Annotated in this window: 49 protein-coding genes, 2 tRNA genes and 1 pseudogene (1 of these 52 only partly in view); 12 read left to right on the top strand and 40 right to left on the bottom strand. The window is 67.6% G+C overall.

Features of this window, described 5'->3' with window-relative positions; genetic code table 11:
* Positions 1-1,924 carry the 5' portion of an excinuclease ABC subunit UvrA gene (gene uvrA, locus RIV14_RS03690; protein ID WP_075372585.1) on the bottom strand. The gene continues 923 nt to the left of window position 1, outside the view, so 1,924 of the gene's 2,847 nt are visible here — the first part of the coding sequence; its start codon is at positions 1,922-1,924; the stop codon falls past the left edge of the window.
* A gap of 139 nt (positions 1,925-2,063) precedes the next feature.
* Here uvrA and RIV14_RS03685 point away from each other — a divergent pair, with 139 nt between their 5' ends.
* Positions 2,064-2,348 (top strand): YciI family protein, encoded by a 285-nt coding sequence (locus tag RIV14_RS03685; RefSeq protein WP_075372586.1) that lies wholly within the window; start codon positions 2,064-2,066, stop codon positions 2,346-2,348.
* A 77-nt stretch (positions 2,349-2,425) separates the two neighbouring features.
* Here the strand turns inward: RIV14_RS03685 and RIV14_RS03680 are convergent, their stop codons facing one another.
* The 8 genes from RIV14_RS03680 to polA form a co-directional block, all read right to left on the bottom strand.
* On the bottom strand, positions 2,426-4,912 hold the full coding sequence (locus RIV14_RS03680; protein ID WP_075372587.1) for an HAD-IC family P-type ATPase: 2,487 nt from the start codon (positions 4,910-4,912) through the stop codon (positions 2,426-2,428).
* Positions 4,913-4,968: 56 nt separating this feature from the next.
* Positions 4,969-5,973, bottom strand: coding sequence for a TerC family protein (locus RIV14_RS03675; protein WP_075372588.1), 1,005 nt, complete (start codon positions 5,971-5,973; stop codon positions 4,969-4,971).
* A gap of 240 nt (positions 5,974-6,213) precedes the next feature.
* Positions 6,214-8,310, bottom strand: coding sequence for an excinuclease ABC subunit UvrB (gene uvrB, locus RIV14_RS03670; RefSeq protein WP_075372589.1), 2,097 nt, complete (start codon positions 8,308-8,310; stop codon positions 6,214-6,216).
* Between the two features lie 352 nt (positions 8,311-8,662).
* Complete coding sequence (locus RIV14_RS03665) at positions 8,663-9,406, bottom strand: transcriptional initiation protein Tat (protein ID WP_075372590.1); 744 nt, start codon at positions 9,404-9,406, stop codon at positions 8,663-8,665.
* Between the two features lie 117 nt (positions 9,407-9,523).
* Positions 9,524-10,174 (bottom strand): dephospho-CoA kinase, encoded by a 651-nt coding sequence (coaE, locus tag RIV14_RS03660; protein WP_256699296.1) that lies wholly within the window; start codon positions 10,172-10,174, stop codon positions 9,524-9,526.
* 70 nt (positions 10,175-10,244) lie between these two features.
* Positions 10,245-11,990, bottom strand: coding sequence for a hypothetical protein (locus RIV14_RS03655; protein ID WP_075372592.1), 1,746 nt, complete (start codon positions 11,988-11,990; stop codon positions 10,245-10,247).
* A 200-nt stretch (positions 11,991-12,190) separates the two neighbouring features.
* Positions 12,191-13,645 (bottom strand): 30S ribosomal protein S1, encoded by a 1,455-nt coding sequence (gene rpsA / locus RIV14_RS03650; RefSeq protein ID WP_009393299.1) that lies wholly within the window; start codon positions 13,643-13,645, stop codon positions 12,191-12,193.
* Positions 13,646-13,955: 310 nt separating this feature from the next.
* A complete protein-coding gene (polA, locus tag RIV14_RS03645; protein ID WP_075372593.1) occupies positions 13,956-16,793 on the bottom strand; it encodes a DNA polymerase I in 2,838 nt (945 codons plus the stop codon).
* 17 nt (positions 16,794-16,810) lie between these two features.
* On the opposite strand from polA, the gene RIV14_RS03640 reads away from it, so the two are divergent.
* Entirely contained in the window at positions 16,811-17,449 is a 639-nt protein-coding gene (locus RIV14_RS03640; protein WP_256699297.1) for a PaaI family thioesterase, read from the top strand.
* Between the two features lie 33 nt (positions 17,450-17,482).
* Here the strand turns inward: RIV14_RS03640 and RIV14_RS03635 are convergent, their stop codons facing one another.
* Positions 17,483-18,091, bottom strand: a complete 609-nt coding sequence (locus RIV14_RS03635; protein WP_009405613.1) for an ANTAR domain-containing response regulator — start codon at positions 18,089-18,091, stop codon at positions 17,483-17,485.
* A gap of 54 nt (positions 18,092-18,145) precedes the next feature.
* On the opposite strand from RIV14_RS03635, the gene RIV14_RS03630 reads away from it, so the two are divergent.
* A tRNA-Leu gene (locus RIV14_RS03630) sits at positions 18,146-18,219 on the top strand.
* A gap of 60 nt (positions 18,220-18,279) precedes the next feature.
* On the opposite strand, the gene pyk is transcribed toward RIV14_RS03630, so the two are convergent.
* The 18 genes from pyk to RIV14_RS03540 all read right to left on the bottom strand — a co-directional run bounded on the left by pyk (position 18,280) and on the right by RIV14_RS03540 (position 35,947).
* The gene (gene pyk / locus RIV14_RS03625; protein WP_075372594.1) at positions 18,280-19,710 is read right to left on the bottom strand and encodes a pyruvate kinase; all 1,431 of its coding nucleotides are present in this window, start codon (positions 19,708-19,710) and stop codon (positions 18,280-18,282) included.
* A gap of 121 nt (positions 19,711-19,831) precedes the next feature.
* On the bottom strand, positions 19,832-20,848 hold the full coding sequence (gene lgt / locus RIV14_RS03620) for a prolipoprotein diacylglyceryl transferase (protein ID WP_081381849.1): 1,017 nt from the start codon (positions 20,846-20,848) through the stop codon (positions 19,832-19,834).
* Between the two features lie 45 nt (positions 20,849-20,893).
* Complete coding sequence (locus RIV14_RS03615) at positions 20,894-21,718, bottom strand: indole-3-glycerol phosphate synthase TrpC (RefSeq protein WP_075372595.1); 825 nt, start codon at positions 21,716-21,718, stop codon at positions 20,894-20,896.
* Positions 21,719-21,833: 115 nt separating this feature from the next.
* Entirely contained in the window at positions 21,834-22,196 is a 363-nt protein-coding gene (gene hisI, locus RIV14_RS03610; protein ID WP_178387866.1) for a phosphoribosyl-AMP cyclohydrolase, read from the bottom strand.
* 27 nt (positions 22,197-22,223) lie between these two features.
* Positions 22,224-22,613, bottom strand: a complete 390-nt coding sequence (locus RIV14_RS03605; protein WP_075372624.1) for a DUF2752 domain-containing protein — start codon at positions 22,611-22,613, stop codon at positions 22,224-22,226.
* A gap of 98 nt (positions 22,614-22,711) precedes the next feature.
* Positions 22,712-23,305 (bottom strand): DUF4190 domain-containing protein, encoded by a 594-nt coding sequence (locus tag RIV14_RS03600; protein WP_256699298.1) that lies wholly within the window; start codon positions 23,303-23,305, stop codon positions 22,712-22,714.
* Positions 23,306-23,495: 190 nt separating this feature from the next.
* Positions 23,496-23,831: a DUF4190 domain-containing protein gene (locus RIV14_RS03595; protein ID WP_176747135.1), complete on the bottom strand. Its 336-nt coding sequence runs from the start codon at positions 23,829-23,831 to the stop codon at positions 23,496-23,498.
* A 137-nt stretch (positions 23,832-23,968) separates the two neighbouring features.
* Positions 23,969-24,265, bottom strand: a complete 297-nt coding sequence (locus RIV14_RS03590) for a DUF4190 domain-containing protein (RefSeq protein WP_081379609.1) — start codon at positions 24,263-24,265, stop codon at positions 23,969-23,971.
* 87 nt (positions 24,266-24,352) lie between these two features.
* Positions 24,353-25,123: an imidazole glycerol phosphate synthase subunit HisF gene (gene hisF / locus RIV14_RS03585; RefSeq protein ID WP_075372597.1), complete on the bottom strand. Its 771-nt coding sequence runs from the start codon at positions 25,121-25,123 to the stop codon at positions 24,353-24,355.
* Positions 25,120-26,217, bottom strand: coding sequence for a hypothetical protein (locus tag RIV14_RS03580; RefSeq protein ID WP_309324874.1), 1,098 nt, complete (start codon positions 26,215-26,217; stop codon positions 25,120-25,122). The genes hisF and RIV14_RS03580 overlap by 4 nt, the downstream gene beginning before the upstream one ends.
* A gap of 404 nt (positions 26,218-26,621) precedes the next feature.
* Positions 26,622-28,037, bottom strand: coding sequence for a Pup--protein ligase (gene pafA / locus RIV14_RS03575; RefSeq protein ID WP_143224212.1), 1,416 nt, complete (start codon positions 28,035-28,037; stop codon positions 26,622-26,624).
* Between the two features lie 2 nt (positions 28,038-28,039).
* Positions 28,040-28,255 carry a ubiquitin-like protein Pup gene (locus RIV14_RS03570; protein ID WP_075372599.1) on the bottom strand — a complete coding sequence of 72 codons (216 nt, stop codon included), beginning with the start codon at positions 28,253-28,255 and terminating at the stop codon, positions 28,040-28,042.
* 59 nt (positions 28,256-28,314) lie between these two features.
* On the bottom strand, positions 28,315-29,952 hold the full coding sequence (gene dop / locus RIV14_RS03565) for a depupylase/deamidase Dop (protein WP_075372600.1): 1,638 nt from the start codon (positions 29,950-29,952) through the stop codon (positions 28,315-28,317).
* Positions 29,949-31,661 (bottom strand): proteasome ATPase, encoded by a 1,713-nt coding sequence (arc, locus tag RIV14_RS03560; RefSeq protein WP_075372601.1) that lies wholly within the window; start codon positions 31,659-31,661, stop codon positions 29,949-29,951. Before arc ends, dop begins: the two co-directional genes overlap by 4 nt.
* Complete coding sequence (locus RIV14_RS03555) at positions 31,654-32,745, bottom strand: tRNA (adenine-N1)-methyltransferase (RefSeq protein ID WP_075372602.1); 1,092 nt, start codon at positions 32,743-32,745, stop codon at positions 31,654-31,656. Before RIV14_RS03555 ends, arc begins: the two co-directional genes overlap by 8 nt.
* A gap of 30 nt (positions 32,746-32,775) precedes the next feature.
* A complete protein-coding gene (locus tag RIV14_RS03550; protein WP_075372603.1) occupies positions 32,776-33,570 on the bottom strand; it encodes a family 1 encapsulin nanocompartment shell protein in 795 nt (264 codons plus the stop codon).
* The gene (locus tag RIV14_RS03545) at positions 33,567-34,706 is read right to left on the bottom strand and encodes a Dyp-type peroxidase (protein ID WP_075372604.1); all 1,140 of its coding nucleotides are present in this window, start codon (positions 34,704-34,706) and stop codon (positions 33,567-33,569) included. The genes RIV14_RS03550 and RIV14_RS03545 overlap by 4 nt, the downstream gene beginning before the upstream one ends.
* 383 nt (positions 34,707-35,089) lie before the next feature.
* Positions 35,090-35,947, bottom strand: coding sequence for a class I SAM-dependent methyltransferase (locus tag RIV14_RS03540; protein WP_075372606.1), 858 nt, complete (start codon positions 35,945-35,947; stop codon positions 35,090-35,092).
* On the opposite strand from RIV14_RS03540, the gene RIV14_RS03535 reads away from it, so the two are divergent.
* Both RIV14_RS03535 and RIV14_RS03530 read left to right on the top strand, forming a co-directional pair.
* Positions 35,889-36,254, top strand: a complete 366-nt coding sequence (locus tag RIV14_RS03535) for a YlcI/YnfO family protein (protein WP_309324870.1) — start codon at positions 35,889-35,891, stop codon at positions 36,252-36,254. The two genes, RIV14_RS03540 and RIV14_RS03535, sit on opposite strands and share 59 nt — an antisense overlap.
* Before the next feature lie 3 nt (positions 36,255-36,257).
* Positions 36,258-36,419 carry a type II toxin-antitoxin system PemK/MazF family toxin gene (locus RIV14_RS03530; protein WP_081381850.1) on the top strand — a complete coding sequence of 54 codons (162 nt, stop codon included), beginning with the start codon at positions 36,258-36,260 and terminating at the stop codon, positions 36,417-36,419.
* Between the two features lie 34 nt (positions 36,420-36,453).
* Here RIV14_RS03530 and RIV14_RS03525 read toward each other — a convergent pair whose 3' ends face one another.
* Positions 36,454-37,575 carry a CBS domain-containing protein gene (locus RIV14_RS03525; protein WP_075372628.1) on the bottom strand — a complete coding sequence of 374 codons (1,122 nt, stop codon included), beginning with the start codon at positions 37,573-37,575 and terminating at the stop codon, positions 36,454-36,456.
* Here RIV14_RS03525 and RIV14_RS03520 point away from each other — a divergent pair.
* From RIV14_RS03520 to RIV14_RS03505, 4 genes and pseudogenes are all read left to right on the top strand, one after another.
* Positions 37,574-37,720, top strand: coding sequence for a hypothetical protein (locus RIV14_RS03520; protein WP_178387867.1), 147 nt, complete (start codon positions 37,574-37,576; stop codon positions 37,718-37,720). The two genes, RIV14_RS03525 and RIV14_RS03520, sit on opposite strands and share 2 nt — an antisense overlap.
* 10 nt (positions 37,721-37,730) lie before the next feature.
* Entirely contained in the window at positions 37,731-38,660 is a 930-nt protein-coding gene (locus RIV14_RS03515; RefSeq protein ID WP_256695102.1) for a RecB family exonuclease, read from the top strand.
* A 111-nt stretch (positions 38,661-38,771) separates the two neighbouring features.
* Positions 38,772-38,906, top strand: a pseudogene (locus RIV14_RS03510) (YeeE/YedE thiosulfate transporter family protein); the annotation flags it as partial.
* 74 nt (positions 38,907-38,980) lie between these two features.
* Positions 38,981-39,961, top strand: coding sequence for an aldo/keto reductase (locus RIV14_RS03505; RefSeq protein WP_075372608.1), 981 nt, complete (start codon positions 38,981-38,983; stop codon positions 39,959-39,961).
* A gap of 78 nt (positions 39,962-40,039) precedes the next feature.
* On the opposite strand, the gene RIV14_RS03500 is transcribed toward RIV14_RS03505, so the two are convergent.
* The 6 genes from RIV14_RS03500 to RIV14_RS03475 form a co-directional block, all read right to left on the bottom strand.
* Positions 40,040-40,363 carry a DNA primase gene (locus RIV14_RS03500; RefSeq protein ID WP_070659005.1) on the bottom strand — a complete coding sequence of 108 codons (324 nt, stop codon included), beginning with the start codon at positions 40,361-40,363 and terminating at the stop codon, positions 40,040-40,042.
* An 82-nt stretch (positions 40,364-40,445) separates the two neighbouring features.
* On the bottom strand, positions 40,446-41,546 hold the full coding sequence (locus RIV14_RS03495; RefSeq protein ID WP_075372609.1) for an NAD(P)/FAD-dependent oxidoreductase: 1,101 nt from the start codon (positions 41,544-41,546) through the stop codon (positions 40,446-40,448).
* 48 nt (positions 41,547-41,594) lie between these two features.
* On the bottom strand, positions 41,595-43,646 hold the full coding sequence (locus RIV14_RS03490) for a M3 family metallopeptidase (RefSeq protein ID WP_075372610.1): 2,052 nt from the start codon (positions 43,644-43,646) through the stop codon (positions 41,595-41,597).
* Between the two features lie 58 nt (positions 43,647-43,704).
* A complete protein-coding gene (locus RIV14_RS03485; RefSeq protein ID WP_075372611.1) occupies positions 43,705-44,274 on the bottom strand; it encodes a TetR/AcrR family transcriptional regulator in 570 nt (189 codons plus the stop codon).
* Positions 44,271-45,524 carry an MFS transporter gene (locus RIV14_RS03480; protein ID WP_256699300.1) on the bottom strand — a complete coding sequence of 418 codons (1,254 nt, stop codon included), beginning with the start codon at positions 45,522-45,524 and terminating at the stop codon, positions 44,271-44,273. Before RIV14_RS03480 ends, RIV14_RS03485 begins: the two co-directional genes overlap by 4 nt.
* Positions 45,525-45,577: 53 nt before the next feature.
* A complete protein-coding gene (locus RIV14_RS03475; RefSeq protein WP_075372612.1) occupies positions 45,578-46,717 on the bottom strand; it encodes a bifunctional GNAT family N-acetyltransferase/nucleoside triphosphate pyrophosphohydrolase family protein in 1,140 nt (379 codons plus the stop codon).
* A gap of 254 nt (positions 46,718-46,971) precedes the next feature.
* Here RIV14_RS03475 and RIV14_RS03470 point away from each other — a divergent pair, with 254 nt between their 5' ends.
* A complete protein-coding gene (locus tag RIV14_RS03470) occupies positions 46,972-48,186 on the top strand; it encodes a hypothetical protein (protein ID WP_256699301.1) in 1,215 nt (404 codons plus the stop codon).
* Here RIV14_RS03470 and RIV14_RS03465 read toward each other — a convergent pair.
* On the bottom strand, positions 48,168-49,313 hold the full coding sequence (locus RIV14_RS03465; RefSeq protein ID WP_256699302.1) for an MFS transporter: 1,146 nt from the start codon (positions 49,311-49,313) through the stop codon (positions 48,168-48,170). The two genes, RIV14_RS03470 and RIV14_RS03465, sit on opposite strands and share 19 nt — an antisense overlap.
* 327 nt (positions 49,314-49,640) lie before the next feature.
* On the opposite strand from RIV14_RS03465, the gene RIV14_RS03460 reads away from it, so the two are divergent.
* A complete protein-coding gene (locus tag RIV14_RS03460) occupies positions 49,641-50,222 on the top strand; it encodes a DUF805 domain-containing protein (protein WP_075372614.1) in 582 nt (193 codons plus the stop codon).
* A 65-nt stretch (positions 50,223-50,287) separates the two neighbouring features.
* Here RIV14_RS03460 and RIV14_RS03455 read toward each other — a convergent pair.
* Positions 50,288-50,378: transfer RNA gene (locus RIV14_RS03455), tRNA-Leu, on the bottom strand.
* Positions 50,379-50,491: 113 nt separating this feature from the next.
* The gene (locus RIV14_RS03450; RefSeq protein ID WP_075372615.1) at positions 50,492-51,403 is read right to left on the bottom strand and encodes a D-hexose-6-phosphate mutarotase; all 912 of its coding nucleotides are present in this window, start codon (positions 51,401-51,403) and stop codon (positions 50,492-50,494) included.
* Between the two features lie 69 nt (positions 51,404-51,472).
* On the opposite strand from RIV14_RS03450, the gene RIV14_RS03445 reads away from it, so the two are divergent.
* Positions 51,473-52,930, top strand: coding sequence for an AI-2E family transporter (locus tag RIV14_RS03445; protein ID WP_075372616.1), 1,458 nt, complete (start codon positions 51,473-51,475; stop codon positions 52,928-52,930).
* Between the two features lie 12 nt (positions 52,931-52,942).
* Here RIV14_RS03445 and RIV14_RS03440 read toward each other — a convergent pair whose 3' ends face one another.
* Positions 52,943-56,350: an error-prone DNA polymerase gene (locus RIV14_RS03440; RefSeq protein ID WP_075372617.1), complete on the bottom strand. Its 3,408-nt coding sequence runs from the start codon at positions 56,348-56,350 to the stop codon at positions 52,943-52,945.
* 23 nt (positions 56,351-56,373) lie between these two features.
* A partial coding sequence (locus RIV14_RS03435) for an HNH endonuclease (RefSeq protein WP_309324865.1) occupies positions 56,374-57,519 on the bottom strand: 1,146 nt, incomplete at its 5' end.

Genomic DNA, 57,519 nt, shown 5'->3' with positions numbered 1-57,519 from the left:
CGGCGGTGAGCACGCCGAGCGGGAAGGAGACGGTGACGTCCTTGAGGTTGTTCTCGCGGGCGCCGACGACGGTGACCTCACGGTTCTTGTCCCGTTTGCGTCGAGTGGCGGGGATCTTGATCTGACGCCGCCTGGCCAGGTAGTCGCCGGTGATGGAGCCCTCGGCTCCGGCCAGGCCCGCGACGTCACCGGAGTAGACGACCTCACCGCCCAGCTCGCCGGCTCCCGGCCCGATGTCAACGATCCAGTCGGCCGAGCGGATGGTGTCCTCGTCGTGCTCGACGACGATGAGCGTGTTACCCAGGTCCCGCAGTCGCTGGAGGGTCTCGATGAGTCGGGTGTTGTCGCGCTGGTGCAGGCCGATACTGGGCTCGTCCAGGACGTAGAGGACGCCCACCAGGCCCGAGCCTATCTGGGTGGCCAGGCGGATGCGTTGGGCCTCACCCCCAGAGAGCGTGGCCGCGCCGCGGGCCAGGCTGAGGTAGTCCAGGCCCACGTCTACGAGGAAGCCCAGGCGCGCGTTGATCTCGGTCAGGACGCTGCCGGCGATCTGGGCGGCCTGGCCGGTGAGGTTGAGCCCGGCCAGGAAGTCTCGGGCCTCACCGATCGGCAGCTCGCACAGCTGAGCGATGGACAGCTCGCCCACGCGCACGGCCAGCACCTCGGGCTTGAGTCGGGCCCCGGCACAGACGGGACAGGGGATCTCACGCATGTAAGCCTGGTAGCGCTCCCGGGACCAGTCGGACTCGGTCTCGTCATGCTTGCGCATGACGTAGTCGAGGACGCCCTCGAAGCCGGTGGAGTAGATGCGTTCGCGCCCCCAACGGTTGCGGTAGGTGACCTTGACCTCGTAGTCCTTGCCGCGCAGGATCGCCTCCCGCGCACGCGCCGGCAGGGCGCGCCAGGGGGTGTCGACGTCGAAGGAGAGCTCTTTGCCCAGGGCCTCGAGCTGGCGGGTGAAGTACTTCTGGTGGCTCGACCAGGGGGCGACGGCACCCTCGGCCAGGGTGAGTTCCTCGTCGGGGACGACGAGCTCGGGGTCGACTTCGAGCCGGGTGCCGATCCCGGTGCAAGCGGGGCAGGCGCCGTAGGGGGCGTTGAAGGAGAAGGTGCGCGGCTCCATCTCGTCCAGGGCCAGGGGGTGCTCGTTGGGGCAGGCGCGCTTCTCGGAGTAGCGTCGCTCCCGGTCGGGGTCGTCCTCGGGCAGGTCGACCTGCTCGATGATGACCAGGCCCTCCGCCAGGCCGAGCGCTGTCTCGACGGAGTCGGTGAGGCGCTGGCGGATACCCTCGCGGACGACGAGCCGGTCGACGATGACCTCGATGTCGTGCTTGAGGCGCTTGTTGAGGGTCGGGGGGTTGTCGAGGCGCTCGGCGGCGCCGTCGACGCGCACCCGGTTGAAGCCGCGTCCGCGCAGCTCGCCGAAGAGCTCGGAGTACTCGCCCTTGCGTCCGCGCACCACGGGGGCGAGAACCTGAAAGCGTGTGCCTTCGGGCAGGGAGCGGACCTGGTCGACGATCTGCTGCGGGGTCTGGGAGGAGATGACGGCGTCGCAGACCGGGCAGTGCTGGATACCGGCGCGCGAGTAGAGCAGACGCAGGTAGTCGTAGATCTCCGTCACGGTGCCCACTGTGGAGCGGGGGTTGCGCGAGGTGGACTTCTGATCGATGGAGACAGCGGGACTCAGTCCCTCGATGAGCTCGACGTCGGGCTTGTCCATCTGGCCGAGGAACTGGCGGGCGTAGGAGGACAGGGACTCCACGTAGCGGCGCTGTCCCTCGGCGAAGATCGTGTCGAAGGCGAGGGAGGACTTGCCCGAGCCCGACAGTCCAGTGAAGACGATCATCGTGTCGCGCGGCAGGTCCAGGTCGACGCCCTTGAGATTGTGCTCGCGGGCCCCACGGATGATGAGAGAGTCGTTCACGGGATTCGAGTCTAAGGGGTGACTGCGCGTCCCGCGCATCGCACATGTGTTCGACGTGTCTCATGGTCGGGACGGCGGAAGAATGCCTGCGCTCCTGGGTTTTCTCCACGGCTGGCGCTGCCGCCCTTATGCTGAGGTCATGAGCAAGATCTACGCCGTCGAGTACCACTACGTCACTGACAAGGACGAGGAGATGGCCGCTGTTCGGCCCTCGCACCGCGCCTTCAACGGCCGGCTGGCCGATGAGGGCCGGCTGCTGGCCGCAGGCCCCTACGTGGGCGCCCATGACGCCCTCATCGTCGTGCGGGCCGACGACGAGGCCGGCGCGCTGGCCCTGCTCGAGGAGGACCCCTTCCAGCAGGCAGGCTTCATCTCCGAGCGTATTGCGCGCGAGTGGAACCCGGTCATCGGGGTCCTGGCCTGAGCCGGCCTGACCCGGACTGAGGCACCGGCCTTCACGCTCAGCGGGCGATGTTGCCTTCAAGCCTCAGGGTGCGGTCCCTAACGGTCACGCACGATCCGACGCCGCACCAGGTGAACCATCTCGATTCCTCCGATGGCCAGGCCCGCCATGAGCGCGATCACCCACCACACGCCGGGGGTGGGCCAGGCCAGAAGGAAGAAGGCGCGCACCGGCGGGGCGACGACGCCGAGGACCGCGATCGCCCCCATGAGGACCACCAGCCCCAACCGCCAGCTCGTCAACGGTCTGGCGGTGAGTGTGAGCAGCCACAGACCGCAGGTGATGAGCACCAGGGTCGTCGCCGTGGTCACCTGGGCGCGCGGGGCGTGGGTGAGTGTCAGCCAGAGGTACGTGGTCAGGGTCACGGTGCCCGCCATGAGTCCCGCCGGTACGCACAGGCTGAGCACTCGTCTGAGGAAGCCCTCCCGGTAGCGCTGGTCGCTGGGGGCCAGGGCCAGGACGAAGGCGGGGATTCCGATCGTCAGAGAGGAGACGACCGTGAACTGGCGGGGTAGGAACGGGTAGGCGACCGCCAGGGCTGACACGACGACGGCGATGAGCGAGGCGTAGATGGTCTTGGCCAGGAACAGGGAGGCGATGCGCTCGGTGTTGGCCATGACGCGGCGCCCCTGGGCCACGACCCCGGGCAGGGCCGAGAACTCTCCTTTGAGCAGCACCAGGCGCGCCACCGCCTTGGTGGCCGGCGCTCCATTGCCCATGGCGATGCCGAGGTCGGCGTCCTTGAGCGCCAGGGCGTCATTGACGCCGTCCCCGGTCATCGCGACGACGTGCCCTCGGGACTTCAGTGCCCGCACCAGTGCCCGTTTCTGCTCGGGAGTGACCCGTCCCAGGACGCTGGCGCCCTCAACGGCGTCGGCCAGGCGCTCCAGGTCCTCCTCCGTCTCCTGCCCGCTGCCCGCCCCGGCAGGCAGGGTACGTGCGTCCAGGGCGACGAGCTCGCCGCCGTCAGAAGCGGTGACTCCGGCCTGGCGGGCGACCGCGGCCACGGTCTCGGGGCTGTCACCGGAGATGACCTTGGCGTCGACGCCCTGCTGGCGGAAGTAGGCGAGGGTCTCGGCGGCGTCGGGGCGTATCTCCTCGGTGAGGATGATGATCCCTGCGGCCTCAAGGTCGTTGGGAAGCCGCGGCTCCTCCTCCCCCGGAATCAGCCTCCAGGGTGAGCGCGAGCGGGCCAGGGCCACGACGCGCGCTCCCTGCGCGGCGATCTGACGAGCACGATCCAGTACTGACTCGCTGTGTCCTGCCAGGAGGATCTCGGGGGCGCCGAGCACCCAGGTGGTGCCGGAGCGGTCGCGAGCTGCGGACCACTTGCGGCGCGAGGAGAAGGGCACCGACTCGACGTCTGTCGAAAAGGCCGCCTCGCCGGGTTCCGGGACTTCCCTGAGGCCGTGCTCGCCGAGGCGCTCGGGATCGCTGAGCCCCTCCCTGATGGCGTCGGCGGTGGCGTTGGGCTCCCCCACCGTACTGAGTAGGGCGAGCGCCGAGAGCACCTCACAGGACGCCCGACCGCCGTCGGCGCCCTGGATCTCCCCGAGGCGGATGCGGCCGGTGGTGATGGTGCCGGTCTTGTCCAGGCACAGGGTGTCGACCCGGGCCAGGACCTCGACGGCAGGCAGCTCCTGAACCAGGACGTTGCGCCTGGCCAGGGACAGGGAGGCGGTGGCGAAGTTGACGGAGGTCAGAAGGACCAGGCCCTGGGGCACCATGCTGACCACGCCCGCGATACCGGCGACGACTGCGTTCCGCCAGGCGCCGCTGCTCCAGGCCTCGGCGATGCTTCCGCTCAACCGCAGCTGGGACCACACCAGCACGAGGGCCACGGGCACGATGACCCAGCTGATCCAGTGCAGCACCCGGTTGGTCCCGGCCTGCAGCTCGCTGACGACGAGCGAGTACCTGCGGGCCTCCCGGGCCAGCCGGTGGGCGTAGGCGTCCCTGCCGACCGCGGTGGTGCGGAACAGCCCGGTCCCGGCCGTCACCGTGGTCCCGGACATGACCTGCGCTCCGTTCACGGGGCGCACGGGCCGGGACTCACCGGTGAGGATCGACTCATCGATCTCCAGGCCGTCACTGGTCAGGACCTCCCCGTCAGCAGGCACCTGCTGTCCGGCCCGGAGCCGTACGACGTCGTCGAGGACGACCTCGCCGACCGCCACCTCGGTCTCGGTCCCGTCCCTGACGACAACGGCGCGGGGCGTCTCCAGCACAGACAGACGGTCCAGGGCGCGCTTGGCGCGGATCTCCGTCAGGGTTCCGGTGGCGGTGTTGAGCAGCAGAACGAAACCGAACAGAGCGTCCGCCCAGTGCCCCAGTGCCAGGACGAGGACCAGCGCGACGCCGAGGATGCCGTTGAAGATCGTGAAGACATTGGCTCGCAGGATCTGGGCGGCACTGCGGGAGGTCCGCTCGCGGTACTCGTTGGTCCGTCCGGAACTGACACGCTCGGCGACCTGGGCGGCGCTGAGCCCGATCACCGGGGACTCGGGGGGACTCGTCGTACTCACGAGTCACACAGTAGTGAATCGGTCGGAGAGTGCTCCTCCTCCTGGGGGCCGAGACCTCAGGATGCGGCCTCGGCACGCCGGGCATCTGCTCGCGACTTGAGAATCGAGGCGATGACCGTGACCAGGATGGTGGAGATGATGACGCCCAGGGACACGCCGATCGACGCCTCGGGGATGGCGTGCCACTCCTGGCCACCGTTGATGAAGGGCACCTCGTTGGTGTGCAGGGCGTGAACGATGAGCTTGAAGCCGATGAAGCCGAGAATGACCGCCAGGCCGTAGTGGAGGTAGACGAGGCGGTCGAGCAGCCCGTCGATAAGGAAGTAGAGCTGGCGCAGGCCCAGCAGGGAGAAGGCGTTGGCGGAGAAGACCAGGAAGGGCTCGCCGGTCAGGGAGTAGATCGCGGGGATGGAGTCGACGGCGAACATGACGTCGGCGGTGCCGATGGCGATGATGCACAGCATCATGGGGGTGATCATGGTGCGCCCGGCGTGGCGGTGAATGACTTTTCCGCCCACGAAGCCGTCGGTCATGGGGATGACGCGGGCGACGAGCTTGACAAAGCCGCTGGGCCGGTACTCCTCATCCTCGTCGTCGGGTTCCTCGACTCCCTCCCGGGCCTGGGAGAAGGCGGTCCACAGGAGCCAGGCCCCGAAGAAGTAGAACACCCAGGAGAAGTTCTCGATGAGCGCAGCACCGGCGAGGATGAAGATGAGCCGCAGAATGAGGGCGATGACGATGCCTGCGAGCAGTACCTCCTGCTGGTACTTCCGGGGCACCTTGAAGGAGGACATCATGATGACGAAGACGAAGAGGTTGTCGATGCTCAGCGCCTTCTCGGTGATGTAGCCGGCCAGGTACTCCTGGGCGAAGCCCCCGCCCCACACGAACCAGACGATGCCGGAGAAGGCCAGGGCCATGGCGATATAGGCCACCGACCAGACGGCGGCCTCCTTCATGGTGGGCTCGTGAGGGGTGCGTACGTGACCGACGATGTCGATCACGATGAGGGTCAGGATGATGGCCGCCAGGCCGATCCACCCCAGGATGTGGACGTCCACGTGTTCTCCTCCGGTACGGAACTGGTACCGGAGGTCTCCTCCCGCCACGTGCGCAGGCGCTCAAGGCGCGTACCGCTCTGGCCGCGACGCCGGGAACGCAGGACCGTACGTGGTGCCCGCACCGCCGTGATGACGACGTCGCCGTTGGTTGGGAGTACTCCCCTCCGTGTATAACGTCCGAGAGTCTAACGGGGCGTTTCCTCTCGGCGTAGCCCCGCCGACGCACTCATGGCTGTGAGATCAGTCGGCGGCCTGCATGGCACGCAGCTCCTTCTTGAGGTCCTGGATCTCGTCGCGCAGTCGGGCGGCGAGCTCGAAGTGGAGGTCCTCGGCTGCGGCGTGCATCTGCTGGGTGAGCTCATTGATGAGCTCGGCGAGGTCGCCCTGCGCCGCCCCGGCGAGCTTCTCGCGCACTGTGGCCTCGGCGGCGTGCTTGCGCCGGGCCCGCACCGAGGATTCCTCGTGTCCCCGGTAGCCTCCGGCCAGGAGGTCGGCGGTGTCGACGTCCTCACGGGCGAGCATGTCGGTGACGTCAGCGATCTTCTTGCGCAGCGGTTGCGGGTCGATGCCGTGCTCGGTGTTGTAGGCCAGCTGCTTGGTGCGGCGGCGCTCAGTCTCCTCGATGGCCTCGGCCATGGCCGGGGTGATGGTGTCGGCGTACATGTGGACCTCGCCGGAGACGTTGCGGGCGGCGCGTCCGATGGTCTGCACCAGGGAGCGGGTCGAGCGCAGGAAACCCTCCTTGTCCGCATCCAGGATGGACACGAGTGAGACCTCCGGCAGGTCCAGGCCCTCACGCAGCAGGTTGATGCCCACCAGGACGTCGAAGCGACCCAGCCTCAGCTCGCGCAGGAGCTCGACGCGCCGCAGCGTGTCGACGTCGGAGTGGAGGTACTCCACGCGCACGCCCCTCTCGGCGAGGTAGGTGGTCAGGTCCTCGGCCATGCGCTTGGTCAGGGTGGTCACCAGGATCCGCTCCTGGCGCTCGACACGGGCGCGCACCTCCTCGAGCAGGTCGTCGATCTGTCCCTGCGTGGGCTTGACGACGACCTTGGGGTCCACCAGACCGGTGGGCCGGATGATCTGCTCGACGACGCCGTCGGAGCGCTGGGTCTCGTAGTCACCCGGGGTGGCTGACAGGTAGACGGTCTGACCGACACGGTCCTCGAACTCGGCGAAGGTCAGGGGGCGGTTGTCCAGTGCCGAGGGCAGGCGGAACCCGTGCTCGACCAGGGTGCGCTTGCGGGAGGCGTCCCCCTCGTGCATGGCTCCGATCTGGGGGACGGTCACATGGGACTCATCGATGACGAGGAGGAAGTCCTCGGGGAAGTAGTCCAGGAGCGTGTTGGGGGGGGTGCCGGTCTCGCGCCCGTCGATGTGCAGGGAGTAGTTCTCGATCCCCGAGCACATGCCGATCTGCTGCAGCATCTCCAGGTCGTAGGTGGTGCGCATGCGCAGGCGCTGGGCCTCCAGGAGCCGGCCGTCGTGCTCGAGCTGGGCCAGGCGCTCGGCGAGCTCGGCCTCGATGCCCTCGATGGCCTTCTGCATGCGTTCGGGGCCGGCCACGTAGTGGGAGGCGGGGAAGACGAAGACCTGCTCGACGGTGTCGATGACGTCGCCGGTCACGGGGTGCAGCGTGGCCAGGGCCTCGATCTCGTCTCCGAAGAACTCGATGCGGATGGCGAGCTCCTCGTACATCGGGATGATCTCCACCGTGTCGCCGCGTACGCGGAAGGTGCCGCGGGTGAAGTCGATGTCGTTGCGGGTGTACTGCATCTGCACGAAGCGCCGCAGGAGATCGTCCCGGTCGATCTGCTGGCCCACCTCCAGGGGCGTCATCCGGTCCACGTACTCCTGGGGGGTGCCCAGGCCGTAGATGCAGGACACCGAGGAGACCACGACGACGTCTCGGCGGGTGAGCAGGGAGTTGGTGGCGCTGTGGCGCAGGCGCTCGACCTCGTCGTTGATGGAGGAGTCCTTCTCGATGAAGGTGTCCGTCTGTGGGACGTAGGCCTCGGGCTGGTAGTAGTCGTAGTAGGAGACGAAGTACTCCACCGCGTTGTTCGGGAGAAGCTCGCGGAACTCGGCGGCCATCTGAGCGGCCAGGGTCTTGTTCGGCTCCAAGATGAGGGTGGGGCGCTGGACCTGCTCGACGAGCCAGGCGGTTGTCGCGGACTTGCCGGTTCCCGTGGCACCGAGCAGGACGATGTCCTTCTCCCCCGCCCGGAGGCGCTTGGTCAGCTCGGCGATCGCCGTGGGCTGGTCACCGCTGGGCGTGTAGGGGCTGACGACCTCGAAGGGCTTGGCTGCGCGCTGGAACTCGGTAACGGGACGCATGCCCTCAGGCTACGCGGTCCGGCCGACACCATTGACACCTCTGATCGCGCGGGCGGCTCGTTCATCATCCTGCGATCCGGCTGTCACCACACAGATACGTTTTTGTGTCCAGGAAGGAACCTTCCAATCGAGTTCGCCTATTACGGTGATCTCCGCAGGACGCCGGGCCGTCCCGTTCCATGTTCATGTGGATACTCACTGGGCCCGCGTCTGCCCCGTTTTCATCCCCTGAGTCCAAGGAACTTTCATGGCTTTCATCGTCGCCGTCTCCGCCACCATCGTCGGCGCCCTCGGCCCTGCCCGCACCGCCTCCCGACGCAGCAGCTGCTCGGGCTGAGTCCGCTTTCCGGCTCTACCTCTCGGTTCCGCCCCACTCGACGGCGGTGAATCCGGTCCGGGCCGGTGCGGGCACCAGCTTCTGCTCCCGAACCGCTGTCTGCGGCGCGTCCCCGACGACGATGTAGACCCGGATGAAGGTATCCGGGACGATCTCGGCACCCGAGGAGGGGTCTGTGAAGCGGTAGATGGCCTGGCGCGCGAACTCCTCAGAGGCGAAGGTGACCAGGGCCCTGCCCCGCTCGGCGATCCGCGGGCCCCAGAAGGTGATGAACTCGGCCGCCTCGCGCTCACTAAGCCCCAGGGTGGAGAGCTTGTCCTCCAGGAAGGCGGCTGCCGCATCCGCCTCAACGACGAAGCCCTCGTCCTGAGTGAGAATAGTGGTCCCCTCCCCCTCCCAAAACAGTGACGGGTAGTGCCGTCCCGAGGCGTCGGTCAGGTCCCCGTCAGGTGCTGCCGTCACCTGCCACGTGACGCTGCCGTCCGCCCGTGCCTGCGGCGTCGGATAGGTGTAGGTCAGTGTCCCCTCATAGTCCAGGGACACCGACAGGTCCATCGTCCTCGTGGGGTAGAGGTACAGGACCGGCTTCTTGGGCATGTCCCGTTCCGGCTCTGGGCTCGGCTCTGAGCTCGGTTCCTCAGTCGGCTCCCGGTTCTGCTGCTGGATGGCGGCACAGCCCGCGAGCATCCCGCCCGCAGCAAAGCCGCCGAGCAGCAGAAGGCTCCGACGAGCGGGGTTTTCTACCGGTGAAGGCGGCATGACGGTTCCTTTCGTAGAACTGATGCGTCCGGCCCGACGGCGTCCGGGGCGCCGTGGCTGCTCGCCTCACTGTAGGAGTGGGCGCGCTATTCGCCGATGGGAAGGCCTCCCCTGTTGTCAGGCGATGGTTCCCGGCTCCAGGATCCGGGTGCTCCAGAGTCTGTCGACCTCGGCGCGCAGGTCCTCCAGCGTCCCGGAGTTGGACACGATGGCGTCGGCGACAGCCCGGCGTTCCTCGTCGGTGGCCTGCACGGCAATACGGGCCAGAGCCTCGTCACGAGTCATCCCTCGTGCGGTGAGCCGCTCCAGACGCAGCTCGAGCTCGGCCTCGACGACGACGACGAGATCGAACAGGCCCTGCATCTGCCCCTCGACGAGGAGAGGAACGTCGTAGACCGCCACCTGCCCGGCCGGAACCGTGTCCATCCGAGCCCACGCCTCTGCTGCGATGAGGGGCAGGAGGAGCTCCTCCAGGCGCGCACGGCGCAGGTCGTTGGAGAAGACCAGCCGTCCCAGGGCGCTGCGGTCCAGGGAGCCGTCCGGGGCCAGGATTCCTTCCCCGAACTCGGCCACCACTGCCGCAAGACCGTCACTGCCCGGGCTGACGACGTCGCGAGCGACCTCGTCGGCACTGGTCACGACCGCGCCGCGCTCTTCGAGCAGGCAGGCCACTGTCGACTTACCTGAACCGATGCCACCGGTGAGCCCCACGCGTAGGGCTCGATCCGTCGGACGGCGAGTGGAACAGGGGGCAGGTGTGTGGCGCATGGTCCCATCATGCCGTGACCTGCCCGAGCCGGGCCAGCGCGCCGGCGATATGGGCCGCGGCCTCGCCCTGTTAGTCGACCACCGAGCCCGCCCGACCGTCAGTCGTGATCGTCGTGGTTGATCCGGGTCGTCTTCTTCTTCCCCGGCCCCGCCCGTAGGGAGCGATGCGCTCCTCGACCCGGGCCAGCGACTCCACCGCGCCCTGCGGAGGACTCACGCACCGGGAGGCCTGCTCCGAGGCCCGCGAGATGATCTCGCGGATGATCGGTGCGCGAGAGTGGTCCTCCTCCACCCCGTCAACCAGGACCTCCGCCAGCGCAGAGAGGACCTGCACGGCAACCAGAGGGTCGCCGACGGCGTCGACGAGTATCCCACAGCGTTCTCCTGGCCGGTTCATCGGCCAGGATTCCATCGCCTCCCGGCACTGGCGCCATACCCGGCCGCTGGAAGCGCTGTCTCCACGAGCCTGAGCGGCGTGCGAGGCCAGAGCCAGGGCGGCGCAGGCCGTTTCCGTCCACCCTTGGCTCAGGCTCAGCTCCGCCGTGTCGAGATGCTCCTTCTCCGCGCGTTCATTGGCGCCCAGTGCCGCCAGCAGCCGGCCGAAGGCCAGGCGGAGGTCGATGACCAGCTCCAGGGCGGAGTCGTCCACCACCTCGGACAGCGAGGCGCTGACCGTTTCCGCGGTCGACATGGCGCGCTGTCGCACCGATTCCATGCCATAGCCGCGAGACAGCGTGAGCAGCTCACGGACCTCCTTGAGCAGAGCACCCTGGTTACGCAGCCGGGCGCGATCAGCCGGCACGGCGCTCGTCACCGTCCCGTAGGACCGGCTGGCCAGACCTGCGGCCTCAGCGGCCATGCGCATCTCAACCCGGTACGACACGCCATTGTTGCCGTTGCGGACGTCGAAGCGGTGGGCGATGCCACGCACGAAGGCGGTCATGACGTCATAGGCGTGGACAACGGTGTCCCAAGCCGTGAGCTCCAGGTTCCCCCACGGCGTCGTCCAGCTCAGCGAGGCACCCAGGGCATGCTTTCCGTAATCAGCCCGGTTGGCCTCCCGCATGACGAGAGCCAGTCCGACAGCGGTGTTCATCAGCTGCCAGGCCGAGGCTTCCGAGACAGCCTTCATGGGGCTGTGACGGATGAGCGCGATGGCCCGTTGCCACTGGGAGGACAGCCCCAGGTACTCGAGCCTGTCCGCCAGGCACTGGAGTGACACGACATCTGGAAGGTCGAGCCGGCTCAAGGAGACGAAGGCGTCCTCGGCCTCAACGAGCCGTTGGTGGGCCAGGTAGGGGACCAGCACCGCTCCCAGCCCCCGCGCGGTCTCCAGGGGATCAGCCTCGGCACGCTTCGGGGTGGCCGTGGCTGTGCTGATGACGCCGGAGTAGTCGTCATGCATGCGGGCGGTGGCCAGGACGGCTCCGGTGTCGGTCTTGCCGAAGGAGAAGAGTCTGGCCTCACGGAGCTGTTCAAGGGCCTCGTCCCTGAGGCCGAGGACGGCGGACAGCTCCACCTGGGCGTAGCGCAGTGGAAGCGTCGAGCAGCCGTGGGCGGCCCGAATCCCCTGACAGAAGGCGATCGCCTGCTCAAGGCTCTTCCTGCTCGTGTCCGGGTCCTGGCCCAGCTGAACCAGCCACGCCCGGTCGACGGCGCAGACCGCCTGCACCACCTGGTCGGGCGCGTTTCCCGCAGCCGCCCCTTCGCCGTCGTCGGCGGCGATCGCCTTCCACAGGGCCGCTGCAGCGGCGCGACTGGGGCAGACGGGGTCGACATCCTCCAGAGCGCGGGCAATGTCGCCCCAATAGCTCATATCGTCTCCAACGGTCGTCACGTACAGGTTCCTGCTCCTGGGAAGCAGGGAGCGCCGGCCCCGGCCACAGCATGGCACAGGTGAGGTGCCCGAGCGATGGGGAGAAGGCACCGACATCTGAGGGTCTCTGCCTGCGAAGCAGGTAGAGACCCTCAGATGATGTCAGAAATCAGTTCTGATCAGTGAAGAGGTGCGGATGCTCAGTTACCAGTGAGCTTCTCGCGCAGAGCGGCCAGGGCCTCATCGGAGGCCAGCGTGCCAGAGGCCTCCGACGGAGCCGAGGAGTAGGAGGTGCCGCCCGCGGGGGCCGCCGGAGCACCGGACTCCTGCTCCTCCTCCAGGGCCTTGGCGACCTGGGCCTTGTGAGCCTCCCAGCGGGCGTGAGCAGCCGCGTACTCGGCCTCCCAGGCCTCGCGCTGGGCGTCGTAGCCCTCGAGCCACTCGTTGGTCTCCGGGTCGAAGCCCTCGGGGTACTTGTAGTTGCCCTGCTCGTCGTACTCGGCCGCCATTCCGTAGAGGCTGGGGTCGAAGTCCTCCGACGTCGGATCGACTCCCTCGTTGGCCTGCTTCAGCGACAGAGAGATGCGACGACGCTCCAGGTCGATGTCAATGACCTTGACGAAGACCTCGTCTCCGACCTTGGCCACCTGCTCGGGGACCTCAACGTGACGCTGCGCCAGCTCGGAGATGTGGACCAGGCCCTCGATGCCGTCCTCGACGCGGACGAAGGCACCGAAGGGAACCAGCTTGGTGACCTTGCCGGGAACGACCTGGCCGATGGCGTGGGTCCGGGCGAAGGCCTGCCACGGGTCCTCCTGGGTCGCCTTGAGCGACAGGGAGACGCGCTCGCGGTCGAAGTCGACGTCCAGGACCTCGACCGTGACCTCGTTGCCGACCTCGACGACCTCGGAGGGGTGGTCGATGTGCTTCCAGGACAGCTCGGAGACGTGGACCAGACCGTCGACGCCGCCCAGGTCCACGAAGGCACCGAAGTTGACGATGGAGGACACGACACCGGAGCGGACCTGCCCCTTCTGCAGGGTCTGCAGGAAGTTGGTGCGGACCTCGGACTGGGTCTGCTCGAGCCAGGCGCGACGGGAGAGGACCACGTTGTTGCGGTTCTTGTCCAGCTCAATGATCTTCGCCTCGAGCTCACGGCCCACGTAGGGCTGGAGGTCGCGAACGCGACGCATCTCCACCAGGGAGGCGGGCAGGAAGCCGCGCAGGCCAATGTCCAGGATGAGACCGCCCTTGACGACCTCGATGACGGAGCCGGTGACGACGCCGTCCTCCTCCTTGATGCGCTCGATGGTGCCCCAGGCGCGCTCGTACTGCGCGCGCTTCTTGCTCAGGAGCAGACGCCCTTCCTTGTCCTCCTTCTGCAGGACGAGGGCTTCAATCTCATCACCGACGGAGACGATCTCATCGGGGTCGACGTCGTGCTTGATGGACAGCTCGCGAGCGAGGATGACGCCTTCGGTCTTGTAGCCGATGTCGAGGAGGACCTCATCGCGGTCGACCTTGACGACAGTGCCCTCGACGATATCGCCGTCATCGAAGTACTTGATGGTCTCGTCAACGGCGGCGAGGATCTCCTCGGTCGAACCGATGTCGTTGACGGCGACCGGGGCGGGGCTGGGCGTAGTGGTTGTCATTGAGTGGATGCTCCGAATGCGGATAGTTGGATCGGGTTGATAGGGACTGCGCGCTCCCCAGTGACGTGAATCGGCCCGGACCAATTCATCATCCTGGTTGGATCAGTCTCATAGGAGACGCCCAGGAGCGCACGAGTGAACCTTAGCAGTACGTGACGAATCCGTAACTAGACGATGCTCAAGCATTATCCCGTACGTACGTGCAATCCCTCACGTCATCTGACGACTTGATGTCAAAAGGATGACGTGCCGATCTCATTCATATATCACCGGCTTCTTCGGCCGAGAGCGCGGGTCCTGGAAGGGCTCTCTAGTGGGCGGCCTCACGCCAGGTGCGTCCTCGTCCGACAGCGACGTCCAGGGGGACCGAGAGCTCTGCCGCCCCGCCCATCTGTTCCTTGAGGAGGGCCTCGACCGCCTCGGCCTCTCCGGGCGCGATCTCGATGAGGAGCTCGTCGTGGATCTGCAGGAGGATGCGGCTTGCCAGTGCCTGCTCGCTCAGCGCGCTGTCGACGTCGATCATGGCCTTCTTGACGATATCGGCGGCGCTGCCCTGGATGGGAGCGTTGAGGGCGGCCCGTTCAGCCATCTCACGGCGCTGCCGGTTGTCGCTGGTCAGGTCGGGCAGGTAGCGCCGGCGCCCGAACATCGTCTCGGTGTATCCGTCGCGGCGCGCCTGCTCCACGACGGACTCCAGGTAGTCGTGAACCTTCCCGAACCTGGCAAAGTAGGCGTTCCTCAGATCCGCCGCCTCGGCGTTATCGATACCGAGCTGACGGGCCAGCCCGAAGGTCGACAGACCGTAGGCCAGTCCATAGCTCATGGCCTTGACGTGGCTGCGCTGCTGGGCGGTGACGTCCTCGACCCTGATGCCGTGGACCAGGGCGGCGACGTAGCGGTGCAGGTCCTCCCCGCTGCGGAAGGCCTCGATCAGCGCCTGGTCTGCGGACAGGTGCGCCATGATGCGCATCTCGATCTGGGAGTAGTCGGCGGTCATGAGGCACTCATAGCCCTCGCCGACGGTGAAGGCCTCGCGGATGCGCATCCCCTCCTCGTGACGGGCCGGGATGTTCTGCAGGTTGGGGTCGGTGGAGGACAGGCGCCCCGTGGCGGCGATGGTCTGCTGGAAGGTGGTGTGGATGCGACCGTCGGGCTGGATCGCCTTGCGCAGTCCCTCAACCGTCTGCCGCAGTTTGATGGCGTCGCGGTGCTCAAGAAGGTGCTCCAGGAAGGGGTGGGAGGTCTTGGCATACAGCCCGGCCAGGGCATCGGCGTCCGTGGTGTAGCCGGTCTTGGTCTTGCGGGTCTTGGGCATCTTCAGCTCGTCGAACAGGACGGCCTGGAGCTGCTTGGGACTGGAGAGGTTGAGCTCTCGCCCGGCGGCGGCGTAGGCGCCCTCAGCGGCGTGGGTCACGCGGGCGTCGAGCTCGGTCTGGCGGGCTTGGAGCACGGCGTCGTCGACGGCGATGCCGGCGTTCTCCATGACGGTCAGGGTCGCGGCCACGGGCATCTCCAGGTCGGTGAACAGTCCGGTGACATCACGAGCCGCCATCTGCTCATCGAGCACGGCCTGGAGCGGGAGCAGGGCGGCGGCCCGACGTGCACTGGCCAGGTGGGATGCGGGAACGGCCTCGGAGGTGAGGGCCTCGAGGTCGAAGGCGCTCTGGGACTCGCCAGGGCCGCCGTCGCCCCTGGCTCCGTTCTCGTTGACGGAGGCCAGGTCGATGCCGAGCCAGCGCTGGGTGAGGGTGTCGACGTCGTAGCTGCGCTGCTCAGGGCGGCACAGGTAGCCGGCCAGCGAGGGATCTGCGACGACGCCGTCGAGCGTGAGCCCCCGGGCGCTCAGCGCGTGCCAGCTGCCCTTGGCGTCAGCGACGAGCTTGGGGCGCTCCACGTCGGACAGGAGCCGGGCCAGGACGGCTTCGTCCTCGGGCAGGATCTCGGTGAGGTCGATGACGACCGCCCGAGAGCCATCGGACAGCGACACGAGCACGGCATCGCCCTCCACCGGGCTGAGGACGCCGACAACATCGACGCCCAGGGGGCGGGTGCCGCCGTCGCCATCTGCCGGCAGGCCGGCCTCCAACCAGTCAGCCAGCTGCCCCGCGGCAAGATCGTGTCCCAGCGAGACGATCTCCAGGTCGCCCAGTGCGTTCAAAGCGCCGGCTTCCTCTGCCTCGCCCGGCTCGGCGTGGTCGGAGGTGTCGGTGAAGCTCAGGATGCGCAGCGCCCGTTGGTGCAGGGTGCGGAACTCCAGGGCCTCGAACACGCGTGCCAGGCCGGCGCGGTCGGCGCCCGCAAGGCGCAGGTCGGTGCGCGGGACGACTCCGAGATCCAGGTCGGTAAGCAGGTGGTTGAGGCGGCGGTTGCGCACGACGTCGTCGAGGTGGTCGCGCAGCGACTGGCCGGCCTTGCCCTTGATCTGGTCCGCATGAGCGATGACGCCGTCGAGCCCGTCGTAGAGGTTGATCCACTTGGCGGCGGTCTTGGGGCCCACGCCCGGGACTCCGGGGAGGTTGTCGCTGGTCTCGCCGACCAGGGCGGCGAGGTGCGGGTAGCGCTCGGGCGTCACCCCGTAGCGCTCCTCCACCTTCTGAGGCGTCATGCGACGCAGTGTTGACACGCCCTTGACCGGGTAGAGCACGGTACACCGCTCGGTGACCGTCTGGAAGGAGTCGCGGTCTCCGGAGCAGATGAGGACCTCCATGCCCTCTGCCTGGGCAGAGGTCGCCAGGGTGGCTAGGATGTCGTCGGCCTCGTAGCCCGGCGCGGTCAGCGCTGTGACGCCCATGGCCTCCAGGACCTCCTGGATGAGCTCGACCTGCCCGAGGAAGGGCTGCGGCGTCTCATCGCGGGTTCCCTTGTACTCGGCGTACTCCTCAGTGCGGAAGGTGCCTCCCGGCAGGTCGAAGGCGACCGCCACGTGGGTGGGGCGCTCATTGTCCAGCAGCGACAGGAACATGGACACGAAGCCGTGGACGGCGTTGGTGGACTGCCCCGTCGACGTCGTGAAGTTGTCGACGGGCAGCGCGTAGAAGGCGCGGAAGGCCATCGAGTGTCCGTCAATGAGAAGAAGACGTTCGGGTACCGGATCCGAGGGGGACTGAGGTGTTGGACTCGTCGCAGGGCTGGTCGCGGTGGTGCTCACCGTGCCAGCCTAGGCCCATGACCCATCCACAGTCCGACTCGCCCCTCTCCCCCATCAGCGTAGGGGGCTCCAGTGACTCTCAGGCCTCTCCTGCCTCCGCCGACTCCCCCAGCTCGCCGGCGGTCGTCGGGCCGCTGGGCCCCGTAGGCCGCGTCACTGCGGCCTCCTACTCCGGAGCGAGCGCCTCCGCCGTAGCCTTCCCGGACCCTGCCCGGCGCCCGTACCCGGATCCGCGTCCCGCGGGCTCTGCCGTCTCCGCCTCCTCGGCACTGCACGCGGTGCTGGAGGACAGTGAGGAGGGCACGCTCATGGAGACCCTCGGGATGGAGGTGGTGACTCGTGACGCGAATCGGACCGAGGTCCGGATGCCGGTCGATGGCGCCCGACAGGTCGTCGGAATCCTGCACGGCGGTGCCACCGCTGCGATCATCGAGACGGCTGCCTCCGTGGCCGCGCGCGCGGCGGCGCCCGACGGTGCCGTCCCGGTGGGGGCGGAGCTGACGGTCAGCCACCTGCGCTCCGTGTCCCAGGGCTGGGTGAAGGCCACCGCCGTTCCTCTTCACCGCGGCCGTCGCACCGTGGTCTACCAGGTGACGGTCACTGACGACGAGGAGCGGACCATCGCCGTCGGGACGCTGCGCAGCCTGTTCACCTGAGGCTCCGCTCCGCAGAGGGCGATCAGTGGGCGCTTAGTCCTTCTTGGCCGAACCGACCTGTTCGATGACGGCGTCGGCCACCTCGCGCATGGTCAGACGCCGGTTCATGGAGGTCTTCTGCAGCCAGCGGAACGCCTCCGGCTCGCTCAGCCCCATGCGCTCCATGAGCAGTCCCTTGGCCCGGTCAACGCGTTTACGGGTCTCGAAGCGCTCGGTGAGGTCGGAGATCTCACTCTCCAGGGAGAGGATCTCCTCGTGCCGTGACATGGCGATCTCAAGTGCCGGGATGAGATCCGCCGGGGTGAAGGGCTTGACGACGTAGGCCATGGCGCCGGCGGCGCTGGCTCGTTCGACGAGCTCGGTCTGGGAGAAGGCGGTCAGCATGACGACGGCGCAGTTGTGCTTCTCGAGAATCCTCTCCGCCGCGGTGATGCCGTCGGTCACCGGCATCTTGACGTCAAGAACACACAGGTCAGGGTCATGCTCATCAGCCAGGCGAACAGCCTCCTCCCCGTCTGCGGCTTCAGCGACGATCTCGTAGCCGGCGTCGGTGAGAGTCTCGACGATGTCAAGGCGGATGAGGGTCTCGTCCTCAGCGACGAGCACCCGGCGGGACTTGGTGGTGCTGGACTCATTGCTCACGGCTGCGATCCTAGTATGATCTCGCTGTTAGCGCCCCCGCAGAGCCGGCGGCGTGCCTCCGTAGCCCAATTGGCAGAGGCATCCGACTCAAAATCGGAGTGTTGTGGGTTCGAGTCCCACCGGAGGTACTCATGAACTGAAGGGGGGCTCCCACCAGGTGGTGGGAGCCCCCCTTCAGTTCATGGTGCTCAGATTTTGTAGTCGCCCGTCTCGCCGACGGTGTGGACACGGATCGAGTTGGTCGAGCCGGGCGTGCCCGGAGGCATGCCGGCCACGATGACGACGGTATCCCCGGGCTGGGCCAGGTGCTTGTCCTGAAGGATCTCATCGACCTGGGCCACCATCTCGTCAGTGTGCTGGACCTCGGGCACCTCGTAGCACTGCACGCCCCAGGAGACGGCAAGCTGGTTACGGGTCTCGTGCAGCGGGGTGAAGGCCAGCAGCGGAAGCGGAGAGCGCAGACGCGACAGGCGTCGGGCGGTGTCACCGGACTGGGTGAAGGTCACCAGGTAGGTGACATCGAGATGCTCGCCCATCTCTGCGGCGGCGCGGGTCAGGGCGCCACCGCGCGTCTGCGGGTAGGAGCCCAGGCTGGGGATGCGCTCCCCTCCGTGCTCCTCGACGTTCTCGATGATGCTGGCCATGGTGCGCACAGCCTCGATGGGGTAGGCGCCCACGGAGGTCTCACCGGAGAGCATGACGGCGTCGGCGCCGTCGAGAATCGCGTTGGCGCAGTCGGAGGCCTCGGCCCGCGTGGGCCGCGGGTTCTGGATCATGGACTCCAGGACCTGGGTGGCCACGATGACCGGCTTGGCCTGCCGGCGAGCCAGCTCAATGGCACGCTTCTGCACCAGCGGGACGGCCTCCAGGGGCATCTCCACACCGAGGTCACCACGGGCCACCATGATGCCGTCGAAGGTGGAGACGATGTCGAAGAGGTTCTCCACCGCCTGGGGCTTCTCGATCTTGGCGATGACCGGGAGGCGTACGCCGACCTCGTCCATGATCTCGTGGACGTCCTTGATGTCATCGGCGTTGCGCACGAAGGACAGGGCGATGAGGTCGGCACCGATCTTGAGCGCCCAGCGCAGGTCCTCGCGGTCCTTCTCGCTGAGGGCCGGCACGGAGACGGCGACACCGGGCAGGTTGATGCCCTTGTTGTTGGAGACGTAACCGGGCACCTCGACCTTGGTGACGACATCGGTGTCGGTAACGGCCACGACGCGCACCGCGACGTTGCCGTCGTCAATGAGGAGACGGTCACCGGGGCGGCAGTCGCCGGGAAGCCCCTTGAAGGTGGTGGAGGCGCGCTTGACAGTGCCCAGGACGTCATCGATGGTGATGGTGAACTCGTCGCCCTTGTTGAGCATGACCTTCTGGTCGTCCACGAACCGCCCCAAGCGGATCTTGGGGCCCTGGAGATCGACGAGGACGGCGATGGCGCGACCGGAAGCAGCTGCGGCCTCACGGATGCGGCCGATGACCTCCTCCTGGTCCTCGGCGCGGCCGTGGGAGCGGTTGATGCGCGCAACGTTCATGCCGGCGTCCACGAGCGCTTGCACCTGCTCGGGAGAATCAGTAGCGGGTCCGAGGGTACATACGATCTTGGCTCTACGCATGGGCTAAGAATACGGGAACCGGGCCCTGTGCACGAGGAGGAATCTCGTCACTTGTCAGGTTGCGACCATCCTCACCCGGTTGCCTTCCGGCGGCGTGGCGGGCGGGTCCCCGATTCGGTCCCTACGAATCTGCCTGGTCCGGGCGGGCCGACGCCGCAGCGGTGGGTTCTGCCGGTGAGGCGTCGTCAGGCGAGTCGTGCTCGGCGGAGTCGTCCTCCCGGCCCTGTAAGCGATCCTTCCTTGCCCCGCGCCCCGGCCTGTCAATGGCGTCGCTCAGGGGGCGCCGGGAGGTGAGGGTCAGTCCGATGGCGCCGACGAGGAAGATGACGATGGAGGTCCACACGTTCAGTCTCAGGCCGAGGATCGTCTCCGCCTCGTCGATGCGCAGCATCTCGATCCACACGCGGCCGGCGGTGTAGATCATGAGGTAGATCCACAGCAGTCTCCCGCCCATGACCCCGCTGCGGGCGAGCATCCTTCTGCCGATCCACACCAGGAGGACCGCCCCAGCCAGGTTCCACAGGGCCTCATAGAGGAAGGTCGGATGAAACAGGGTCCCCGGCGGGTAGGTGGAACCCGCAGGCAGGTGGGCGTCGTCGATCCGCAGTCCCCAGGGCAGCGTCGTCGGGGAACCGTAGAGCTCCTGGTTGAACCAGTTGCCCAGTCGGCCGATCGCCTGAGCGACCAGCAGCGTCGGGGCGACGGCGTCGGCTAAGGGAGCCACCCGCAGGCCGCGATGACGCAGAAGGAGCACCCCGGCCAGGACCCCGCCGGCGATGCCTCCCCAGATTCCCAGGCCTCCCTGCCATGTCTGCGGGATACGGGCCAGGTCGCCGTTGGGGCCGAAGTAGTCGTCGGGCGAGGAGACCACGTGGTAGAGACGGGCACCCACGATTCCAGCCGGCACGGCCACGATGGCGACGTCGAGGACCAGCTCCGGTCGGCCTCCCCGGGCCCGGTAGCGCCGATCCGACCACCACACGGCCACGAAGACCCCGGTGAGGATGCACAACGCGTAGGCCCTCACCGGGATGGGGCCGAGGTACCACACGGCCGAGGACGGGCTCGGTATGCCTGCGGTCGGCACGGCCGTGAACGGCATCGCCGACATCGCCGACATCGTTGGCATTGTTGGCATTGTTGGCATTGTTGGCATCATGGCGGAAAGGGTGGCGACAGGCACTCAGAGAACCTCTCGATGGGCGGAGGGGATCAGTGCCGGGTGGGCGCCGGCGGCGACCAGCTCGGCAACGAACTGCTGGGGGTCGGTGGAGCGGATGATGGCCTCACCGACGAGGACGACATCGGCGCCGCAGCGCGCGAAGCTCATGACATCGTGCGGACCTCTGACGCCTCCGGCAGCGACCCGCACGACCTGCGTCGGCAGAACGTCAGTGACCTGATCGAACAGGCTGCAGTCGACGACCAGGGTGTCGGGATCGCGGGTATCGATGGCCACGATGTAGGCCCCTGCATCGACCGCGGTCAGCGCCTCGCGGCGGGTACGGACCTCGACGACGGCACCCATCCCCAGGGAGTGGACCCTCTCGATGAGCCCTTCGAGCACCAGGGTCTCAAGGCGGGCGTCGAGCATAAGCAGATCGGCACCGTGAGCCCGGGCCTCGTGCACCTGGTAGGGCGTGACCACCAGGTCGTTGGCGAGGATGGGAAGATCCACGGAGGCCCTGACGGCGTCCAGATCCTTGAGGGAGCCTCGCGTGGTGCTCGGCCCGGTGACCACTGAGACGCAGGCGGCACCGCCTGCGGCGTAGAAGCAGGCCAGCATCCCCGGATCCCCAACGCCGCTGAGGTCCGCGAACGTGGCCGTGGAGCGCTTGACCTCAGCGATCACCGTGACCGCCCGATCATCGGTACGCAGGCTGGACAGGGCGTTGATGGCGCCGGGAACCAGGCGGGAGGCCTCTTTGAGGCGGGCCAGGGGAACCAGCGAAGCGCGACGGTCAGCGGCCGCCTTGGCCCCGGCCACCATCGCCTCGAACGAGGTCATCACACACCTCCCCGATGTCGCCTGCCGGCGCTCCGGAAGAGCGCCTGTTCGTATCCATCGTGACGGCCCGAGGCCGTCTGTTGCAAATCGCTAAACCGCACTGCCCGAGGAGTGGTCAGTCGGGGCGCTCTCCCACGTACGCGCCCAGATCGCCACCGGACAGGAAGCAGGTGCGCTCGCCGGTGTGGCAGGCGGCTCCGACCTGATCGACCTCGATCAGGAGGGCGTCGCCGTCGCAGTCCAGATGAACGGACTTGACGTACTGGGCATGTCCGGACGTGTCCCCCTTGCGCCAGTACTCACGGCGGGACCGCGACCAGAAGGTCACTCGCCCCTCTTCCAGGGTGCGCCGGAGCGCCTCATCATCCATCCACCCCACCATGAGGACCTCACGTGAGTCGTACTGCTGGACGACGGCGCAGACCAGGCCGTCTGCGTTGCGCTTCAGACGCGCAGAGATCTGGGAATCGAGAGTCACAACCGCATTATGCACGCCAGGTGCTGCTCAGCCCGGAGGGCCGAGCAGCGGGCCGAGGTAGACCCACATGCCCGGCAGGTTGCGCACAACCGCAAAAACGGCCAGCGCCGCCCCGAGAAGGATGCCCTCCCTACCGGTGACGAGCGGTCGTCGCAGGCCTCGGGCGGATGCGAGCAACCAGCGCGCCACCAGAAGAACGACCACCGCCTCCAGCACGAGCGCAAAGGGGTTGTAGCCCATGGCGGCCCACAGGTCGCCGTGCATGAGCTCACGAGTCGCCCTGGTGCCTCCGCACAGCGGGCACCACAGCCCTGTGGTGCGGTGAAGTGGGCAGAGGTCGGGAAGCCCCGGAGAGCTGCGGGGCAGAGTCAGTGCGCGAAGCACGATGAGGCCACCCGGCAGGGCGGACAGAACCATCAGAAGCCCCAGTCCGATCCGCCTTCCGGATCCCGCGCGCCCACCGGAGCGCTCGAGCCTCTTCGAGGCATTCGCGCAGCAGTCTTCAGACATACAGTTCATTGAAGCAACATCACCATGAGCAGAATAAGGGAGCCAGCACTGATGACAGTACCAATGGCGCCTGTCACTACTCCGGCTATCGACAGTCCCTTGTTCGAGGCACGCCCCTCATTGGCGGCACCCACGCCCAGCACTCCGACGACGATCGCCGGTATGCCCAAGATCAGGCCGAAAGACAAGCAGTTCGCAAAGATACTCGCAATACCGAGCCCGAGCGCCCACCCACCGAGGGCGTTGGCCTCATGCCGACGCGGATCGTAAGGTGCCCCCCAGTACGCACCTTGACCATATGGCGGATACGGGCCATAAGAAGGAGACGGATAGGGGTACTGCTGACTGTAGGGCTCCCCGTAGGTCTGGCTGTAAGGCTGCTGACCGAACCCTGAATAAGGGATCACCTGGTCTCCCGGTGCCGTCGGGAAGGGGAGCGACTGATCACCAAGGTCGTCCACGCTGTAGTAACCGTTCTGGGTCGATGACATGCCCGAAGCAGATTGGGAGGCAACATTGGAGTCAGAAGGATAGGAATAAGGAGAACCAGCAACTCCTCGACGATAAGGATCTGCTTGGTAAGGATTCAATTCACTCATTATTCCTCCCCTGGGGCGAAGCGCGGCACTCAGCCTACACGAGCACACATATCACACCCCTGGGAACGACCTCATCTCAACGGGGAGAACACCCCATCATTCTCGACGTTCACGCCACACAGTCCTTGCTCCGTTGTGCAGGCAATTGACGAAGTCCCTGCACAACGGAGCGGAGACGACAGACGAGGACCTAGGACTGGAATCCGCTCACGAGTCGTTCACTCAGACCAGTGGCGTAGAAGACGATCGCCAGCACAATAGAGAGAATACCCAAGGCGATACCCGCAATGGACATCCCCTTATTGGTGGCACGTCCCTCGTTCGCTGCTTGCATACCCAGAAAACCTACGATTATCGCAGGAATACCGGTGAAGATACCGCAGCAGACAAAACTGGCGATACCAAGACCAAGCGCCCACCCTCCCAACGAATTCTTCTCATCAGGGCGAGGACCGAATCCACCAGGGACATATCCTCCGGGCTGCGGATTGTACTGACCGCCGGGGTACGGGCCCATGTTACTCATAGCATCTCTCCGTGTAGATAGGGTTCAATGATGTTCAGTATGTTGCTGAAGTATAACAGGACTCACGCAGCACGCAAATCGAGCCGCCTGGGCGGCGCCACCTCAGCACAGCGCCGGTATCCGACCTGCCCCCCCTCTCACCTGAGTCCCATCCTCACAAGCAGATAAATCAGGGTGGCACAGAACCCGATAACCCCCAGGACAATTCCAGCGGTTCCTGCGCCTCGATTAGTGGCCTCACCGCGATCTGCCGCCGCCTGGGCTTGCAGCCCTAAAACGATCGCGATGACCCCAAAAATGATTCCGCAGCAGAAAATACTCGCAATCCCCAGACCAAGAGACCAGTTCCCCAAGTAGTTCCTCTCACTGTCTGGGTTCTTCCAAGAATTCCCGCCACTTGGATAACTGGGCTCGTTGTAATAGAAGTGGCTCACGCACTCTCCTCGGACTCAGCCACACAGGCACCTTCAGGAACGGGCAGTGCACCGGCACCTCACCCGCCGCTCAGTCTCCCACAGTTTTTAACGGACCGGGTGGTCTGCGTCTCGCAGGGCATTCTTGGCCTCAACGATGGTCATCACTCCGTAGTGGAACACTGAGGCTGCCAGAACGGCGTCGGCACCATGGTTGGCGGCTGTGACGAAGTCCTGTGGGCATCCGGCACCGCCGGAGGCGATGAGTGGCACCCGGACCCGTCGACGAACGGCGTCGATCATCTCGGTGTCGAATCCTTTGGTGACTCCGTCGGCGTCCATGGAGTTCAGGAGAATCTCACCGGCGCCGAGCTCTGCTCCTTGAACCGCCCAGGCGACTGCGTCGATGCCGGTGGAGGTCCGCCCTCCGTGTGTGGTGACCTCGAAGCCGGAGGCCGTTGAGACACCGGAGGGGCACCGACGCGCATCCACGGACAGGACGACCACCTGGTTGCCGAAACGCTGCGCTACCTGCGTCAACAGCTCGGGACGGTTGATGGCCGCGGTGTTGATACCGACTTTGTCCGCCCCAGCCCGCAGCAGCTGGTCCACGTCATCGACTGAGCGCACTCCCCCGCCGACGGTCAGTGGAACGAAGACCTGCTCGGCAGTACGGCGGACCACGTCCAACATGGTGGAACGTCCCTCGTGCGAGGCCGAGACGTCGAGGAAGGTGATCTCATCGGCCCCCTGAGCGCCGTAGCGGGAGGCCAGCTCCACGGGGTCTCCGGCGTCCTTGAGACCTTGGAAGTTGACGCCTTTGACGACGCGACCGTCCTTGACGTCCAGGCAGGGAATGATGCGGATGGCAACGCTCATGACTGGTCCTTGGATGTTGGGCCGGCGGAGGAATCAGTGGTAGCGCTCGACTCGCTGCCCGCACGAGCCCCGGATGCTTTGGGAGCCTGGGTGGGGTCCTTGGCCAGGACGTCGATCACGACGACGACTGGTTCCTTGCCCTGCGCCTGCTCAGCGGGCAGTGAGAGGACCACCCGGGAGCCGACCGTGATATCAACCAGGTTCTGGGAGACTCCCACCAGCGCGTTGCTCATGTCGAGCTGCTTGGGCGGCTCCTGGTGTCCGAAGGTTGATTTCTCCAGGGGCTGTCCCGTGGCCCAGCTGACCATCGTGGTCCGAGCGATCAGACGGTCCTGGGCACCGATCTGGGGACCGGTGCCCTTGATGAGGATCTCTGTGGACACTCGAGTCGGTGCAGGAAGTCCGGCGCTGCTGACGGTGATGGAGCCGTCCGGTCCTTCAGTCACCGTGGGGGTCCCTGCCGCCGGCTGCCTCGCCTCCCCTGTCGCCGTGGTGGGCAGAAGGTCGACAACGGTGATCTTCGTCGTCCGGGAGCCGTTGTCCTCCTCGGCCGGTTCGCGCAGGACGACACGGGCACCTTCGTGCTGGCCGGAGACCGCTGTGTTGATGTAGTTGCCCACGTCGGGGCCGAGCAGGCCCTGCCAGAGCTTGTACCCCGCTTCGTTACCTGTCGTGTTGCGCCCATTGAGACCGGAGAACTGCGAGACCTGCAGGATCACTGGCGTTCCCTCGGAGACCGCGCGCCCCTGCCCGGTCTGGACGACGTCGGTCAGTACCGAGCCAGGAGCTGACAGAGAGGCGTCGCCGTTCAGCTCGATGGAGGGCGCCACCCCCGATCCGACCCGTCCGCTGACCTTCAGCAGCTGGCTGAGGGGGGCGTTGCCGTCCAGTACGGTCGACTGGGCCGCGGTGCTGGTGCCCGCACCGTTCCTTCCGGAGATGAGCTTGTTGACGGCCAGCGGCACCAGGATCATGGCAAGGACGACGACACCGATCAGGCCGACCGCCAGAGGACCCCGGGGCATGCGCCCCAGCGGGCCGCCCAGGGTACGTCGCCGCTGCGTCGGTTCCGGCTCCTGGGTTTCGGTGACCACCTCGTCGTGCCGGTGCCCGGGCTGATGAGACAGATCGCGTCGATCAGCTCGTGCGGCCGGCGTGTGCGCGCTGCGAGGATCATGGCTGCTACCCGGTATCTGAGGCTGTGGCTGAGTCCGTGGCTGTGGCTTTGGCTGCGGTTGCAGTTCAGTGCGCGGCGCCGGCGTGCCGGTTGCGGGTCGGGTGCCGGGGGACGCAGTACCGGCGGGGCGGGTCTGAACAGCAGGATGGGACAGTGCCGGCAGGTCCTGGGTCGCCGCCTCCTGCTGGGCCTGCTGAGCACGTTCGAGCGCACGGCGCTGACGCCGTGTCAGGGGCATGCCCACTTCGGGATCCGGGGAGGAGGTAGTACTCATGTTGCGTCTTCCGTCTGTCGCCTTGCCAGTGCCGTGAACCTCACTGTTCACACCCCGATGGGAAGGTCGGTTGCCGGGCGCTCCATGCTCTCCAGGAGTGCATCGATGCGCTCGTCTACGGCACAGAAGGGATCACTCAGCATAACAGGTGAGCAGACGCCGTCGTCGAGTCGAACCCCCACCCAGTCGACACTCACGTCGCGGCGCAGGTCCTCAGCCCTGGCAACGACCGCGCCCCGCAGGCGCGCACGCGTGGTGGCGGGTGGGGTGTCCACCGCCCTCCGGCAGGTCTCTTCGTCGACGAATCGGCGCAGGAGCCCGGCGCCCTCCAGCCGCTGTCGCAGTCCCCCACCGGCAGAGACGTCGTGGTAGGCCAGGGCCAAGCGCCTCACCCGGGGATCGGTCAGATCGGTGTCGTGCCGCTGGCAGTAACGGGTCAGCAGCCGCTGCTTGACCGCCCAGTCCAGCTCCGTGTCCACAAGCTCGGGCTGCTGCAGGCGCAGGGCCTGGAGTCCTCGTTCCCACAGATCCAGTGCGGCAGTGTGGAGAGCAGTGACCTCGATGTCCCGTGCGACGTGATCGCGGAGACGTCCCAGGTGCTCGGCCTGCATCTCCAACGGCGTGATGGTCCGCCCGTCGACTCGCTCCAGCAGCACCCCTCCACTCATGTCATGGCAGGTGTCGCGGATGGCCCTCATGGGATCGGCCAGGGCCAGATCACCAAGGTCTCCCCCGTGCTCCAGGTAGTCCAGGAGCAGGTCCATGCCCGCCACCTTGAGCAGGGTGGATCCCTGAGCGATGTTGGAGTCCCCGACGATGACATGCATGCGCCGGTAGCGCTCGGCATCGGCATGTGGTTCGTCCCGGGTGTTGATCAGCGGCCTGGCCCGGGTCGTGGCTGAGGAGACGGCATCCCACATCTGGTCGGCCCGCTGGGAGAAGACGTAGCCCCTGATCCCGTCGCCCGCGATATGGCCGGCGCCGACGAGGATCTGCCGGGTCACCAGGTGGGGTACGAGAGTGCGGGCATCGTTCCAGAAGTCTCCCCGACGACGCACGAGGTAGTTCTCGTGGCACCCGAAGCCGTTGCCCTCGGCATCGCGGTTGTTCTTCAGCAGGTGGATCTGCCCGGCAACGCCCGTTGCGGCCAAGCGGGTGTTGGCCTGCTCGGCGAGATCGGCCATGACGAGCTCACCGGCGCGGTCCTGTGCGAGCACGTCCTCAAGGCGGTCGCACTCGGCGGTGGCGAACTCGGGGTGGGAGCCCACGTCCAGGTAGAGACGAGCGCCCCCACGAGTGAAGACGTTCGAGGAGCGCGAGCGCTGTACCACGGGATCGAAGAGCTCACGAGCGGCGTGGTCGGCGTCCATGGGAGGAGGGCCGTCGGTGGTGGGGGCACAGGTGATGCCGTACTCGGTCTCCACCCCGATGATGCGCCGCGCCAAGGGCCGTGAGCCGCTCATGCTCACTGGCCGCCCTTCTGGACGAAGCCCTGGACGAAGGCTGCGGCGTTGGTCTCAATGACCGAGTCGATCTCATCGAGGATGCTGTCAACGTCACTGGCCTGCCCGGCCGACGCCGATGTCCCGGCGCTGATCGCCTGGTCAGTGTCCGCTGCGGTGGTCTCGACACCGCCGTGACGGACCTGCCCATGGGACTGACTGGCGTGCTGCGGCGTCATGTGTTGCTCCTTCACTCGTCCTGCCCAGCTGCGCACCGCTGGTGAGCGTGTTGCAAGGCTCAGTGTCTCTCAGGTTCCGCCCGGCGACCAATTTCCTCCAGGATGGTCGCCATCTCATCGGGGCCGACGACCACGTCGTCGGGCAGGCGCAGACGCGCCAGCTCGGGGGCGCCCGGAACGTCAAGGAGGAGGCAGGTCCAGGAGGCACCCACGACCTGCGGGTGGCGGCGGATGGCGGTTCCCCGGATGGCGGCACGTGTGCCCTCGGGTGGTGTGTCGGCCGCGCGCTGGATCTCTGCCTCGGAAACCAACCGGTGGATCCTGCCGGCGGCGTCGAGCCGGTCGACGACGGATCGCCCCGGGCGCAGATCGGCCCACTGGATGTCGAGAGCCGCCAGACGAGGATCGTCCCAGCCGGTTCCCGACCTGCGGCGCAGTCCCTCACAGAGCTCGTACTTGGCGACCCACTCCACCATCTGGGCGGCCGGGCCGGCTCCGTCGTGGCGCCACTGCTCCAGGGCGTCGAGGACCTGCCTCCACAGAGCCAGGGCGCGATGGGCCTGAGCGTTTTCCACACGTGTGACGGCTGGGCTGATGGCATCGAGGAAGGCGCGTTGAATCGCCAGGGCGGTCATGGACCCGGACTGGGTGCGCAGCTCGTGGGAGAGGGTGGGGTCGTGAGAAAGTGCCCAGTGCTCCTCGACGGGGTCGCCGATGATGGTCAGGCGCCTGAGACGGGTCAGAGTCTCCGTGAACCGGTCGGAGCCCTCGGTGTACGCCTGCTCCAGGAACCACAGGAGCAGGTCGGTGGTGGCGATCTTGAGGTAGATGGGAACGTCGAAGCGGTTGGCGTCCCCGTTGATGACGTGAAGACGGCGCCAGCGGGCGTCGGCGTGCGGCTCGTCGCGGGTGTTGATGATGGGGCGGTTGAAGGTGGTCTGCAGGCCGATCTCGGACTCGACGTAGTCGGCGCGCTGACTGATCTGGAATCCGGGGCGTTCACTGCGTTGTCCGATGCCGACCCGGCCGGAGCCTACGAGGACGGGCCTGGTGACGAGGAAAGGGGCGAGGACCTCGGCCAGCGCCTCGAAGGGCACGTCGCGCCGCACGAGGTAGTTCTCGTGGGAGCCGTAGGCCGCACCCTTGCCGTCCACATTGTTCTTGTACAGGACGATCTGCGCCGGCGCATCGACGCTGCCCTCATCCAGGGCCGTCATGGCGCGCCGGGCGACCACCTCGCCGGCACGATCCCAGATCAGGGCGTCGCGAGGGGTGAGGACCTCGGGTGAGGAGTACTCGGGGTGGGCGTGATCCACGTAGAAGCGGGCACCGTTGACCAGGACCGCCGTCGTGGCCCGGGGCAGGGCCGCCTCGGCGGCACTGGGGCGGGCGCGCGATCCCCAGGGAGCCGGCGGAACGTCACCTGACGGCGCCGGGCGTGCGGGGTCGTCGGTGAGTTGGCTGGGGTGGGCGGCGGAACGCCGAAGCCTGCCGCCACGCAGATCGGCCAGAGGATCCTCGCCCTCGTAGTCCCACCGCGCCGTGGGCACACCGGCGCCGACGCTGTAGGCCTCCACCACCCGGGTGGACAGGACCACGGGGTTGGCGTAGGCGTCGCCCGGACGCAGGACCCCGAACTCGGTCTCCAGGCCGACGGGTCGCGTCACCGGGCCGGGCTGAAAGCCGACGTCGTTCATGTGCTCTCCTTGCCGAGTCTGTGCACGCTGAGGATCTGCGAGGTGCGGGTGCCGATGAGCCGGGCCCACCCCTCGGGGGTGGTGGCGCCAGTGATCTCCTCGTTCTGCCGCGCCTCGGTCTCGACGGCCAAGCGGAGCCTGGCTGCGCTCAGCCCGCCCGCTCCCCCGGCGAGCTCATCCTTGATGGAGGCGGTCTTGGCGCGCGAGACGATGGCGGCCAGCATGGCGCCACTGGTGAGGTCGGCCAGGTGAAGGACGCGGGTGGAGGTGCCGCCGGCCGCGTGGGCCTCGGTGATCTCCAGGACGGCGGTGGCGTCGTTGCGGGCGTAGAGGGCCTCGACGACGACGCGGCGCAAAGAGGCGGCGGTGGCCGCGTGGTCTCCCCCGTGGGCCGCGAGCTCGGCCGGGGCCAGGGGCAGGTCGGCGGTGAGGTGCCGGGCGAGGATCTCCTCAGCAGCGGCCGCATCGGGCCGGTTGATGCGGATCTTCACGTCCAGGCGCCCGGGGCGCAGGATGGCGGGGTCGATCATGTCCTCCCGGTTGGAGGCCCCGATGATGACGACGTTGCGCAGGGACTCCACGCCGTCGATCTCCGCCAGGACCTGGGGCACGATCATGGTCTCGACGTCGGAGGACACGCCGGTGCCGCGGGTACGGAAGAGGGCCTCCATCTCGTCGAAGAAGATGACCACCGGCCGGTCCTCGGCAGCGGCCTTGCGGGCCTGGTCGAAGATGGCGCGGATCTGGCGCTCGGTCTCACCGACGAACTTGCTCAGCAGCTCAGGACCCTTGATGTTGAGGAACGCCGCCGAGCGCCCTGTGACGCCGCAGGCGCTGGGAGAGCCGGCCAGCGAGGTGGCCACGGCCTTGGCGATGAGGGTCTTGCCGCAGCCGGGCGGGCCGTAGAGCAGCAGTCCCTTGGGGGCGCGCAGGCCGTAGGTCTGGAAGAGCTCGGGGTGGGTGAAGGGCAGCTCGAGGGCATCGCGGATCTGCTCGATCTGCGGGCCCAGCCCCCCGATGTCCGACCAGGAGACGTCGGGTGTCTCGGCGACGACCAGCTGCTCGACACTGGTGCGCTCAATGAGAGTCGTGGCGACGTCGGCGCGCAGGTCGGCGGCCAGGGTGTCGCCGGGCTTGAGCCCCTCGCCGGCCTCGGAGATGCGGCGAAGAGCCGAGGACAGGGTGAGGATCCGGGTGCCTCCTGCGCCGGTAGTCACCAGGACCCGGGCGTCATCGAGCCTCTCCTCCAGGGTGACGGCCTCACCGGTGCACGGCTCGGGGAGGGTGGCGACGACGAGCATCTGGTCGTTGACGGCCACGAGCCGCCCGACCTGCAGCTCGGTGTCATCGACGCCGGGGTGGACGTGCAGGAGCATCTGGCGGCCGGACAGGCTCACGGCGACCTCGCGGGGCCGGGCGGCGTCGGCGGCATCGACGGCATCGTCAGTGTCACCTACAGCACCCCTCGTGCGGGGACGACCAGTGAGCAGTCCCAGGGTGACCGGGGGGTGGGTGACGGCGTCGAGCTGCTGGCCGAGCTCGGCGATGCGCTCGCGGGCGGTGCCCAGAGCGGCTACCAGGCGCTCGTTCTTGGCCGCCAGGCTGACGGCCTGGGCGCGGGCCTCACGCAGCTGGTGGCTGGTGAAGTCCGCAGCAGGCATCCCCAGTGGCTGAGCTGTGCCTGCGCCGGCCGCAGACGTCTCAGACATGGTCAGTACCGTCCTGGTCGTCGTCCGCGCTCCCGCTGAGAACGGGTGTGGCGTCGGAGGGCTGCTTGGCCTGGCAGTCACGCAGAACGCGGCGGACCTTCTTGTCGGTGCTGGTGTGCTCCTTGACGTCGTCGGGCAGCCAGTAGCCGCCCTCGTCGTAGGCGCCGCGGGCGGGCGGGCGCTTGCGGGTCAGGGGCCGGGAGCCTGTGGCCAGGCGACGGGCGGTCAGCAGGAAGCCGGTGTGCGCCACCATGCGGTGGTCGGGGCGCACGGCGAGTCCGTCGACGTTCCAGGTGCGCACCATGGACTCCCAGGACTCGGGCTCGGTGAACAGGCCGCTGTGTCGCAGGGCCTCCACGGTGCGGGAGAGCTGGGTGACGGTGGCCACGTAGGCCAGGAAGAGTCCACCCGGGGCCAGGGCTTGGGAAGCGGCCTCGACGTTCTCCCAGGGGGCGAGCATGTCCAGGACCACCCGGTCGATGCTGCCGGGTTCCACCCGGGCGGCGACGACGTCGGCGAAGTCCCCGGTGCGCAGCTCCCAGGCGGGGTGGTGGCGGCCGAACCAGGCGTCGACGTTGGAGGCGGCGATCCGGGCGAAGTCCTCACGACGCTCGATGGACAGCAGGTGGCCGCCCTCCCCGATGGCGGAGAGCAGGTTCATAGTGAGGGCCCCCGAGCCGACGCCGGCCTCCAGGACGCGGGCGCCGGGGAAGATGTCGCCCAGGGCGATGACCTGACCGGAGTCCTTGGGGTAGACCACCTGCGCGCCGCGGGGCATGGACAGGACGTAGTCGGCCAGGAGCGGGCGCAGCAGGAGCAGCTCGTGGCCGGTGTCGGTCTCGATGACGCTGCCCTCGTCCATGCCGACGACGTCTCGGTGGCGGAAGGAGCCACGCACGGATTGGAAGTAGCCGTGGGGGTCGAGCAGAAAGGTGTTCTTACGGCCCTTGGTGTCGGTGACCTGGATGCGTTCGCCGTAGCGAAAAGGGCCACGGCGACCGGCCTGCCCCAGGATCTCCTGGGGGGCGGGGCGCTGGGAGGACTCCGTGGGTGAGTTCACCGTGTGCTCAGTCTGCTCGCTCATCAGGGCGAGTGTAGGACCCGGTGGGCGACCTCAGTGCGTCAGCACGACACTCGCCTCAGAGGTGTACGGGAGGAAAGTGAGCGTCTCTTGGAGATAGAGCTCAATCGACTCGGCATCGTGTGAGAGATATCCGATGGAGAGGTCCTGACCGAGGTGCAGCTCGTAGTCGCCGCCCCGCGTGCTCAGCAGGACAGCGTCCTGAATGGCGGGAGCCCACAGGACCTCACCATCCAGGAGACGATCGATGTGCTTACGGATGGGGTAACCGTCGTCAGTGGTCTCCGCGACGGCGGTCCACAGCTCGGCGGAGAGCAGGAGGGCGTAGGGGCCTTCGACTCCGGCGAGGCGGAGCTCCTTGAGGGCAGCAGCAACGGCGTCAGGAAGATCCTTCGGCTGTGGGAGCGATACGACAGGGTTGGAGCTTGAGGGAACCAGCCCCTCAATGCCCGCGCTCGCCAGCCCGTCGAAGACAATGCCGTCCTCGGCTCTGGCGATCTGAGCAACAGCGTCCTTCACGGGTTGCCAGTCGGAGTCCTGGGCTCCCCGGTCGACGGCGTCGACCGCCTCGCGACTGACCCGGAAGGGAACCCTCAGCTCGACGACCTGGCGGACCTGACGCTGGTGGGCCTGGACACCTTCGAAGGGGGTGTCCACGCGTACCTGGTGGCCGGTGCGTACTGCCGCGAGATCCTCTCCGTCGGGTCCGACCACGTCGACGACGCGTCGTCCGGCGATCCAGCGGATGAAGGTGCGTCGCGCCTCTTGGTCGATCTCGCTCCAGGCGGCCTCGGAGATGGGGGCCAGCTGTCGATGCAGATTGTTCATACTCGGCCTTTCAGGTTTCCGATCCCAAGGGATCCGTCGGACGGTGCGGCAGCGGAACCTGCACCATTGCTGTGGTCATCTGGTGTCTGGTCGCGCGGCGCCTCAGAAGACGCGTTGAACCCCAGGTCCTTGGCGGCGCTCAGCTCAGTGGCGGGCTGGGTCGGGTCCTGCGGTCCGGCCTCAGGTCGGACAGAAGGCTTCGCGTACTGGTCGGCGTCGTCGAGGAAGGCGGCCGGCGGAGCGAAGAAGAGACATCCTGTCAGAGGCGTGGAGAAGTCGAGGATACGGTCGTAGTTGCCCTCTGGCTCCCCCAGGAACATACGCCGGAGCATGAGCTCAGTGACGCGTGGGTCTGCGGCGTAGCTCATGAAGAACGTGCCCTGCTCCCCGGAGGCCTCACCGAAGGCGAGATTGTCACGCACGATCTGGAGCTCGTTGCCGTCGGCGTCCTCAATGGTGTTCATGGTGACGTGACTGTTGGTGGGCTGCTCATCATCAGGGAGCTGGGTGTCATCGAGCTTGGTGCGGCCGATGACGTGCTCCTGCTCCTCGACGCTCAATGAGTCCCAGGCGGTGAGGTTGTGGACGTACTTCTGCTCAATGATGTAGCTGCCGCCCGCCCAAGTACCCTCATTGATGAGCGCCGCTGCAACGGCCGCCTGCCCCCGCGGGCTCTCAGTACCGTCGACGAAGCCCAGAGGGTCTCGATTATCGAGGTAGCGGAAGGCGTGAACCTCATCGTAGGTACCGACCGCAGAGCCCAGTCGACGCATGATCTGGCGCGCCAGCTCGAAGCACATGTCGAGAGTTGAGGCGCGCAGGTGGAAGAACAGATCTCCCGGCGTCGAGGGGGCACTGTGCTTTCCTCCCTGCAGTGCCTCGAAGTCGTGCAGATACTCAGGCCGAGGCACGTCGAAGAGACGGTCCCACATGCCTGCCCCAATACCGACGACGCAGCTGAGCATCGTCTCGGGGTAACGAAAACCAACAGCCCGGGTCAGCCCGGACACATCGGTCAGCAGATCGATAACCGCGGACTCGCCCCCACTCCGTACGGTCACAGTGAGGAAGATCGATGCCTTGGCCGGCGAAGCCAGAATCTCTTGAGAGAGGTCCTGAGAGTTGACGTCGCTCATGGTTTCACCTTCAAAGATGACGCTGATACGGATGCCCGGAGGCACTTGATCCGATGCGAAGGTTATCATCCACAGCCCGTCCGGAACCGATAAGTGCCTGACAGATGTCCAGCGTTTTCTCCTGCCAACCGCTGCCCCTCTCGCAACATCCCGATATGGGATACCCTTCCTTCGTCACCATGATCGTGTGTCTGCGCAGATCACCGTCAGGCTTCCCGGCGACTTGGTCTCTTTTCTCGACGAGGCCGTCTCCGATGGACGGGTTTTGAGCCGCGCCGCGCTCGTGACTCAGGCATCTGAAAGAAAAATGCACCGGCAGGCAGCCGTCAACGGCGCGGGAGTCCTGGAGCGTCAAGGCATCTCCGATGAGCTCGACGAGCTGGTCATGGCCGGCGGGCGACAACGACCAGCTGGAGAGGCAGCATGTCGCGCATCGCCGGGTCGGTGAAGCGGTAGCCCTCCTCGCAGGGCCCCATGAGGTCGGGCCAGCGGCGCCAGGCACTCACACGGGTCTCGCTCACCTCCTCCAGGACGAGGCCCGCCCCCAGCAGCGCGGTAAGGATCTCCCCCACCGAGTGGTTCCACTGGTGGCTGCGGGTGTGGGCGATCGGCGCTGCGCCTTCAGGCGTCTCCACGTAGGAGCCTTCATTCTCCCAGGTCATGGGCTCGTGCCTCTGAAAGTACGGCTCATGGAGGGTAAGCCCGTGGGAGGTATCGTCTCCCACAGCCATGAAGGCGGGGTGGTCATCGCGCAGAATGAGGCGTCCGCCGGGGCGCAGCAGGCAGGCCACAACACGCGCCCAGGCGTCGATGTCAGGCAACCAGCACAGGACGCCCAGCGTGGTGTAGACCAGGTCGAAGTCACCGGTCACAACCTCACGGGCCGCATAGACGTTGGCCTCGACCAGCTCGATGCGGGCCTCGGCCCGACGTGCCAGCTCCCGGGCCCGCTTCAACGAGCGCGGGGACATGTCGAGGCCGACGACGCGTCGCGCTCCCAGCCGGGCCAAGCTGATGGTATCGAGCCCCAGGTGGCACTGGAGATGGATGACGTCGAGGCCGCTTATATCCCCCAGACGTCCCAGGTCATCGGTGACGTCTTTCGTGAGCGCTGTGGGCGAGGCGAGGAGCTCGGCGATGCCGTAGCCGGAGGCCTCGTGGAGGGTAGCGCGGTCGTCCCAGTTGGCGCGGTTGGCGGCGAAGTGGGAGCAGTACACGACACCGGGGTCTTGTTCCGTCATAACCCCACTGTATGACCACCGCTCCATACATCCCCGCATCCCACTATGGGATGCACCTCGGTATCATGGCAGTACGTCTGTTCAGATCGCCGTCCGGCTCCCAGACGACATGGTCACCTTTCTCGACGACGCAGTTTCTCAGGGACGCACTCCAAGTCGTGCTGCGCTCGTGGCTCAAGCGCTTGAACGAGAGATGCGCCGACAGGCGGCCCTCAATGACGTGAGGATTCTGGAGCAGTGCGGCACTTCGAACGATCTTGATGAGCTGGTCTCGTGGTCGGCCCGTTCCTTCACGCTGGACGAGTAAGACGTGAGAGAAATCTGCCTGGCTCACCTGGACAAGACCCGCCCCGTCCTCGTCCTGACTCGGGACACCGTCCGCGCAAGCATGACCAAGGTGACGGTCGCCCCCATCACCTCGACCGTCAAGGGACTGTCAAGTTACGACCTAGAGCTTCCACTCCTGAGCTGATCGAGCGGCTGATCGCTGTGGCCCCCGCGATCGCTCAGCGCGCGCCGGTGGGGACCGCGCCGGCCAGGCTCCCCGCCTCCACGAGCACCAGCCAGCGTGAGACCTCCCGGGCTCGTTTCATGGCGTCGGCGGCCGCCTGGCCGGTGAGCTCCGTCGTCACCGCCGCTGCCGGCAGCACCGTGCAAACCTGCCTGGCGCTCACCCCAAGCGTGGGGGTTGAGCCTGCTGCGCCCGACAGCCCGAGCTCCTTGAGGGATGCCTCATCGATCGTGCCCACCAGCTCGGGCCCGTCAGTGACAAGGACGAGTGCGGCTCCCTGCGCCAACGCTTCACGCGCCTGGGACACAGGTGTGTCGGGGCCGACGACGCGCAGGGGCCTGGACAGCTCGCGCAGGTCCAGCTTCGAGGCGGCCCGGGCTCCTCCCCCGAGCTCGAGGACCTGCCAGCTGGAGGCCACGATCGACCAGCCCACCATGACAACCAGGATGAGGCTGAAAGCGTCGGGCTGGCGGCCGTACAGCACGAGTGGACGCAGGATCCACCACCACACGACACCGCCGACCACAGCCAGCCCGCCCCAGCCGGCCACTTTGAGACCGAGCCGACGATTACCGGTCACCTGGACCACGAGCGCGGCCAGGGCGTAGCCGCCGTCGAGGGGAAGACCCGGCAGGGCGTTGAAGACGGCCAGGGCCAGGTTGACCAGGGTCACGGCCCATATGGTGAAGGCGACGGGAACCGACAGACTCACGAAGTCCTGCACCACGGTTCCGATCAGCCACAGGAGCAGGTTGGTGGCCGGTCCTGACAGGGAGGTGACCAGGTCCTTCCACGCGGTCCACTCGCGTGCCGGTCCGAAGGAGGTGCGCCCGCCCCACAGGTAGAGCTCGTAACGGGTGGGGCGCCTGCCCATGAGAGTTCCGGACAGTCCGTGGGCCAGCTCGTGCAGCAGAACCGAGGCCGCAACGCCCAGGACCGTGGAGACCACCACCAGCAGCACCGTCGTGGTCCCGAAGGCGCCCAGGGCTGAGGAGACCAGCGGGTACCAGCTGCCGGCGATGAGCAGGCCGAGCAGGAGAGAGGTCGGCGAGATGACGACGGGGGCGCCGCCGACGCGGGCGATGACCCACTCGCCGGTGGATGTGGAGGCAGGCATGGGCGCGAGCCTAACGCCGTCGGCAGCGGGGCACCGCATCCACTCGGCGGCCACAGCCGCGGAGGACTCTCCCCACAGGCGCGGTCTGTGGAGGAAGGCCACCCCCTCCAGCCAGATCCGACGCCGCGTCACCTCCTCGCGGTAGCGTCATGCCCATGTCCCACGAGCCGCTCACCGCATCCAGCTCATCGCCCCGGACCGGCGTCAGGCCCACCGGTCCGGGTGCCAGTGGTCGTCCGGGGGGAGGCTCGGGCGGCGGACGCCGCGCGGCCCTGTCCCCCTCCCGGGCCAAGGACTTCATGCAGTGCCCGCTCATGTTTCGTCTGCGCACGGTCGACCGCCTCCCCGAGCCCGGTTCACTGGCCACGCACAAGGGCACCGTGGTTCATGGCGTGCTGGAACGGCTTTACGATCTTCCGGCCTCGGATCGTCTCCCGGAGGCGGCCCTCGAGCTCCTGCCCGGCCAGTGGGCCTCCCACCGGGACAAGAACCCGGAGGTCATGGACCTGTTCGAGGACGCCAACCACGTGGAGACCTGGTTGGAGGAGGCCCGCGGACTCATTCGCACCTACTTCACCCTGGAGAACCCCCAGCGCCTGGAGCCGGCCGAGCGCGAGCTGTTCGTCCAGACCGAGACCGGTGACGGCCTGCTCCTGCGGGGCTTCGTGGACCGTCTGGACGTGGCGCCCGACGGCGCCATGCGAGTGGTCGACTACAAGACCGGGCGCAGCCCCGGCACACGTTTCATGGAGGAGGCGCTGTTTCAGATGCGCTTCTACGCGCTGGTGCTGTGGCGTCTGCGCGGTCGGGCGCCGGCCCGTCTCCAGCTGGTCTACCTCAAGGACGGGCGGGTCCTGACTCACGATCCTCGCCTGGCCGAGCTGGAACGCACCGAGACGCGCCTGGCGCACCTGTGGGACGAGGTCGAGGACTGCGCTCGCAGCGGCTCCTTCCGCCCCCACCGCTCCCGGCTGTGCGACTGGTGCGCCTTCCAGGCCCAGTGCCCGCTCTTCGGCGGCACCACACCGCAGGTGCCCGATGACGGGATCACCCGCCTCCTGAGCGCCCGCCGCACCGCTGCCTGATCTCGATCACCTTCCCGGAACTGCGACGACCAGAAGCCGTCGGTTGCAGGACATGACCTTCAGGCGGTCGGAGTCGCCGTCCTGACCTCGGCAGGGTCGGAGTCGGGATCGTCCTGGCCCACGTCCTGGGCGTCGGGGCGCCCGGACGGGCTGGGGATCACGACGGCGTCGTCGAACCTGGTGAACCTCATCGTCACCGGGGAGGTCGAGGGACTCGACTGGGGCGTGCTCCTGGTCCTGGGCATCCAGCGCTCCATCGCCGGCGACGCGGCCTGGTCCATCACCGTGCACAGGTAGCCCGAGCCGCTACGGTTAGGCCTATGGAGCACAGGAGACTCGGCCGGACCGGCCTGCGCGTGTCCTCTGTGGGCCTGGGCACGATGACCTGGGGCCGGGACACCGATGAGCTCGAGGCCAAGGAACAGCTCGACATCTTCCTCGATGCCGGGGGCACGCTCGTGGACACGGCCGCCTCCTACGGCGAGGGCGTCAGCGAGGAGGTGATCGGGGCGCTCCTGCGTGAGCACGTCGACCGCCAGGACCTCGTCCTGGTCTCCAAGGCGGGGGTGCGCACCTGGCGCACCGGGGAGCGGTCCTCGGTGGCCGACGCCTCCCGCGGCTCACTGCTGGACACGCTCGACACCAGTCTGGCCCGCCTGGGCACCGACCACCTGGACCTCCTACTGGTCCAGGTACCCGATCCCAGCACCTCCCTGGAGGAGACGGCCCACGCCCTGAACCTGGCCGTCTCCTCCGGGCGAACCCGGTACGTGGGCATCGCCAACCACCCCGCCTGGGCATCGGTGCGCATGCATGACCTGCTCAGCGAGTGCGGCCGAGGCCCGGGGCTGGCGGCCGTCGAGGTGGAGCACTCGCTGCTCTCCCGGGGCATCGAGCGCGAGCTGCGGCCCGCCTCGCAGGCCCTGGGCTTCGGCATCCTGGGGTACGCGCCCCTGGGCAGGGGCGTGCTCACCGGCAAGTACCGGGCGACGATTCCACCGGACTCACGGGCCGCCTCCCCTCACCTGCGCTCCTATGTGTCCCCCTACCTGGGCGACTCACACCGGGGTGTGGTTGAGGCCGTGGCCACTGCCGCCTCGGGCCTGGACCGTAAGCCGGCCGAGGTCGCGCTCGCCTGGGCCCGCGACGCCCCCGGGATCAGCTCGACCATTGTGGGGGCCCGTACTCCGGCCCAGCTCCAGGGCGTGCTGTCGGCCGACGACCTGGAGCTTCCGGTGCAGATCCGCCACGCCCTGGACGAGGTCACCTCCATCCAGCTCGGCTACCCCGAGCGCTTCTGAGCCGCAAGGCAACACAGGGGCCGCACACATCGTGTGCGGCCCCCGCTGCTGAAAGAGGAATAACCGAGAGGACCTCAGTCAGTCCTCGTCGTCATAGTCCTCATCATCGTCATCATCACTGTCGTCGTAGTCGTCGTCATCCTCGTCGTACTCGCCGTCGTCATAGTCCTCCTCATCGTCATCGTCGTCCTCATCGTCGCCATCGGAGTCGAAGGCCTCGAAGGGCAGCTCGATGCCGTATGCGGTGAACAGCGAGTCGTCGTAGGTGAAGAAGGCGTCCTGGAGGGCGTTCTCGGCCGCGACCACGGCCGGGGAGAGCTCGTCACCGGTCGCGGCAGCATCCAGGTGCGCCTCGAAGGCGGCAATGAGTCGGTTGAGCGCGGACCGCGGATCGTTCGTCATGTGGGACACACTACCGGCTATCCCCCGCGCAGCGCACAGGCGGACGGCGTTGCCCAGCAGCGTCGCGCCCGGTCGTACCCGATCAGGCCTCCGACTCGACTCCCAGCTCCTGACGGATGAAGCCCAGGAAGAGGTCCTCCCCCTTGAGCTTGCTGGTCTCCTCAGGGCCGACGACCACACGCACGCCGTCATGCAGGATCTGGGAGGCACCGCCGTCGGGCCCCAGGGGCAGGATGATCCGCTCGGTTCCGGGCGTGTAGGTCGCAGAGGGCTCACGGCCAGCGATGATGTCGGCGATGTTGCTGGCGACGACTCGGGCATGGGCACGGGCGGCGTCGGCACGCTTGGACTCACGCACGTCGGTGATGTCGCCGATGGCCCAGACACCGGGGTGGTCCACCACGCGCAGGTACTCGTCGACGCGGATCGTGCCGTCGTAGTGGCGCACCTCGTCGTAGTCCTCACCGAGGAATCCGGTGGCGGCCGCTGAGCCGTAGGCGCGGAACCACATGTCGGCCTCAAGCTGGCGCCCGCCCTGGGTGGTGACCCGGAAGGGTGAGAGCACGCCGACATCGACCGGGGGCAGGAAGCTGAGGGAGTCACCGGTGAGGATCTCCACCCCCCGCTGGGTGAGCTGGTCGGAGATGGCCTCGCGGATCTCCGGCTTGTAGTCGCCGGCGGGCAGGATCCTGTCGGCGGCCTCCAACATGGTCACCTTGACCTTCGGGAAAGCCGAGGTAATCTCACCGGCCAGCTCGACACCGACAGCGCCGCCGCCCACGATGAGCACTCGTGAGGACTGCTCGAGGTTGGCGTGAACGCGCTCAATACGGGCCTTGGCGATGACCGAGGAGGACTCCATGTGCTTGGCGGGGAAGGGGTAGGCGGTCCCGGTGGCCAGCACCAGGTAGTCGGCCTCGATCGGTCCGTGACCGGAGACCTCAACGGTGGTGCCTCGCACCGTCAGCACCGTTCCGTGAACGACGCGCCCGTTGGTCAGGAGCCTGTCATAGGGCAGGAAGATCTTCTCCGCCCAGTCACGGTCGACCGCCGCGCGCAGCGCCGCGGCGTGGCTGACGAAGGTGTCCTTCTGCTCCACGAGGGTGACCTCGGCGACGTCGTCGAGGGCCTTGGCAGCAGTGATACCACCGTATCCACCGCCGACGATGGTGACGCGAGCCATATTATGTTCCTTCCGGTGATGAGAGGGTGAAGATGCGAACTGCGTCCATCAGGCCAGTCCACGACGTCGAAGAAGAGGCAGGATGCCGGGGTCGCGTCCGGTGAAGGCGCGGTAGGAGACCAGAGGGTCTCGACAGTCGCCGCGGGAGAGGAACTCGCGGCGGAAGATCTCTCCGGCCTGGCGGTTCAGGCCGAGATCGCCGTCGATTGCACCATCGGTGGTGAACCACTCGACGGCATCGGCGTCCATGACCTCGCTCCAGATATAGGCGTAGTAGGCGGCGCTGTAGCCCCCGGCAAAGACGTGGGAGAAGTAGGTGGTGCGGTAGCGGGGAGGCACGAGCGCGTCATCGACTCCGGCCCGGGCCAGGGCCCGGTGCTCGAAGTCCTCCACCTCATCAATGCGCGTCGGGACCTCGCCGGAGGGCAGGGTGTGCCAGGCCTGGTCGAGCAGGGCCGCCCCCAGGTACTCGGTGGTGGCGTAGCCCTGACCGAAGGCGCCCTGGCCTCGCAGCTGCTCGGCGAGCTCAGGCGGGAGAGGCTCGCCGGTGTCCACGTGGCGCGCGTAGGAGGCCAGCACCTCGGGGTGAAGCGCCCACTTCTCGTTGAGCTGGCTGGGGAACTCGACGACGTCGCGGGGCACGGCTGTTCCGGAGGCCGAGGGGTAACGGACCTGGGAGAGCAGGGCGTGCAGAGCGTGCCCGAACTCATGGAAGCAGGTGATGACCTCGTCCCAGGTCAGCAGGGCCGGGCCGGAGGTGGGCTGCTCGATATTGCAGCAGTTGATGACGACTGGTTTGCGGCCGGTGAGTGTTGAGCCGGTGACGAGACTGTCCATCCAGGCACCGCCGGACTTGCCCGCCCGGGCGTAGTAGTCGCCGACGAACAGGCCCAGAACCGGTGCCTGCGAGTCCTCGCCGTCGCGCACCTCCCAGACCTTCACGCCCGGGGCGTACATGTGCTCTGCCAGGTCCTCGCGCTCGTGGAAGGTGATGCCGTAGAGGCGGTTGGCGGCGTAGAAGACGCCCTTGGTGACCACGCTCCACAGCTCCAGGTAGGGGGCCAGGACCTCGTCGTCGACGCCGAAGCGCTCCTTGCGCTCAGCGGCCTCGTAGAGGGGCCAGTCGGCGGGACCGAAGGTCTCACCGGCCTGGGTCTGCGGGTCGAGGTCCATGCGGGCGGCATAGATCTGCGCGTCTGCGCGGGCGTTGGCCATGGCCGGCGGCGTGAGCCGGCCGAGCAGTTCTGAGACCGCCTCGGTGGTTCGGGCGGCTGACTCCGCGGCCACGAGGGCGGCGTGGTGCGGGAAGCCCAGGAGGGCGGCCCGTTCGGCGCGCAGCCGGGCGAGCTCCAGAACGATGCCGCGGGTGTCACCGAGGGTGCTCTGCTTCCCCAGTCCTCGGCTCACGGACGTCTCCAGCAGAGCGAGCCTGGCGCCGTGGGGCCGGGTGGTGGCCAGGGCCGGCGGCACCGTGACGTTAGTGACCCCAGCGGCGTGCATGGCCTCGGTGACCAGGACGGAGAAGCGCGTCTTGAGCGCGTTGACGCGGGCGTTGATCTCCTTGAGCCTGTGCGTGTCCGCCTCGTCCAGGCCGACGCCGTTGCGTTCGAACTCCTCGACGGTCAGGCGGATGAGGCGGGCGGCCTCGGCGTCGATGACGGTGCCGTCGGCGTCGCGCACGGCCTGCCCCTCAGGAGCTTGGGTCACCATCTCATCGAGGACCTTGAAGCGACGGTAAAGACGGGAGTCGAGGTGATAGGCGTCGGAGTGGGCCGCCTGCTCAGGGGCCAGGGCCTCCTCGAGCTCGTCGAGGTCCGGGCAGTCGGTGGCGGAGGTCAGAGCGTCCAGCACCGTCAGCGCCCGCTCCAGCAGCTCACCGGATCGCTCCAAAGCATCGACGGTGTTGGCGATCGTGGGTGCGTCCTCGTTGGTGGCGATCGCCTCCCACTCCTGGCGCTCGGCAGCCATCCCGGCACGGATGGCCGGTTCGATGTCGGCGTGGTCCACCGCCGTGAAGCCGGGCAGGCCAAGGTCGAGCGGCCACGGCTTGGCGAAGACGTTCGACTCCGGGAGGTCAGTGCCGTCAGTGGTCTCGCTCATGGGCCCATCGTGCCATGACCCCGGGCCTTCTCAAGCGCAACGTGCAGACACCGGTGGGTCATTGGTCCTTATCGGAAGGCTTGACGAGCTTCTGGCCGGGCGGGTTTCCCACCACCAGGGACACGATGAGCTCCGCGACCTCGGGGGCATCGGGGTCCCGACTGTCAGTGTCGAAGGCGCGGTTGGCCCACCATCCGTCCACGGCCAGCAGCGCCACGCGTTGCATGGCACTGAGCTCACGGATCTCACCCACCCACTCCCGGCGCAGCGTGTTCCAGGTCTCCTTGAGCATCTCCGCCTCCGGCGTGGCCGAAAGCATGAAACTGACCTCTCCAGGGAGGATCTCGCCGTCGAGGACGGAGCGCGTCAGGGCCTCGATGCGCTCGGCCCGGCTCGCCTCCTCCAGCGGCTTGCCCAGTGCTTCCAGCGCCGCAGCCCGCCACCGCTCCTGGAAGGCTGCAGCGATACCCTCCAAGAGCTCGGTCTTGGTGCGGAAGTGGTAGATCACTCCGCCTCGGGTCAGTCCGACGTGCTCGGCCAGGGCGTCGAAGGTGAGGGCATCGAAGCCGTCACGGTGGGCCAGCTCGAGCGCCCCGGTGATGATGCGGTCGCGTTTCGAGGTTCTCATGCGGTCTCCTCACTCGTCTCGCTCGTGGCCGGAACATGGCGTGCCGCCATAACGCCCGCCACCAGGAGGATGACGGCGGCAATGACGGCCGTGGCCTGCATGGCGCGGGTGAATGCCTCTCGGGCCTGAACCATCAGCTCGGCCTGCCCGGGGTCGCCCGGGTCGATGGCACCCGCCAGGGTGGCCAGGGACTGCTCGGCGGCCTCTGCCACCCGCCGCGGAAGACTGGAGGGAACCCGCCCGAGCAGCAGCCGGTAGCCGACATCCTGAATCGTACCGAGCACCGCGATGCCCAGGGCGACGCCCAGCTCGAGACCGGTTTCGGAGATGGCCGAGGCCGCTCCGGACCGGTCCGCCGGCACCGCCCCCAAGACTGCTCCGGTGGAGACCGTGAAGGCCAGGCCGATGCCTGCGCCGATGATGAGCAGGCCGGCGCAGATGACGACGATTCCACCGTAGGACTCCCCCAGCGCGACGACAATCAGTCCCACCGCGGCCATGAGCAGGCCGCTTCCGAGCGCCCGGCCGTTGCCGAGCCGGCGTACCACCGCGGTGACGACCGCGACGACGACGAGGGAGGCCAGTGACGAGGGCAGCTCGGTCAGGCCCGCTCGGAGCGTGGAGTAGCCCCGAACGAGCTGGAGGTACTGAGAGAAGAAGTACAGCAGGCCTGCCAACGCGAAGATCGCCAGGACTGTGGCCGCAATCGCCCAGGTGAATGCGGGTCGTCTGAAGAGCTCGACGTCGATCAGCGGCGTGGCCAGCGTGCGCTGACGCCTGATGAACAGCCATCCGGCGGCCAGGCCGCCCGCCAGTGCTGCTACTGCGATGACGGTGAGGCCGTCGTGCGCGAAGGACTTGACGGCGTAGGTGATCGGCACGATGGCCAGGACCGACAGGACCGCGGAGGCCAGGTCCACCGGGACTCCCTGATCGTTCTTGGACTCCGGTAGGACCCACAGGCCCGTGACGATGACGGCCGCCATGACGGGAACGTTAATGAGGAAGACGCTGCCCCACCAGAAGTGTTCGAGCAGGACTCCACCGACCAGGGGTCCCAGGGCGGTGCCACCCGAGCTGCCAGCCGACCAGATGGCGATGGCGGTGGTGCGGTGGCGGGCGTCGGGGAAGATGTTGCGGATGAGGGACAGGGTGGAGGGCATGATCGTGGCGCCGCCGACGCCCAGCAGGGCTCGGGCGGCGATGAGGGCTCCCGCGCTGGGCGCGAAGTCCAGGAGTACGAGCCACACCCAGAACTGTACTTTACGTGCAGTATAGTTATAGCTGTGTCGAAGGTCTCTTCTCAGCGCAGGCGGCGACTGCGCAGCACCGCCTCCACGTTCGGAGGGAAGTAGTCCGGCCCCTTGAGGACCTTGCCGTCCTCGCGGTAGACCGGCTTGCCGTCGGCACCCAGCTTGGACATGTTGGAGCGCTGCACCTCGGCGAGCACGGATGCGAGGTCGATCCCGGTCTCCAGGGCCATGCCGTAGATGACGTAGATGAGGTCCGCCAGGGCGTCGGCGGTCTCGACGGTGTCGCGAGCGCCGTCGTCGGCGGCCACGGCGCGGCGGTAGCTCGACTCGATCTCGGCGCGCGCCGCCTGCCCGTAGACGGCGCCGACGAGCTCGGAGAACTCCTCGGCGATGAGACTCATGCGCATGTCGAGACTCTCGCGCTCGAGGCTGGCGCCGTCGGTCTGGACGGGAAGTCCATAGACGTGGTGGAAGCGCCGTACCAGGGCCTCGGGGTCGTCGCCCTCCCTCTCTCCGACGCCGTCGTGCGCTACGAGGGGAAGAACGCTGTCTGTCTCAACGGGGCCGTCCCAGGGAACTCGCGGCTCACGCGGATCCTCGGGCAGCAGGGTGGCGATCCAGCCATCATGGAGCCGGCCGTCATTGGGCAGGAAGCGGCGCACTCGCCCTTCCCGCTGGAAGCCGAGGAACCAGACCACCTTCCAGGAGGCCCAGTTGGGCACCAGCCCATGGCTCGTCTCATGGATGTCGCAGCGCCACCTCAGCGCGGACAGGGCCAGGGGGCCGTTCGGGTCGAAGGCCGTATCGATGAGGGCGGCGACGGCGCGGGTCATGGTGCCGCGCCCGCGCGCCGCAGCAGCGAGCCAGTAGCCGACCTCGCCGGTCCGAACGTTCTCAGGGCCACTCAGGGTGATACCGAGCATGCCCACTAGGTCCGGAGAGGCACCGGCATCGGCCTCGCGGATCGCCCAGGTGAGCTCGCGTCCCTCGCTCCAGCCCTTGGCCACAACCTGCTCGACGAAGAACTGCGCGTCACTGCGCTGATAGTTGCGAGGGACGAAGGTCCACTCCTGAATGTCCGCGTCCTGGCAGATCTCGGTGATGCGGTCGAGGTCGTCGCCGGTCGGGACCGACAGGACCAGTGCGGGCAGGTCACCGTCAGCAGCAACGGTCATCTCAAAGGAGTCCATGGAGGCCGATGCTAACGCCTCTGCCTCGCCTCTCTCGTGAAGAGCCGCCCGAATTCCTCTCCCGGGTCATTTCATGGGCCTATGCTCGAGGATGATGTCCCCCAACGAGAAGAGCCTGAGTGACTACCGCCCCCACGCCTGAGAGCCGCCGCCATGGTCCCGCTATTCCCCGCTGGATGCTGCCCTCGGTGCGAGTCCGCAGACGCGGCGATGTCATCACGGTCGAGCAGCGGGTCCCTGCCCGTGTGGAAAGCATGCACACGAGAAGCACCTTCGACTCAGCTCATCGCGGCTACGTGGAGCACCATGACATTCCGAGCTTCGAGTCTGGTCTGGGGTCTCCGACCGGCCTTGCCCTCGTCAAGGAGCGTTTGTCCATTCCGGCTAGTGCGGCAAGTGAGCAGCAGGTTCGTCAAGCCGTAGACCACGCTATCGCCGCCTACGACCCGGGCACGGCGGCGCTGTCCGTTCAGCTCAGTGGGGGCATGCTGCTGCGACTGCTGCAGACCGCCGCCTCACTGGGACTGGCGGGAATCGGCCTGTACCTCGCCACCGCCTTCCACCGAAGCCCCTCCATCGCGCCCCCGGGCGATCCTTTCGCCGGTATCCAGAAGGTCTTCACAGTTCTTCCCAGCATCTTCGCCCTCGTGACACTCGCCATCGCGGTCACCTGCGCTCGCGCCGCTTGGGCCCTGCGCACTCCGAGGTTCGTGGCCGAGGAGCAGTGGGGGCTGTTGCGTCAGACCCTGACCCAGCTGGCGGGGCAGGAGCCCGGCTCATCGCGCCCCCTGGACATTGAGGCGGGCCAGCGCCGGGATCTCATCACTCACCCGAACGGAGTCTCCCTCACGCGAGGAGTCACCCGTGACGGGCGCATGGGTCCCCCATGGCCGGATGCCTACGACGTCGCCAAGCGCGTCAGGCAGGGGCGGCGCGCCCTGGTCGGCATGACCGTCTTCGCCTCAGTCTTCCTGACCGTGGGGGTTTTGATCTTCCTGCTGTTCATCGCGGCCGGGCAGCTCACACTCATTCCCTTGCTCTTCGGCGTCAGCGTCTTCGGCGCGATCGTCTCCCACACCTCCAAGCGGTGCGACCGGCTCCTCGTCTCTTATCCCAGCACGATGCCCGGAGGGGAAGAGCCTCGAGAGCTCAGCTGGGAGGATGTTGACACCGCCTCCTTGCCCGCGTGGTGCGATGCGCGCCGGCGCGAGCGCTACTGGAACCTTGCTGCGATCGTGTTCCTGGTTGAGTTCGTCGTGGCTGTTCTCGCCGTATTCGCCTCTGTGATGCTGAATCAGACTGCGTTCTCGACCGGCTCCTCCTCGCAGGAGGCCCACACCCACGCACTGATATGGAACTCGGTCCTTGCTCTGGTCGTCACCGCTGCGGCACTCGCCACCGTTGTGATCGGCAGGCAGTGGATTCAGAAGAAGGACAGCAAGCTGCGCCATCAGGCAGGACTGCTCTGAGTCCCCGCGGGCCTACGGCGCAGGACCGGCCAGCAGGTGACCATGATGAGGCCACCCAGTAGGCCGTAGGCCAGAGCCACCCACAGTCCGTGATCGTCGGCGAGCCGGCCGACAACCGGCGGTGCCAGGAGGCCCGCCAGACGGGCCAGCCAGGACACGATGGTCAGTCCCAGCCCGGGTGGAAGCCCCTCGACGTCGTCGGCGGCGGAGTAGGACACGGGGACGGCGACGGCGCACCCCGCCCCGGAGATCGCCATCCCCAGCAGCGTCCCGGGAACGGAGGAGACCAGGAGGGCGATGCCCATTCCGACGGTGACCAGCGCTCCGCCCCAGGCGATCACGGCTCGCTGGCCGACAGCGTCGATGATGCGGTCACCCACCAGGCGCCCCACGATCATCGTTCCTTGAAGGGCCACCAGCCCCAGCCCGACGTGACCGGCGCCGGCACCCTGTTCGGACAGGAGCAGGGAGGACCAGTTCATGGCGACGTCCTCGGGGAACATCGAGGCCGCGCACAGCAGACTGACGACGAGGAGCACGAGTACCGTGACCGGCCGGGTGCGATGAGAGGAGGTCAGCGGCCCCACCTCGACGCCGCCGTCGAGTTCCCCAAACTGGTCGGGGGCGCGATCAGTGCGGTCGTGACCGGGCAGGAACCACCCTGCGAGCAGGGGGCCTGCCGAGAGGACAAGCAGCACCACCGCCGTCAGCACCATGTGGGTTCCCAGCCCCACTCCGGCTCCGGCCATGGCCTGCCCCATGGCGGCTCCCAGGACCGCCCCCAGTGACCACGAGGCATGGAAGCTCGTCACGATGGAGGCGCCCCAACGGCGCTGAACCCGCAGCCCGTGAGCGTTCTGCGCGACATCGACGATGGAGTCCGTCCCACCCACAACCAGCAGGCAGACCGCCAGGACGATCCACGAACGGGCCAGGCCAGCTCCAAGGAGAGCCAGAGCCACCACGAGCATGCCCAGGCTGGCGACCTTGGCCGAGGTCAGGCGGGAGATGAGCCATGACGCGGCCAGCCCCGCCACGAGAGCGCCGACGCTGGCTGCGGCCACCGCCTGCCCGAAGGCGCTCTTGCTCAGCCCCAGCGTCGCCACGATCTGTGGGAAACGCGGCACCAAATTGGCGAATCCCAGGCCATTGGCCAGAAACACTAGACAGACCCCGGCGCGCGCGTAACAGCTCGGGACTGCGCCGCGCATCAGGAGGACTGCTCAGTGGGGTGGCGGAATGCATGACGGCCCACTCTACCGAGGAGGGTGTCCTGTGACCCGACATAGGGAGTACTCCCCACCACAGCTGGAAGGGGCCAACGTGACGAGCCCTCCCCTCTACCCTTAGGCTGTGACTCGTACGCCGATCTGACACCAGAAAGCGCATCAGCCCGGGTGCTCTCAGCCATGACCGCGCCCGTCACTCCCTGCCCCGTCTTACATGGAGGATTCATGTCCTACGGAACCGGCCCCGCACCCTACGGCGGCCAGGCACCATACGGCGACCAACCGGCCTACGGCGGCCAGGCACCATACGGCGGTCCCATGCCCTATCCCGGCGGCCCCGCCCCCTACGGCGCGCCCAACCAGTTCGGACAGTTCGGGCCCCCGCCTATGACACCCGACATCGCCCCACTGCCTGGTGCGAGCTTCGGTGAGGCCGTCAAGCGCTACTTCCAGCGCTACGCCCAGTTCCGCGGCTATGCGTCCCGCTCCGAGTACTGGTGGGTTGTACTCTTCAACAGCCTTGTTGTGATGGGTCTCTACTTCCTGTTGTTGACCCTCCTTGCCATTGGTGAGGCAGGAGACAGTTCCGGAGCCACCATCGTGGGCTCTGTGGTTGGGTTTCTCATCATGCTTTATGGGGCGGCTACATTTGTCCCGAGCCTGGCCATCGCGGTACGGCGCCTGCACGACAATGGAAAGTCGGGGCTCTGGTTGCTCATCGCTTTCGTTCCTGGCGGCTCAATAGTGCTCCTGGTCTTCTTCTGCTTGGAGTCCCGCCCCGACCTCTACCGCCCTGAGTGGAGCTAAGCGAAACTCCCTGAGGGACAACGCATGATCCCCGGAACCTTCTGGTTCCGGGGATCATCTATTGGTGGTGTCCGAGGGGGGACTTGAACCCCCACGCCCGTTTAATAAGGCACTAGCACCTCAAGCTAGCGCGTCTACCTATTCCGCCACTCGGACTTGTGCTGTCTCCTCCGCCTTTCAGCGGCTTGGCCAGGACCTCGCCCTGGCGACGCAGAGAAACTTAGCATGACGGCCACCGAGGCCACCAAGCCACGTTCAAGTGCTTCCCATCACACTGCGGTGCTCTCGACGCTCAAGGTCACCTGCATGGACCAGCTCGCCCCGGGCTCGATGGTGGGTGCGTGCTCTCGCACCGCCCCGCTTTCGACGCACACCATGGCAGGGAACTCGTCGTCGGCCATGTCCGGCAGCGGGGCGCTGTACGTGGACCAGGGGTTCCACACGATCGTTGAGGGCGCGTTGCGCTTGTCGATGCCGATGGTGCGCTGATGCCCAGGATCAGTGACGGTGATCGGCTCGGCGGAGTCATAGATGCGGTCCACGGGGCCGCCTATCGTCACATCGCCTTCCTGGACGTGGCGGGCCTCCTGGGGACTGCGAGCCAGGTTGTCGCTGTAGGGGGCGCCTGCGAGCCCGCTGATGCGGCTGGCGGTGACGTCGTGGACTGAGAGATAGGTGTGGGCGGCCGCCTCCACCGTGCGGGGCTCGGTCCCCTCGTTGCGCAGGCTAAGTCCCAGGCGCAGAGTCTCACCGACCTCGACCTCGTAGAGCGCTGTCAGGCGGTCACGACTGACGCTGAGAAGAGCTCGGACACCGCCGCCGTCGGTGGCGGTCACCGTTAGCAGCCGCCAGGGGGCGATGCGGGCCCACCCGTGCTTCGGTACGGCGTCGCCGTTGATGCCGACGCCGAACTCCGGTAGGCACAGGGGGATTCCTCCACGGATGGCGGTGGCGCCGTCGAAGACCGCCTGCCGTGAGGTGAAAATGACCTCTGAGGCGCCGCGCGGGACCCAGGAGGTCACGGTAGCGCCGTGAAGGTAGATCTCCGCCGCTCCGGCCGGGGCGTCAATAAGAAGCCTCTGCTGCCCTCCCCGCCCTGGCCCTAACGCAGCGGAGCGGGGCAGACGCATCTGGTTCATCACGGCGGGGTGCGTCGGATTGCCGACATTCGGGGCGGTCATGGGGCCACGCTAGTAGGCTGGACGTGTTTCGTCAGCCCGTTTTCCAGCGAAGGACTGATCGTTCACCCCATGGCAACAAACAGCTCTCCGTCACAAGAGCCGACTCAGGACGCGTCGGCCGAAGTCCCCAAGTCCTCCCAGAACCCCGACTCCCTCCAGACGGCTCAAGAACGTGACTCGGAGAAGAGGTCCACCCGAGAGATCCTCAGCAGCAGTGGCCTGCTGAGTCGGCTCAAGGGCGCCCGTACGGCGCTGGACCGGGGGATCGACTGGGCGGAGAGACGCAGGCAGGCTGACCGCGACTACCAGCTGCACTGGGAGTCGGACCCGGAGGAGGAGGCGACCAGGCCGGTCTCTCCCCCGGTATCCACCACCCATGTGCGCGTGGCCCCCTCGGTCTCCTTCCCCGAGACGGTCACGACCCGTTCCTCAGTCATGGACTCCCTGCCCTCCTGGCTGGTGCGGGGCGGCATAGGGGCCTGGCTGGGACTGGGCATCATCATTGTCATCGGCCTTGTCTTCTATGCCACCTCGCAGGTGATCCCGGTCTTCATCGGCCTGTTCATGGCACTGGTGTTCACTTCGATCCTCCAGCCGATGGTCAACCTCTTCGCCAGGATCATGCCCCGATACCCGGCGACCTTCCTGGCGCTGCTCGCCACCATCGGTGCGATCGCCGGGCTGGTCACGTACGTGGTCACCTCGGTCACCAGCCAGTGGAGCTCCTTGGCATCCCAGTTCGGTGATGGCCTCAACACCATCATGGACTTCCTGGAAAAGGGGCCGCTGCACCTGACGCAGCAGCAGATCTATCACCAGCTCCAGCTCTGGCTGCGCCAGGGGCAGCACTATCTGCAGTCCAACGCCCCGTCCCTGGCCTCGGAGGTGCTGTCCAACGCCGGTGCGGTCGTCGATGTGCTCACGGTCCTGGCCCTGGCACTGTTCGTCACGATCTTCTTCCTGGCCTCCGGGGGCAGGATGTGGCGCTGGTTCCTCAACGAGCTGCCTGCCACGATGCGGGAGTCGACCCACCGGGCCGCGGGCGCCGGCTGGTACACCTTCGCCGGTTACGCCCGCGGCACCGTGCTGGTGGCGCTCACCGACGCCATCATGGCCGGGATCTTCCTCCAGCTGGTAGGGATCCCGTTGGCGGCCCCCCTGGCGGTGCTTGTGTTCATCGGTGCTTTCATCCCGATCATCGGTGCACCTCTGGCGATGCTTGTGGCCATGGTGGTGGCCCTGGCCTCCGGGGGCTTCGTCACCATGATTGTTGTCGGCGTGGGAGTGGCCGGGATCGGCCAGATCGAGGGGCACATCCTCCAGCCCCTCATCATGGGACGTCAGGTCTCTCTGCACCCTGTGGTGGTGATCATCGGCGTCGCCCTGGGGACCTACGCCGCCGGCCTGCTCGGCGCGATCGTCGCGGTCCCGCTGATCAGTGTGCTCTGGTCCGTCTACTCCGAGCTGCACACCAAGGACGCCCCGGTCACGGGTGAGCTGCCCGCCTACTCCTCCCGCAAGGGGTGAGGGCCGCCGCTCTCAGCACCAGTCCCGGCTGCCGGTACTCGGGACCCCGGGAAGGACCTGGAGACGATCGGCCATGAGTGCGATGACTCCGTCGCCCTTCTCAACGGTGCCGCGCACGATGAGGGCGACAGCGCGTCTGCCGATGCTGCGGTAGCGACGCCACATGCCGGCTCGGCAGACGACGTTGAGCAGACCAGTCTCATCCTCCAGGTTGAGGAAGATCATGCCGGAAGCCGTGTGGGGGCGCTGCCGGTGGGTGACGACGCCGGCGACCCGTACCCGGCTCCCATGCTCCTGATCTGCCAGGTCGGCTGTGCTCAGCACGCCGTCGGCGGCCAGTGAGGGGCGCAGCAGCCTCAGGGGCGAGCCCTGCGTGGACACTCCGGTCAGGCTCAGGTCGGCGGCCTGGCGCTCGCGGTCGGTCATGGTCGGCAGGGTCGGGGCCTGAGCACCGACAGCAGTTCCCGGAAGCGTGGGCTGGCACCACGCGCCCTGCCCTTGTCGGGAGGCGCCACGACGTCGGCCGTGCTCATCGGAGAGGACTCCGGCGGCCCACAGGGCCTGACGGCGCTCCACACCTAGACTGTCCAGGGCTCCTGAGACCGCCAGCGACTCAAGGCGGGAGCGGCTCAGGCTCACGCGTCGCGCAAGATCAGCCAGGTCCCGGTAGGGGCCGTGGGCACGGCGCTCGGTGACGATGGCCTGTGCGGCCCGCTCCCCCAGTCCCTTGATGGGGGCCAGGCCCAGGCTCACTGCGAGGTCGTCGTGGACGTCCAGAGCAGACGGGGCGGCAGGATGGGGCCTCAACGGCTCCCACTGGTCTGATCCGCTGGTATCCCGGCGGTCCTCCCGCCGCTCGACGGTGGCCTGAGCCAGTGAGCGGTTGACGTCCGCGGGCAGGACGCGCACACCGTGACGGCGAGCGTCGGCAACCAGGGACTGCGGGGACCAGAAGCCCATGGGCTGGGCGGCTAGGACCCCGGCATAGAAGTCCTCAGGCTTGCGTGCCTTGAGCCAGGCCGAGGCGTAGACCAGGTAGGCGAAGGAGAAGGCGTGGGACTCGGGGAAGCCGAACTCGGCGAAAGACCTCAACTTGCTGTAGATCGTCTCCGCGGTGGGTGCGTCGATGCCCCGGGACCTCATTCCGGCCACGAGCTTGTCGCGGAGGGCGTCCATGCGCTCGATGGATCGTTTGGCTCCCATGGCCTGACGTAGGGTGTCGGCCTCGGCGGGGCTGAACCCCGCGGCGTCGACGGCGATCTGCATGAGCTGCTCCTGGAAGAGCGGTACTCCCAGAGTCTTGGTCAGGGCGGGCTTGAGGGACTCATGCAGGTAGGTGACCTCCTCGCGTTTCAGCCGGCGGCGGATGTAGGGGCTGACGGCGTCGCCCTGGATGGGGCCGGGGCGGATGAGGGCGACCTCGACGACGATGTCGTAGAAGGTCTGGGGGCGGAGTCGGGGCAGGGTGGCCATCTGGGCACGCGACTCGATCTGGAAGACCCCGACCGTGTCCGCGGCCGTGAGCAGCCGGTAGACGGCCGGGTCCTCCTCGGGCAGGGTGTGCAGCCCCCAGGGACGGCCGGACTGGGAGGTGCGCAGCTCCCCTTCCGTCACGGAGTCGGGAACGGTCTGCCCCCGCTGTGCCAGTGTGGTGAAGGCCAGTCGCAGGGCGGTGAGCGCCCCCAGGCCCAGGAGGTCGAACTTGACCAGGCCGGCCTCGGCGCAGTCGTCCTTGTCCCATTGGAGGACCGAGCGGTTGTCCATGGCGGCCCAGCGCACCGGGCAGACCTCGGTGACAGGGCGGCCGCACAGGACCATGCCTCCGGGGTGGACCCCCAGGTGGCGGGGCAGTCGCAGCAGCTTCTCCGCGATGTCGAGGACTGGCTCGGGGACCTCGTCGCTCTGCCCGGTCAGTCCTCCGGGGCGCACCGAGGTCCACCGCTCCATCTGCTTGGCCCAGGCGTCCTGCACGCCGGCGGGGTGGCCGAGGGCTCGGGCGGCGTCGCGGACTGCGGATCGGGGGCGGTAGGAGATGACGTTGGCGACCTGGGCGGCACGTTCTCTGCCGTATCGGGAGTAGACGTGCTGGATGACCTCCTCGCGGCGGCAGGCCTCGATATCGAGGTCGATGTCTGGGTAGCCGGCTCGCCCTGGGGACAGGAAGCGCTCGAAGAGCATCTGGTGCCTGACGGCGTCGACGGCTGTGATGCCCAGGGCGTAGCAGACTGCGGAGTTGGCCGCCGAGCCTCTCCCCTGGCACAGGATTCCCGACTGTGCGCAGAACTCGACGATGGCGTGCACGATGAGGAAGTAGCCGGGGAATCCCAGGGACTCGATGACCTCGAGCTCGTGGTTGAGCACCTCCCAGGCTCGGGGGTGCTCCTGCGGGGTGCCGTAGCGGCGGGTGGCGCCCTGGCGGGTGAGCTCGCGCAACCAGCTGGCAGGAGTGTGTCCCTCCGGGACATCGGCGTCGGGGAGGTCCGGGGCGATAAGGGACAGGTCGAAGGCGAGGTCTGCGGCGAGCTCGGCGGCCAGGTCGACGGCGTCGGGGCGGCGTCGGTGGAGCCGTGCCATGTCCTGGGCTCCTCGCAGCCAGCGGCCGATGGCGGGCAGGTGACCGCGGGCACCCTCCAGGTCGGTGACCAGGCGGGTTGAGGTGAGAACGTCGGCGAGGCGGGCGTCGGTGGGGCGGGCGCAGCGCACTGCACCGGTGGCCACGAGGGGCAGCCGGTGGTCGTGGGCCAGCCGGGTCAGGGCATCGGTGAGGGCGGCGTCGGTGGGGCCTCCGTCCAGGGTGAGCTCAACGGCCAGGCCGATTGCAGCATCTCCTTCAGCCTGTCGGTGAGCGATGGTCGTGGGGCCGGTACTGGGGGGACGGCCTCGGTCGGGCGCGGCGAAGAGCTCGGTCAAACGTCCCAGGCAGGCGTCTGCCGCCTTCAGGTCCCAGGTGTCGGGGCGATGAGGATCGCCCAGGGCCCGATGCAGGGGGCCGTTGGCGGTTCCGGTGAGGACGAGGCAGGTCCCTGCTGCTGCCTCGGTCTGGCCGGTGGGGTCGGTGCGGAGAGCCGAGGCTAGCGTGGTCAGGTCGTGGGCTGGTTCTTGACGTTGCCCTGCGTCCAGGTTGTGCCGGGAGATGGCGGACACCAGGCGTCGGTAGCCGGTGGGGTTGCGAGCCAGGACGGGCAGGTGGGAGCCGTCGGCCAGGGTGAGCTCGGTGCCGTGAATGGTGGGTAGGCCGTGGGCGCGGCCTGCTTGGGCGTGCTTGACGATGCCGGGGACTCCGTCGTGATCGGTCAGGGCGAGGGCCTCCAGACCGAGCTCGACGGCGGCCGAGGCCAGGTCGTCGGGCTCGTTGGCCCCGTCGAGGAAGGAGTAGGCAGAGTGGGCGTGGAGCTCGGCATAGCGGTGTCGACTGGTCATGTCTGTCCGTGGCACCTGATGGTTCAGAAGGGTGGGGCTTGGTCGATGAGGGGGGCGAGTCCGAGGGTGTGGGCGGCCTGCGGGTAGGGGGTGGTCTCGTAGTCTCCGGGTTTCTGGCCGGGTTGGGGGCCGCGGGTCACGAGGCGGGCCCTGCCGCTGCGGCTGGTGTTGGTGCTGAGACTGGTGTGGTTGTGGGCCGGATTGTCGAGTGCTCTGTCAAGGGCCCGGTTGAGGCGGTTGATGATGTCGGGGCTGATCTGCTTGCTCAGGTCCTTGGGTATGACGGTGCCGGGAACAAGGTACTGGTGGGGGCCGACCCTCTTGGGGTGGCGGGTGATGGTGCCGTCTGGGTGGCGCTGGTAGACGGTCTTGTCGGGGGTGTGCCAGGACAGGGTCCCGCTGGCCTGGTCGCGGGTGAGGGCCCATCCGGGGGTGTGCTTGAGGCGGTGGTGGGCCTCGCACAAGACCACGAGGTTGTCCAGGCTGGTGGTCCCGCCCTGGCTCCAGGCGGTGAGGTGGTCGATGTCGCACCGTTCGGCTGGGGTCTGGCAGGTAGGGAAGACGCAGACCCGGTCGCGGGCACGCACCAGGTCAGCCAGGCCCGCCGGGGGACGGTAGCGGGTGCGGCCCACGTCGATCACGACTCCGCTGACCGGGTCGGTGACCAGACGCTTCCAGGTCCCGCCGGCCGCCAGGGCCCAGGCAGTCATGGCCGGCACCGCCGCGCTGCGCGCCCCGATGCGCACCTGAGCAACCCCGCCCGCAGCGGCGGAGCTTGAGGCGGTGGACTGAGAGGCGGGATCAGCGGAGAACGAGGCGGCCGGCTGGGAGACGGGAGCGGCCGGGGCGGGTTCGGGCAGAGTCCTCCCGCCGGCAGTGGGCAGACTCCTCCCGCCAGTGGTGGGCAGACTCCGCCCGTTGCCCCGGGATGCTGGGCTGTGGAGAGGATCGGGCGTGACGGTGGTGGGGCTCTTGCTGGGGCTGGCTCTACCGGACTTCGGATGGCGGGGTCCCTCGAAGCACTCACCGCCTCCGGGGTCACCACTGCCGGTGGGGTCTCCCGGTGGTGCCAGGCTGTTGAGGGGGACGGTGACCTGGACGTCGATGTGGATGCCTGCTGGGAGGGGGAGGTGTCCGGTGCCTGAGGGGGTCCACCACGGGCTAGTGGA

Source organism: Actinomyces acetigenes (assembly GCF_031296635.1).
GTDB classification, from domain to species: domain Bacteria; phylum Actinomycetota; class Actinomycetes; order Actinomycetales; family Actinomycetaceae; genus Actinomyces; species Actinomyces acetigenes.
The sequence above is the reverse complement of the archived record's forward strand: the minus strand, read 5'-3'. Positions and strand labels throughout refer to the sequence as shown.

Excerpts from the sequence above, each read along its gene's own strand:
- RIV14_RS03655 (WP_075372592.1), bottom strand. The coding sequence starts at position 11,990 with ATGAGCTATTGGGGCGACATTGCCCGCGCTCTGGAGGATGTCGACCCC.
- RIV14_RS03550 (WP_075372603.1), bottom strand. The coding sequence starts at position 33,570 with ATGAACAATCTGCATCGACAGCTGGCCCCCATCTCCGAGGCCGCCTGG.
- RIV14_RS03640 (WP_256699297.1), top strand. The coding sequence starts at position 16,811 with ATGACCCATCCACAGTCCGACTCGCCCCTCTCCCCCATCAGCGTAGGG.
- RIV14_RS03515 (WP_256695102.1), top strand. The coding sequence starts at position 37,731 with ATGTCCCACGAGCCGCTCACCGCATCCAGCTCATCGCCCCGGACCGGC.
- RIV14_RS03545 (WP_075372604.1), bottom strand. The coding sequence starts at position 34,706 with ATGAGCGACGTCAACTCTCAGGACCTCTCTCAAGAGATTCTGGCTTCG.
- RIV14_RS03485 (WP_075372611.1), bottom strand. The coding sequence starts at position 44,274 with ATGAGAACCTCGAAACGCGACCGCATCATCACCGGGGCGCTCGAGCTG.
- RIV14_RS03615 (WP_075372595.1), bottom strand. The coding sequence starts at position 21,718 with ATGACCTCGTTCGAGGCGATGGTGGCCGGGGCCAAGGCGGCCGCTGAC.
- RIV14_RS03595 (WP_176747135.1), bottom strand. The coding sequence starts at position 23,831 with ATGAGTAACATGGGCCCGTACCCCGGCGGTCAGTACAATCCGCAGCCC.
- coaE (WP_256699296.1), bottom strand. The coding sequence starts at position 10,174 with ATGCGCCACACACCTGCCCCCTGTTCCACTCGCCGTCCGACGGATCGA.
- dop (WP_075372600.1), bottom strand. The coding sequence starts at position 29,952 with ATGAACGACGTCGGCTTTCAGCCCGGCCCGGTGACGCGACCCGTCGGC.
- RIV14_RS03520 (WP_178387867.1), top strand. The coding sequence starts at position 37,574 with ATGGGCGCGAGCCTAACGCCGTCGGCAGCGGGGCACCGCATCCACTCG.
- RIV14_RS03460 (WP_075372614.1), top strand. The coding sequence starts at position 49,641 with ATGTCCTACGGAACCGGCCCCGCACCCTACGGCGGCCAGGCACCATAC.
- RIV14_RS03505 (WP_075372608.1), top strand. The coding sequence starts at position 38,981 with ATGGAGCACAGGAGACTCGGCCGGACCGGCCTGCGCGTGTCCTCTGTG.
- RIV14_RS03570 (WP_075372599.1), bottom strand. The coding sequence starts at position 28,255 with ATGACGCCGCAGCACGCCAGTCAGTCCCATGGGCAGGTCCGTCACGGC.
- RIV14_RS03475 (WP_075372612.1), bottom strand. The coding sequence starts at position 46,717 with ATGGACTCCTTTGAGATGACCGTTGCTGCTGACGGTGACCTGCCCGCA.
- uvrB (WP_075372589.1), bottom strand. The coding sequence starts at position 8,310 with ATGCGTCCCGTTACCGAGTTCCAGCGCGCAGCCAAGCCCTTCGAGGTC.
- RIV14_RS03450 (WP_075372615.1), bottom strand. The coding sequence starts at position 51,403 with ATGACCGCCCCGAATGTCGGCAATCCGACGCACCCCGCCGTGATGAAC.
- lgt (WP_081381849.1), bottom strand. The coding sequence starts at position 20,848 with ATGCCAACAATGCCAACGATGTCGGCGATGTCGGCGATGCCGTTCACG.
- RIV14_RS03540 (WP_075372606.1), bottom strand. The coding sequence starts at position 35,947 with ATGACGGAACAAGACCCCGGTGTCGTGTACTGCTCCCACTTCGCCGCC.
- hisF (WP_075372597.1), bottom strand. The coding sequence starts at position 25,123 with ATGAGCGTTGCCATCCGCATCATTCCCTGCCTGGACGTCAAGGACGGT.
- RIV14_RS03470 (WP_256699301.1), top strand. The coding sequence starts at position 46,972 with ATGCACACGAGAAGCACCTTCGACTCAGCTCATCGCGGCTACGTGGAG.
- RIV14_RS03445 (WP_075372616.1), top strand. The coding sequence starts at position 51,473 with ATGGCAACAAACAGCTCTCCGTCACAAGAGCCGACTCAGGACGCGTCG.
- RIV14_RS03600 (WP_256699298.1), bottom strand. The coding sequence starts at position 23,305 with ATGAGTGAATTGAATCCTTACCAAGCAGATCCTTATCGTCGAGGAGTT.
- RIV14_RS03605 (WP_075372624.1), bottom strand. The coding sequence starts at position 22,613 with ATGGTTCTGTCCGCCCTGCCGGGTGGCCTCATCGTGCTTCGCGCACTG.
- arc (WP_075372601.1), bottom strand. The coding sequence starts at position 31,661 with ATGTCTGAGACGTCTGCGGCCGGCGCAGGCACAGCTCAGCCACTGGGG.
- pafA (WP_143224212.1), bottom strand. The coding sequence starts at position 28,037 with ATGAGCGGCTCACGGCCCTTGGCGCGGCGCATCATCGGGGTGGAGACC.
- RIV14_RS03490 (WP_075372610.1), bottom strand. The coding sequence starts at position 43,646 with ATGAGCGAGACCACTGACGGCACTGACCTCCCGGAGTCGAACGTCTTC.
- RIV14_RS03495 (WP_075372609.1), bottom strand. The coding sequence starts at position 41,546 with ATGGCTCGCGTCACCATCGTCGGCGGTGGATACGGTGGTATCACTGCT.
- RIV14_RS03440 (WP_075372617.1), bottom strand. The coding sequence starts at position 56,350 with ATGACCAGTCGACACCGCTATGCCGAGCTCCACGCCCACTCTGCCTAC.
- RIV14_RS03555 (WP_075372602.1), bottom strand. The coding sequence starts at position 32,745 with ATGAGCGAGCAGACTGAGCACACGGTGAACTCACCCACGGAGTCCTCC.
- RIV14_RS03685 (WP_075372586.1), top strand. The coding sequence starts at position 2,064 with ATGAGCAAGATCTACGCCGTCGAGTACCACTACGTCACTGACAAGGAC.
- RIV14_RS03665 (WP_075372590.1), bottom strand. The coding sequence starts at position 9,406 with ATGCCGCCTTCACCGGTAGAAAACCCCGCTCGTCGGAGCCTTCTGCTG.
- RIV14_RS03525 (WP_075372628.1), bottom strand. The coding sequence starts at position 37,575 with ATGCCTGCCTCCACATCCACCGGCGAGTGGGTCATCGCCCGCGTCGGC.
- pyk (WP_075372594.1), bottom strand. The coding sequence starts at position 19,710 with ATGCGTAGAGCCAAGATCGTATGTACCCTCGGACCCGCTACTGATTCT.
- rpsA (WP_009393299.1), bottom strand. The coding sequence starts at position 13,645 with ATGACAACCACTACGCCCAGCCCCGCCCCGGTCGCCGTCAACGACATC.
- RIV14_RS03500 (WP_070659005.1), bottom strand. The coding sequence starts at position 40,363 with ATGACGAACGATCCGCGGTCCGCGCTCAACCGACTCATTGCCGCCTTC.